The 56,158-nt window shown below is 67.8% G+C and carries 54 protein-coding genes (1 of these 54 cut by a window edge); 29 read left to right on the top strand and 25 right to left on the bottom strand.

Annotation, left to right across the window (positions count from 1 at the left end):
• Positions 1-257, top strand: partial view of an ATP-dependent protease subunit HslV gene (gene hslV, locus ACILR9_RS12590; protein ID WP_395710278.1) — the 3' portion only. The gene continues 307 nt to the left of window position 1, outside the view; the window shows 257 of its 564 coding nt (coding positions 308-564); its start codon lies beyond the left edge, outside the window; it ends in the stop codon at positions 255-257.
• A 7-nt stretch (positions 258-264) separates the two neighbouring features.
• Complete coding sequence (hslU, locus tag ACILR9_RS12585) at positions 265-1,575, top strand: ATP-dependent protease ATPase subunit HslU (protein WP_395710277.1); 1,311 nt, start codon at positions 265-267, stop codon at positions 1,573-1,575.
• A gap of 148 nt (positions 1,576-1,723) precedes the next feature.
• Here the strand turns inward: hslU and ACILR9_RS12580 are convergent, their stop codons facing one another.
• Genes ACILR9_RS12580 through ACILR9_RS12555 form a run of 6 tightly spaced genes read right to left on the bottom strand, consistent with a single transcriptional unit; the run spans position 1,724 to position 7,439 of the window.
• A complete protein-coding gene (locus ACILR9_RS12580; protein WP_395710276.1) occupies positions 1,724-1,954 on the bottom strand; it encodes a MoaD/ThiS family protein in 231 nt (76 codons plus the stop codon).
• Complete coding sequence (locus tag ACILR9_RS12575; RefSeq protein WP_395710275.1) at positions 1,954-4,230, bottom strand: xanthine dehydrogenase family protein molybdopterin-binding subunit; 2,277 nt, start codon at positions 4,228-4,230, stop codon at positions 1,954-1,956. The genes ACILR9_RS12580 and ACILR9_RS12575 overlap by 1 nt, the downstream gene beginning before the upstream one ends.
• Positions 4,227-4,712, bottom strand: coding sequence for a (2Fe-2S)-binding protein (locus ACILR9_RS12570; protein WP_395710274.1), 486 nt, complete (start codon positions 4,710-4,712; stop codon positions 4,227-4,229). The genes ACILR9_RS12575 and ACILR9_RS12570 overlap by 4 nt, the downstream gene beginning before the upstream one ends.
• Positions 4,709-5,578 (bottom strand): FAD binding domain-containing protein, encoded by an 870-nt coding sequence (locus tag ACILR9_RS12565; RefSeq protein WP_395710273.1) that lies wholly within the window; start codon positions 5,576-5,578, stop codon positions 4,709-4,711. Before ACILR9_RS12565 ends, ACILR9_RS12570 begins: the two co-directional genes overlap by 4 nt.
• A 9-nt stretch (positions 5,579-5,587) precedes the next feature.
• Positions 5,588-6,616 carry an LLM class flavin-dependent oxidoreductase gene (locus tag ACILR9_RS12560; RefSeq protein ID WP_395710272.1) on the bottom strand — a complete coding sequence of 343 codons (1,029 nt, stop codon included), beginning with the start codon at positions 6,614-6,616 and terminating at the stop codon, positions 5,588-5,590.
• Between the two features lie 22 nt (positions 6,617-6,638).
• A complete protein-coding gene (locus ACILR9_RS12555) occupies positions 6,639-7,439 on the bottom strand; it encodes an IclR family transcriptional regulator (RefSeq protein ID WP_395710271.1) in 801 nt (266 codons plus the stop codon).
• Positions 7,440-7,621: 182 nt separating this feature from the next.
• On the opposite strand from ACILR9_RS12555, the gene ACILR9_RS12550 reads away from it, so the two are divergent.
• The 8 genes from ACILR9_RS12550 (at position 7,622) to ACILR9_RS12515 (ending at position 15,142) form a co-directional block, all read left to right on the top strand.
• Positions 7,622-9,250 carry an ABC transporter substrate-binding protein gene (locus tag ACILR9_RS12550; RefSeq protein ID WP_395710270.1) on the top strand — a complete coding sequence of 543 codons (1,629 nt, stop codon included), beginning with the start codon at positions 7,622-7,624 and terminating at the stop codon, positions 9,248-9,250.
• Between the two features lie 378 nt (positions 9,251-9,628).
• Positions 9,629-10,645, top strand: a complete 1,017-nt coding sequence (locus ACILR9_RS12545) for an ABC transporter permease (protein ID WP_395710269.1) — start codon at positions 9,629-9,631, stop codon at positions 10,643-10,645.
• Positions 10,645-11,538, top strand: a complete 894-nt coding sequence (locus tag ACILR9_RS12540; RefSeq protein ID WP_395710268.1) for an ABC transporter permease — start codon at positions 10,645-10,647, stop codon at positions 11,536-11,538. Before ACILR9_RS12545 ends, ACILR9_RS12540 begins: the two co-directional genes overlap by 1 nt.
• On the top strand, positions 11,535-12,515 hold the full coding sequence (locus ACILR9_RS12535) for an ABC transporter ATP-binding protein (protein WP_395710267.1): 981 nt from the start codon (positions 11,535-11,537) through the stop codon (positions 12,513-12,515). The genes ACILR9_RS12540 and ACILR9_RS12535 overlap by 4 nt, the downstream gene beginning before the upstream one ends.
• Positions 12,493-13,476, top strand: coding sequence for an ABC transporter ATP-binding protein (locus ACILR9_RS12530; protein ID WP_395710266.1), 984 nt, complete (start codon positions 12,493-12,495; stop codon positions 13,474-13,476). The genes ACILR9_RS12535 and ACILR9_RS12530 overlap by 23 nt, the downstream gene beginning before the upstream one ends.
• 22 nt (positions 13,477-13,498) lie before the next feature.
• Positions 13,499-13,822 carry a hypothetical protein gene (locus ACILR9_RS12525; RefSeq protein WP_395710265.1) on the top strand — a complete coding sequence of 108 codons (324 nt, stop codon included), beginning with the start codon at positions 13,499-13,501 and terminating at the stop codon, positions 13,820-13,822.
• Positions 13,823-14,021: 199 nt separating this feature from the next.
• Positions 14,022-14,345, top strand: a complete 324-nt coding sequence (locus ACILR9_RS12520) for a hypothetical protein (RefSeq protein ID WP_395710264.1) — start codon at positions 14,022-14,024, stop codon at positions 14,343-14,345.
• A complete protein-coding gene (locus ACILR9_RS12515) occupies positions 14,342-15,142 on the top strand; it encodes an SDR family NAD(P)-dependent oxidoreductase (protein ID WP_395710263.1) in 801 nt (266 codons plus the stop codon). The genes ACILR9_RS12520 and ACILR9_RS12515 overlap by 4 nt, the downstream gene beginning before the upstream one ends.
• Before the next feature lie 34 nt (positions 15,143-15,176).
• Here ACILR9_RS12515 and ACILR9_RS12510 read toward each other — a convergent pair whose 3' ends face one another.
• From ACILR9_RS12510 to ACILR9_RS12495, 4 genes are all read right to left on the bottom strand, one after another.
• A complete protein-coding gene (locus ACILR9_RS12510; protein WP_395710262.1) occupies positions 15,177-15,512 on the bottom strand; it encodes a hypothetical protein in 336 nt (111 codons plus the stop codon).
• Positions 15,513-15,613: 101 nt separating this feature from the next.
• Entirely contained in the window at positions 15,614-16,042 is a 429-nt protein-coding gene (locus tag ACILR9_RS12505) for a DUF2569 family protein (protein WP_395710261.1), read from the bottom strand.
• Between the two features lie 49 nt (positions 16,043-16,091).
• Positions 16,092-16,235: a hypothetical protein gene (locus ACILR9_RS12500; protein WP_395710260.1), complete on the bottom strand. Its 144-nt coding sequence runs from the start codon at positions 16,233-16,235 to the stop codon at positions 16,092-16,094.
• Positions 16,232-17,482, bottom strand: a complete 1,251-nt coding sequence (locus ACILR9_RS12495; protein WP_395710259.1) for an MFS transporter — start codon at positions 17,480-17,482, stop codon at positions 16,232-16,234. Before ACILR9_RS12495 ends, ACILR9_RS12500 begins: the two co-directional genes overlap by 4 nt.
• A 71-nt stretch (positions 17,483-17,553) precedes the next feature.
• Between ACILR9_RS12495 and ACILR9_RS12490 the strand changes: the two genes are divergently transcribed.
• The 7 genes from ACILR9_RS12490 (at position 17,554) to ACILR9_RS12460 (ending at position 26,352) form a co-directional block, all read left to right on the top strand.
• Positions 17,554-19,125, top strand: a complete 1,572-nt coding sequence (locus tag ACILR9_RS12490; RefSeq protein ID WP_395710258.1) for an alpha/beta fold hydrolase — start codon at positions 17,554-17,556, stop codon at positions 19,123-19,125.
• A 161-nt stretch (positions 19,126-19,286) separates the two neighbouring features.
• Positions 19,287-21,293 (top strand): hydrogenase 4 subunit B, encoded by a 2,007-nt coding sequence (gene hyfB, locus ACILR9_RS12485; RefSeq protein WP_395710257.1) that lies wholly within the window; start codon positions 19,287-19,289, stop codon positions 21,291-21,293.
• Positions 21,290-22,258 carry a respiratory chain complex I subunit 1 family protein gene (locus ACILR9_RS12480; protein ID WP_395710256.1) on the top strand — a complete coding sequence of 323 codons (969 nt, stop codon included), beginning with the start codon at positions 21,290-21,292 and terminating at the stop codon, positions 22,256-22,258. Before hyfB ends, ACILR9_RS12480 begins: the two co-directional genes overlap by 4 nt.
• The gene (locus tag ACILR9_RS12475; RefSeq protein WP_395710255.1) at positions 22,255-22,914 is read left to right on the top strand and encodes a hydrogenase-4 component E; all 660 of its coding nucleotides are present in this window, start codon (positions 22,255-22,257) and stop codon (positions 22,912-22,914) included. The genes ACILR9_RS12480 and ACILR9_RS12475 overlap by 4 nt, the downstream gene beginning before the upstream one ends.
• Positions 22,911-24,347 (top strand): hydrogenase 4 subunit F, encoded by a 1,437-nt coding sequence (locus ACILR9_RS12470; protein WP_395710254.1) that lies wholly within the window; start codon positions 22,911-22,913, stop codon positions 24,345-24,347. The genes ACILR9_RS12475 and ACILR9_RS12470 overlap by 4 nt, the downstream gene beginning before the upstream one ends.
• Complete coding sequence (locus tag ACILR9_RS12465) at positions 24,344-25,840, top strand: NADH-quinone oxidoreductase subunit C (protein ID WP_395710253.1); 1,497 nt, start codon at positions 24,344-24,346, stop codon at positions 25,838-25,840. The genes ACILR9_RS12470 and ACILR9_RS12465 overlap by 4 nt, the downstream gene beginning before the upstream one ends.
• Positions 25,837-26,352: an NADH-quinone oxidoreductase subunit B family protein gene (locus ACILR9_RS12460; RefSeq protein ID WP_395710252.1), complete on the top strand. Its 516-nt coding sequence runs from the start codon at positions 25,837-25,839 to the stop codon at positions 26,350-26,352. The genes ACILR9_RS12465 and ACILR9_RS12460 overlap by 4 nt, the downstream gene beginning before the upstream one ends.
• Positions 26,353-26,399: 47 nt before the next feature.
• Here ACILR9_RS12460 and ACILR9_RS12455 read toward each other — a convergent pair whose 3' ends face one another.
• A complete protein-coding gene (locus ACILR9_RS12455; protein ID WP_395710251.1) occupies positions 26,400-27,248 on the bottom strand; it encodes a helix-turn-helix domain-containing protein in 849 nt (282 codons plus the stop codon).
• A 106-nt stretch (positions 27,249-27,354) separates the two neighbouring features.
• Between ACILR9_RS12455 and ACILR9_RS12450 the strand changes: the two genes are divergently transcribed.
• Positions 27,355-27,789, top strand: a complete 435-nt coding sequence (locus ACILR9_RS12450; protein ID WP_395710250.1) for a hypothetical protein — start codon at positions 27,355-27,357, stop codon at positions 27,787-27,789.
• A gap of 13 nt (positions 27,790-27,802) precedes the next feature.
• On the top strand, positions 27,803-28,198 hold the full coding sequence (locus ACILR9_RS12445; protein WP_395710249.1) for a PaaI family thioesterase: 396 nt from the start codon (positions 27,803-27,805) through the stop codon (positions 28,196-28,198).
• A gap of 227 nt (positions 28,199-28,425) precedes the next feature.
• Here ACILR9_RS12445 and gyrB read toward each other — a convergent pair whose 3' ends face one another.
• The 10 genes from gyrB to ACILR9_RS12395 form a co-directional block, all read right to left on the bottom strand.
• Positions 28,426-30,870 (bottom strand): DNA topoisomerase (ATP-hydrolyzing) subunit B, encoded by a 2,445-nt coding sequence (gene gyrB, locus ACILR9_RS12440; RefSeq protein WP_395710248.1) that lies wholly within the window; start codon positions 30,868-30,870, stop codon positions 28,426-28,428.
• A gap of 24 nt (positions 30,871-30,894) precedes the next feature.
• A complete protein-coding gene (gene recF, locus ACILR9_RS12435) occupies positions 30,895-32,121 on the bottom strand; it encodes a DNA replication/repair protein RecF (protein ID WP_395710247.1) in 1,227 nt (408 codons plus the stop codon).
• Positions 32,118-33,236 (bottom strand): DNA polymerase III subunit beta, encoded by a 1,119-nt coding sequence (dnaN, locus tag ACILR9_RS12430; RefSeq protein WP_395710246.1) that lies wholly within the window; start codon positions 33,234-33,236, stop codon positions 32,118-32,120. The genes recF and dnaN overlap by 4 nt, the downstream gene beginning before the upstream one ends.
• A gap of 335 nt (positions 33,237-33,571) precedes the next feature.
• On the bottom strand, positions 33,572-34,987 hold the full coding sequence (dnaA, locus tag ACILR9_RS12425; RefSeq protein ID WP_395710245.1) for a chromosomal replication initiator protein DnaA: 1,416 nt from the start codon (positions 34,985-34,987) through the stop codon (positions 33,572-33,574).
• A 77-nt stretch (positions 34,988-35,064) separates the two neighbouring features.
• A complete protein-coding gene (locus tag ACILR9_RS12420) occupies positions 35,065-35,529 on the bottom strand; it encodes a rhodanese-like domain-containing protein (protein WP_395710244.1) in 465 nt (154 codons plus the stop codon).
• A gap of 556 nt (positions 35,530-36,085) precedes the next feature.
• On the bottom strand, positions 36,086-36,349 hold the full coding sequence (gene rpsT, locus ACILR9_RS12415; RefSeq protein WP_395710243.1) for a 30S ribosomal protein S20: 264 nt from the start codon (positions 36,347-36,349) through the stop codon (positions 36,086-36,088).
• A 371-nt stretch (positions 36,350-36,720) separates the two neighbouring features.
• Positions 36,721-37,500: an enoyl-CoA hydratase gene (locus ACILR9_RS12410; RefSeq protein ID WP_395710242.1), complete on the bottom strand. Its 780-nt coding sequence runs from the start codon at positions 37,498-37,500 to the stop codon at positions 36,721-36,723.
• Between the two features lie 132 nt (positions 37,501-37,632).
• Complete coding sequence (gene mutM, locus ACILR9_RS12405; RefSeq protein WP_395710241.1) at positions 37,633-38,472, bottom strand: bifunctional DNA-formamidopyrimidine glycosylase/DNA-(apurinic or apyrimidinic site) lyase; 840 nt, start codon at positions 38,470-38,472, stop codon at positions 37,633-37,635.
• Positions 38,473-38,484: 12 nt separating this feature from the next.
• The gene (locus ACILR9_RS12400) at positions 38,485-39,153 is read right to left on the bottom strand and encodes a YggS family pyridoxal phosphate-dependent enzyme (protein WP_395710240.1); all 669 of its coding nucleotides are present in this window, start codon (positions 39,151-39,153) and stop codon (positions 38,485-38,487) included.
• A complete protein-coding gene (locus ACILR9_RS12395) occupies positions 39,150-40,502 on the bottom strand; it encodes a tetratricopeptide repeat protein (protein ID WP_395710239.1) in 1,353 nt (450 codons plus the stop codon). The genes ACILR9_RS12400 and ACILR9_RS12395 overlap by 4 nt, the downstream gene beginning before the upstream one ends.
• Before the next feature lie 47 nt (positions 40,503-40,549).
• Here ACILR9_RS12395 and ACILR9_RS12390 point away from each other — a divergent pair, with 47 nt between their 5' ends.
• Positions 40,550-41,161: a Smr/MutS family protein gene (locus ACILR9_RS12390; RefSeq protein WP_395710238.1), complete on the top strand. Its 612-nt coding sequence runs from the start codon at positions 40,550-40,552 to the stop codon at positions 41,159-41,161.
• On the opposite strand, the gene ada is transcribed toward ACILR9_RS12390, so the two are convergent.
• The gene (ada, locus tag ACILR9_RS12385) at positions 41,095-42,228 is read right to left on the bottom strand and encodes a bifunctional DNA-binding transcriptional regulator/O6-methylguanine-DNA methyltransferase Ada (RefSeq protein WP_395710237.1); all 1,134 of its coding nucleotides are present in this window, start codon (positions 42,226-42,228) and stop codon (positions 41,095-41,097) included. The genes ACILR9_RS12390 and ada overlap by 67 nt on opposite strands.
• A 167-nt stretch (positions 42,229-42,395) precedes the next feature.
• Complete coding sequence (locus ACILR9_RS12380; RefSeq protein WP_395710236.1) at positions 42,396-42,635, bottom strand: DUF1127 domain-containing protein; 240 nt, start codon at positions 42,633-42,635, stop codon at positions 42,396-42,398.
• A gap of 141 nt (positions 42,636-42,776) precedes the next feature.
• Between ACILR9_RS12380 and gcvA the strand changes: the two genes are divergently transcribed.
• Together gcvA and ACILR9_RS12370 are read left to right on the top strand one after the other, a co-directional pair.
• Positions 42,777-43,700, top strand: a complete 924-nt coding sequence (gcvA, locus tag ACILR9_RS12375; protein ID WP_395710235.1) for a transcriptional regulator GcvA — start codon at positions 42,777-42,779, stop codon at positions 43,698-43,700.
• Positions 43,701-44,140: 440 nt separating this feature from the next.
• Positions 44,141-44,599 (top strand): copper chaperone PCu(A)C, encoded by a 459-nt coding sequence (locus ACILR9_RS12370; RefSeq protein ID WP_395710234.1) that lies wholly within the window; start codon positions 44,141-44,143, stop codon positions 44,597-44,599.
• Here ACILR9_RS12370 and ACILR9_RS12365 read toward each other — a convergent pair.
• Complete coding sequence (locus ACILR9_RS12365; RefSeq protein WP_395710233.1) at positions 44,587-45,615, bottom strand: lysine-2,3-aminomutase-like protein; 1,029 nt, start codon at positions 45,613-45,615, stop codon at positions 44,587-44,589. The genes ACILR9_RS12370 and ACILR9_RS12365 overlap by 13 nt on opposite strands.
• A 92-nt stretch (positions 45,616-45,707) precedes the next feature.
• Here ACILR9_RS12365 and ACILR9_RS12360 point away from each other — a divergent pair, with 92 nt between their 5' ends.
• The 4 genes from ACILR9_RS12360 to ACILR9_RS12345 all read left to right on the top strand — a co-directional run bounded on the left by ACILR9_RS12360 (position 45,708) and on the right by ACILR9_RS12345 (position 50,042).
• Positions 45,708-46,607 (top strand): carbohydrate ABC transporter permease, encoded by a 900-nt coding sequence (locus ACILR9_RS12360; protein WP_395710232.1) that lies wholly within the window; start codon positions 45,708-45,710, stop codon positions 46,605-46,607.
• Positions 46,608-46,611: 4 nt separating this feature from the next.
• Positions 46,612-47,448: a carbohydrate ABC transporter permease gene (locus ACILR9_RS12355; RefSeq protein ID WP_395710231.1), complete on the top strand. Its 837-nt coding sequence runs from the start codon at positions 46,612-46,614 to the stop codon at positions 47,446-47,448.
• Between the two features lie 62 nt (positions 47,449-47,510).
• Positions 47,511-48,791: an extracellular solute-binding protein gene (locus ACILR9_RS12350; protein ID WP_395710230.1), complete on the top strand. Its 1,281-nt coding sequence runs from the start codon at positions 47,511-47,513 to the stop codon at positions 48,789-48,791.
• Between the two features lie 153 nt (positions 48,792-48,944).
• Entirely contained in the window at positions 48,945-50,042 is a 1,098-nt protein-coding gene (locus tag ACILR9_RS12345) for an ABC transporter ATP-binding protein (protein ID WP_395710229.1), read from the top strand.
• A 172-nt stretch (positions 50,043-50,214) separates the two neighbouring features.
• Here ACILR9_RS12345 and ACILR9_RS12340 read toward each other — a convergent pair whose 3' ends face one another.
• Positions 50,215-51,861 carry a flavin-containing monooxygenase gene (locus tag ACILR9_RS12340; protein ID WP_395710228.1) on the bottom strand — a complete coding sequence of 549 codons (1,647 nt, stop codon included), beginning with the start codon at positions 51,859-51,861 and terminating at the stop codon, positions 50,215-50,217.
• Positions 51,862-52,085: 224 nt separating this feature from the next.
• Between ACILR9_RS12340 and ACILR9_RS12335 the strand changes: the two genes are divergently transcribed.
• The 3 genes from ACILR9_RS12335 to ACILR9_RS12325 all read left to right on the top strand — a co-directional run.
• Complete coding sequence (locus tag ACILR9_RS12335; RefSeq protein WP_395710227.1) at positions 52,086-53,258, top strand: HlyD family secretion protein; 1,173 nt, start codon at positions 52,086-52,088, stop codon at positions 53,256-53,258.
• Positions 53,259-53,275: 17 nt separating this feature from the next.
• Positions 53,276-54,889 (top strand): DHA2 family efflux MFS transporter permease subunit, encoded by a 1,614-nt coding sequence (locus ACILR9_RS12330; RefSeq protein WP_395710226.1) that lies wholly within the window; start codon positions 53,276-53,278, stop codon positions 54,887-54,889.
• Positions 54,890-54,926: 37 nt separating this feature from the next.
• A partial coding sequence (locus ACILR9_RS12325; protein ID WP_395710225.1) for an acyl-CoA dehydrogenase family protein occupies positions 54,927-56,158 on the top strand: 1,232 nt, incomplete at its 3' end.

The raw sequence follows: 56,158 nt of genomic DNA, 5'->3' as shown, positions 1-56,158 counted from the left end.
ACCTGCGCAGGCTGGAGGCGATGATGGCGGTCGCCGACAAGGACGTGTCGCTGCTGCTCAGCGGCTCGGGCGACGTGCTCGAGCCGGAGGGCGGCGTCATCGCCATCGGCTCGGGCGGCAACTACGCACTGGCCGCGGCGCGCGCGCTGATCGACGTCGAGGGCCTCGATGCCGAGACGATCGCCCGCAAGGCGATGAACATCGCCGCCGACATCTGCGTCTACACCAACCACAACCTCGTCATCGAGAAGCTCTGAGAGCGCAATGAGCAACGACTTTTCCCCGCGCGAGATCGTCTCCGAGCTCGACAAGCACATCGTCGGCCAGCAGGACGCCAAGCGCGCCGTGGCGATCGCCCTGCGCAACCGCTGGCGGCGCCTGCAGCTGCCCGAGGCGCTGCGCGAAGAGGTGCTGCCCAAGAACATCCTGATGATCGGCCCGACCGGCTGCGGCAAGACCGAGATCGCCCGCCGCCTCGCGAAGCTCGCCAACGCGCCGTTCCTCAAGGTCGAGGCGACCAAGTTCACCGAGGTCGGCTATGTCGGCCGCGACGTCGAGCAGATCGCCCGCGACCTGATGGAGGCCGCGCTCGACATGTCGCGCGAACGGCTGCGCAAGGACGTCCGCGCCAAGGCCGAGCTCGCCGCCGAAGATCGCGTGATCGACGCGTTGTGCGGCGCCAACGCCAGCGAGGAGACGCGGCTGCGCTTCCGCCACAAGCTGCGGGCCGGCGAGCTCAACGAGCGCGAGATCGAGATCGAGGTCGCCGATGCCGGCGCGCCGCTGCAGTTCGAGGTGCCCGGGCAACCGGGCGCGTCGGTCGGCATGATCAATATCGGCGACATGCTGGGCAAGGCGTTCGGCGGTCGCACCAAGAAGAAGAAGATGACGGTGGCCGGATCGCACGCCACCCTGATGCGCGAGGAGAGCGACAAGCTGCTCGACCAGGAGAGGGTCGTGCGCGACGCCCGCGAGTCGGTCGAGCAGAACGGCATCGTGTTCATCGACGAGATCGACAAGATCACCGCGCGCAGCGAGTTCCGCGGCGGCGGCGACGTCAGCCGCGAGGGCGTGCAGCGCGACCTGCTGCCGCTGATCGAGGGCACGACGGTGAACACCAAGCACGGTCCGGTGAAGACCGACCACGTGCTGTTCATCTGTTCCGGCGCCTTCCACCTCGCCAAGCCGTCCGACATGCTGCCCGAGCTGCAGGGCCGCCTGCCGATCCGCGTCAGCCTGGCGTCGCTCAATCAGGAGGATTTCCGCCGCATCCTGACCGAGCCCGAGGCGAGCCTGGTCAAGCAGTACAAGGCGCTGCTGGCGACCGAGAAGGTCGATCTCGACTTCAAGCCCGACGCCATCGACGAGCTGGCGAAGCTGTCGGCCGACATCAACGAGACGGTCGAGAATATCGGCGCCCGGCGCCTGCACACGGTGATGGAGAAGCTCCTCGAGGAGATCAGCTTCACCGCCTCGGACAAGCCCGGCCAGAAGATCGAGATCGACGCCGCCTACGTCCGCGAGCGCGTCGGTGCGCTGGCGAAGAACGCCGATCTGAGCAAGTTCGTGCTGTAGCTCTCTTCTCCTCCCCAGCTTCGCTGGGGAGGTGTCGCGTCATACGCGACGGAGGGGTCATGAGTCATGGGAGAGGGTTGAGCCTGAGGCTCATGACCCCTCCGTCGCCGAAAACGGCGACACCTCCCCAACTGCGTTGGGGAGGAATTTAGCCCCCATGCAGATGGTCGAACAGAATCACCTGATCGCCGGGTGAGAGGGTCGTCGAGAACGACACGACCTGGCCGTTCACCGCCACCGCCCAAACGTCGTGCGCGAGGGCGAGCTGGGCCGTGAGGTCGTCGATGGTGGCACCGTCCGGGACCTCCACGGTGGCGGTGTCGACGCCGCCCGGCAGGAAGCGGCGCAGATTGCCCCAGGCCCGGACGGTGACTTCCATCATCCCGCCTCGTCGAGCCGGGCGAGCGCGATCTTCTCGGCGGTGATCGGCAGGGTCTGCACGCGCACGCCGGTGGCGACGGCGATGGCGTTGGCGATCGCCGCCGGCGGCTGGATGCAGGGCGGCTCGCCGACGCCCTTGGCGCCGTACGGTCCGTTGACGCTCGGGCTTTGCACCAGGATGGATTCGATGCGCGGCGCGTCCATCGCCGTCGGCATCTTGTAGTCGGTCAGGTTGGCGTTCAGCACGCGGCCGTCCCGGTAGACGATCTCCTCGCTCAGCGTCTGGCCGATGCCCTGGGTGACACCACCCTCGATCTGGCCCTCGATGTAGGTCGGGTTGATGGCGTAGCCGACGTCCTGCACCACGACGTAGCGGTTGATCGACACCTCGCCGGTGACGTCGTCGACAGAGAGATCGACGGCGTGGGCGTGGTAGCTCGGGCTGGTCCAGGCCGGCAGCGGATGGTTCTTCACGCGGCCCGGATCGAAGGTCGGCATCGGCTGGATCACCGTGCCGTGCGAGATCAGCCCGCCGCCCGAGCGCAGCGACGCCGCGGCGATGTCGGCCAGGGTCAGGCGCTTGTTGCCCAGCACCACCGCCTTGCCTTCGAGCCGCATGCCATCGACCGGCACCTGCCACTGCTGGGCGGCGATCTCGAAGACCTGACGCCGCAGATCGGCCGCGGCGACGCGACAGGCATTGCCGACCGAAAAGGCCGTGCGGCTGCCCTGGGCGCCGTAGTCGAACGGCGTCGACTCGGTGTCGACGTCGGCCACGCTCACGTCGGCGAGGTCGATGCCGAGCTCCTCAGCCAGCACCTGCGCGGCGCCGGTGAGGGCGCCCGTGCCGATCTCGACCGCGCCGCTTACCAGGGTCACGGTGCCTTCGGCATTGATCTTGACGTAGACGCCGGACGAGCCACCGGTTGTCATCCACCAGCTGCAGGCGATCCCCTTGCCGCGCCCGCTGCCAGGCTTTCGGTCCTTCCAGCCGATCGCCTCGGCGGCGCGCGTCAGGCACTCGGCGATGCTCACGCTCGCCAGCTTTTCGCCGGCGGGCCCGCTGTCGCCCTCGCAAAAGGCGTTGCTGAGCCGCATCTCGAGCGGATCGAGGCCGAGATCGTCGGCGATCATGTCGATCTGCGATTCGACGGCGAAGTTGGCCATCGGCCCGGCAGGCGCGCGGAACGAGCCGGTCGCACCCTTGTTGGTGTAGACGGCGATGCCTTCGAGTTGGAGGTTGGCGGTGCGGTAGGGGCCGTTCAGCACCTGCAGGGCGACAGCAGCCGTCGCCGGCCCGGAATTGGCGTAGGCGCCGCAATCGATGATCACCTGTCCCTTGCGTGCCAGCAGCGTGCCGTCGCGCGCGACGCCGGTCTTCAGGGTGACGATCGTCGGCTGGCGCGGATAGGCGTCCAGAAGCTCTTCCTCGCTGGTGGTCATGACCTTGACCGGCCGCCGCGACTTGCGCGCCAGCCAGGCGGCGAAGTGCTCGACGCCGACCCGCAGCTTGCCGCCGAAGCCGCCGCCGATGCCGGGCACGATCACGCGGACCTTGCCGGCCGGCAAGTCGAGCACCTCGGCCAGCATGTTCTTCATGTCGAAGGGCAGCTGGGTGTTGGTCCACACGATGACGTCGCCGTTGCCGTCCCAGCTCGCGACCGCGGCGCGCGGCTCGGTATAGCCGGGATGCACGAGCTGCGAGGTGAAGCGATGCTCGTAGACGCGATAGGACGCGGCGAAGCCCGCTTCGACATCGCCATGGCCGAGCGAGCAGCGGCCCGGCACGTTGCCGTCGCGCGCGAACACCGGCAGCGCCTGGTAGCTGTTCCACTGCGGATGGACGAGCGGCGCGGAGTCGGCCATCGCCGCCTCGGGGTCGAACACCGCCGGCAGCTCTTCGTACTCGACCTCGATCAGGCCGATCGCTTGTGTGGCGATCTCGAGCGTCGTCGCGGCAACGGCGGCGATCGCCTCGCCGACGAACCGCACCTCGCCGTCGGCCAGCATGGGGCGATCCTTGATCGCCGTGCCGAAGCGGATGATCGGCACGTCGCGTGCCGTCAGGATGGTGCGCACGCCGGGCAGGGCGAGTGCCTTGGCAACATCGAGCCGCACGACGCGGGCGCGCGCGACCGGGCTGCGCAGGATCCGGGCGAACAGCATGCCGGGAAGGACGAAGTCGGCGGCATAGACGTGCTTGCCGGTGACCTTGCCGACGCCGTCGAGGCGGCTCAGTCGCTTGCCGGCCACCCGATGGTCGTAGCCACTCATGGTGCCGACTCCAACCGGCGCGCCGCCAGGGCGACGGCGTCGACGATCTTCTGGTAACCGGTGCAACGACAGAGCGTTCCCGACAGCGCTTCGCGGATCTGCGCCTCGCTGGGCTGCCGGCCGCGACACTCGTCGAGGAACGACTTGGCCGTGAGGATCATCCCGGGGATGCAGTAGCCGCACTGCACGGCGCCGCATTCGATGAATGCCGTCTGCAGGGGATGCAGATGCTCCGGATCACCCAGGCCTTCGATGGTGGTGATGGCGCGGCCTCGACATTGCCGGGCGAGCAGGATGCACGAGTTGACCGCCTTGCCGTCGAGCAGCACGGTGCACACGCCGCACTCCGCTTCCAGGCAGTTCTCCTTGGTGCCGCCGAGCCCGAGCTCGCCGCGCAGCACCTGCAACAGCGTCCAATGCGGCTCGACCATCACCTGGTAGCTTTCGCCGTTGATCGTGAGCTCGAGGGGGCTGCGGGTCATGCGCCGGCTCCTTGCATCCGGTCTCGGCAGGCTGTCAGGGCGCGCTCGACCAGAGCCGCGACGAGCAGCGTGCGATAGCGGGCCGAGGCGCGCACGTCGCCGATCGGCACCGCGGCCTTCGCCGCCAGCCGGCCCGCTTCGACAAACGATGTCCCGTCATCCCCGCGTTCGGCGACCAGCGCCTCGGCTCCGACCGCGCGGAACGTGCGCGGCGCCGCTGCGCCCACGGCAATGCGGACCTTGCTGAAGCCGTTGTCCGGGCCGCGGACGAGATGGGCGGCAACGCAGACGACGGAAATCTCCATGGCCTTGCGGCGTCCGGCCTTGAGGAATGACGTGGCGCTCTGCGACGGCGGCCTTGCGAACCTGACCGCGGTCAGCACCTCGTCGATTTGCCGCTCGGTGCGGCCGCGGTCGAGCAGGAAGCGGTCGAGCGGCAGGCTGCGCGTCTGCGCCGGACCCTGCAGGTCGATCGTGGCATCGAGCGCGAGCAGGGCGGGCACGAGGTCCGCCGCGGGCGACGCATTGACGATGTTGCCGCCGACCGTCGCGACGTGGCGGATCTGACGGCCGCCCACGACGGCCGACGCCTCGGCGAGGGCCGTCAGCTGGTGCTGGAAGCCGGGGTGGAAGACGACGTCATTGTGGGTCGTCGTGGCGCCGATCGTGATCTCGTCCGCTGTCTCGCGGATGCCCTCGAGGCCGAGGCTGCCCAGGCTGATGACATGCTGCGGCGCCAGCCGCTTGCGGTTGATCTGGATGATCAGGTCGGTGCCGCCGGCAATGAAGCGAGCGTCCTCGCCGTAGCGATGGGCGAGCGCGATGGCGTTCGCCACGCTGTCGGGCTGGTGGAAGGCGAAGCCCATCGCAGGCTCTCAGGTCTGCTTCTTGACGCGCGGCCAGATGGACGCGCCGAATTGCACCAGGGTCTGCTCGGCCGAGCCGCCTTCGGGAGCGAACGGCATGATGGTGAAGGCATCGACGCCGGCCTTCTTGAGCTTGACCATGTGGTCGACGATCTCGTCCTCCGTGCCCGACAGGGTGAAGGCGTTGACGTGGCGGTCGGTGACCAGCGGCAGCAGCGGCGCATAGGGCGCGGCACCGGCGGCGTAGGCGACGTTGGCCAGCGGCGTGGTGGCCGCGGCCGGCAACGTGAGGCCGCATTTCTCGGCGGTCATGAACTTGAGCCGACCGGCCGCCAGCATGCGGGCGACGAAGGGACGGACGGCGTCGCGCGCCTTCTTGCCGTCGGCGGCGACGCAGGCATTGAGGCGGGCGACGACCTTGACCGCGGCGGGATCGCGGCCGCGCTTGCGGGCACCCTGGGCCAGCACCTCGCGGAACGCCGCAACTTCCTCGACCGAGCCGCAGCCTTCCATGATGGCGCCGTCGGCGATGCCGCCGGTCATGCGCTGACCGAGCGGACCGTTGCTCGCGACATAGACGGGAATGTCGGCACGCACGGGCTTGAAGCTCAGCTTGCCGTTGGCGAACGACACGACCTCGCCCTGATAGTCGACCGACTCGCCGCGCAGCAGCTTGCGCACCATCTCGATCATCTCGCGCATGGCGATGGCCGGCTTCTTGCGGACTACGCCGAGCTCGGCGAAGCCCGAGATGCCGGCGCCGACGCCCAGGACGGCGCGCTGGTTCGAGATCTCGTCCAGGGTGGCGATCGCCATCGCGGTCAGCGCCGGATGGCGGGCGAACGGGTCGGTGACGCAGGTGCCGAGCTTCACCCGCGTGGTGTGCTGCGCCAGCACCGCCAGGCAGGAATAGACCTCGCGGTAGAAGCGCTCGTCGGCGACCCACAGCGTATCGTAGCCGTTGGCCTCGGCCAGCTTGGCGCGGTCGATCATTTGCGCGATCGGGACGTTGCCCAGCATCAACAGGTCGAGCGACATCGTCGGCAATCTCCTCCCAGACTTACGCAGCCTCGACCCACGACGGGGCGGCGTAGCTCGCGAATCGCGGCACCATCCAATGGTCGTCGTCGAACTTCATCGCCAGCTCGCAGCCGGCGCGCATCAGCAGGGTGACGATGCGCGACTTCTCGTTGGCCGAGATCATGGCGGCCGAATAGGAGATGCAGATCGCGACCGTCTCGCCGTTCTCGCGGTCGTGCACCGAGATGGCGAGCGATTCGACTCCCGGGAGGCATTCGTCCGTTACCTGGGCCCAACCGCGTTCGCGCACGGTCGCCAGCGCGACCAGCAGGTCGGCAATCGTTTGCGGCGCATGCGGCGACGGCGGCTCGAGCGGCGCCTTGTGCAGGGCGCGCACGGCCTCGTCGTCCAGGCGCGCCAGCAGCGCGCGACCGCTCGCCGAGGCGAAGGCGGGCAGGCGGTCGCCCGGCGACGTCACGACGCGCAGGGCGCGCGTACCATGCCGCATCCTGAGCCCGAGGATCTCCGGTCCGTCCAGGATCGCGACATAACCAGTGTGGCCGGTCGTCTTGGCAAGCTGCGCCAGGGCCTCGTCGGCCATCACGCTAAGGGTCGAGTTGCTGCGATGGCGCCGCGAGGTCTCGAAGATCAGGTTGCCGACGCGGTAGCCGGCCTTGCCCTCGAGGCTGGTGAGCAGCCCTGCCTGGGCCATCGACTTCAACAGGCGCGACACCGAGCTCTTGGGCAGCTTCAGGAGCTGGGACGCTTCCGTCACCGACAGCACGCTTCGCTCCGCCGTAAACAACCGCAGCAGGCGGGAGACATTCTGGATCGTGCTCATGTCACCCGCCTCGTCCGTTCCAAAGATTCTTGTCGAACTCTCATTTTCGGGACGAATCTTAGAGCATTGAGAGACATAGGCAAGTAAACGGCGTGCCTCGTGTCAAAATTGGACCAGTCGTTGACAATAGTGGAACACGTGGGAAAATTGCTGTCTCGGGGGGCTTGGAGGAGGGACTAGGGATGGGTTCACGCACGGATCGGCGGACCTTCTTGAAGGCGTCGGCCGGCGCAGGCGCGCTGGCACTCGGGGGCATCGGAACTCGATCTGCATCGGCGCAGGCGCCGACGACGTTGACGGTGGCATGGGACACCGACATCGACAGCCTCGACCCGCATGTCTTCAAGTCGGTCGGCGGCTATGCCGTCCAATGCAACATCTACGACCCGATCCTGTCGTGGAAGGTGAAGCCGATCGACGGTATGCCGGGCGTGTCGCGGTCGTTCCCGGGTGATTTCGAGGGCAGCATCGCCGAATCGTGGGCGTTCGAGCGCGACGGCGCGTCGATCGCTCTCAAGCTGCGGCCCGGCATGAAGTTTCCCAGCGGCCGGCCCGTCACGGTCGAGACGGTCAAGTATTCGCTCGACCGCGCCCTGCAGTCGCCGGGCTACATGCGCTTCATCATGCCGCGCATGCTGCGCATCTCGAAGCCGGAAGACATCGTCGTGCGCGACGACAGCACGATCGTCATCAACATGGCGGGGCCGACGCCGCCGCAGATGCCGCTCAACCTGTTCTCGCTGATGACCATCACCGCGCTCGATCCCGAGCTGGTCAAGCCCAACGCGACGGCGGCCGATCCGTGGGCGGCCGAGTGGGCCAAGCGCAATGCGGCAGGCTCTGGACCTTTCGAGCTGGTCAAGAACACGCCCGGCGTCGAGGTGGTGCTGCAGGCGCGCAAGGATCATTGGCGCGGTGCGCCGGCCTTCCAGCAGGTCGTCTTCAAGTTCGTGCCCAACGAAGCCGATCGTGTGCTGTTGCTGAAGCGCAAGGCGGTCGATCTCGTGGTCGGCCGGCCAGGCCTGTCGCCGCGCAGCATCAAGACGTTCGAAGGCGACAAGAACTTCAAGATCGTGTCGATCCCCGACACGACCTGCCACTGGCTGGCGATGAACCAGACCAAGGCGCCGCTCGACAACGTCAAGGTCCGGCAGGCGATCAGCTATGCCATTCCGGTGGCCGCGATCGTGCCCAACGTGCTGCAGGGCTATGGCTCGGCCATGACCTCGCCGCTGCCGTCGCTGATGCCGGGCCACGATAATGCCCTGTCGCCCTACAAGTTCGATCTCGACAAGGCGCGGGCCCTGATGAAGGAGGCCGGCGTGACGCAGCCGGTCACGCTCGATCTCGCCGTGCGCATCGGCTGGCAGCCGCACGAGGAAGCCGCCGTGTGGATCCAGCGCGAGCTGGAGAAGGTCGGCTGCAAGATCAACATCACGCGCCAGACCGATGCCACCTTCCGCCAGCTCGCCTCCAAGGGCGACCTGCAGCTCTCGATCGAATCCTGGCAGTCGTGGGTCAACGATCCGTTCTTCCACCTGGTGCCGCTGTTCCACAGCACGTCGCGCGGCACCAACACGGCGTTCTACAAGAACCCGGCGCTCGACAAGATTCTCGACGAGAACTACCACGAGGCCAATGCCGACAAGCGGCTCGCGGCCGCCAAGGCGGCGCAGAAGATCGTCATCGACGACGCCGTGTGGGGCATGCTGTGGTACGACAACTGGACCCGCGTCATGCGCGCCGACCTGGTCGGCATCGAGAAGCGCTGGGACACGTTCGAGCGCTTCAATGCCATGAAGTTCGGCTGATTTCGTTTTTCCTCCCCGGCTCCGCCGGGGAGGTGTCGCCGTCATGCGGCGACGGAGGGGTCATGACTCATTGCCGGGAGCGCGCCACTCCGTGGCGCTCATCTCATTCTCCTCCCCAGCTTTGCTGGGGAGGTGTCCGCGTAATCGCGGACGGAGAGGTCAGAGGCCCCAGTCCCGCTGCTCATGACCCCTCCGTCTCAGATTACCGAGACACCTCCCCAGCTTCGCTAGGGAGGAGAATGAAGATGAGCGCCACGGGAGTGGCGCGCTCCCGGCAATGACCCCTCCGTCGCCGAGATCCTTCGCTTCGCTCAGGACAGGCGGCGACACCTCCCCGGCGGAGCCGGGGAGGAATCTGAAGTCGGTGCGGAGCCGCCGGTGACGTTTCTCGGCTACTTCCTGCGCCGCCTGGCTCTCGTCATTCCGACGCTGCTGGGTGTCACGATCATCACCTTCACGCTCACCTATCTGCTTCCCGGCAATCCGGCCGTGGTCAAGGCGGGGCCGCTGGTGCCGCCCGAGGTCGTCGCCGAGCTCGAGAAGGCAATGGGGCTCGATCAGCCGGCTTGGGTTCAATACTGGCGCTACATGAGCGGCTTGCTGAGCGGCGATCTCGGCACCAGCGCATCGACGGGCCGTCCCGTCCTGGAAGATTTCACGCAACGCCTGCCGGCGACGCTGGAGCTCACCCTGGCGAGCCTGCTGATCGCGCTGGCGATCGGCATTCCGCTCGGCGTTCAGTCCGCCGTCCATCGCGACACGGCGATCGACCATATCGGTCGCATCGTCGGCGTCGCCGGCGTCGCCATGCCGACCTTCTGGACCGGCCTGCTGGCGATCTACGTCTTCTTCTATCTGTGGGGGGTGGCGCCGCCGCCGCTCGGTAGGCTGGGGGCCGGAATCGAGCCGCCGCAGGCCATCACCGGCCTCTATGTCGTCGACAGTCTGCTGACGGGTAACTGGACGGCGCTGGCATCCGCGCTGCACCAGCTCATGCTGCCTGCCGTCATCCTGGGCCTCAGCGTGATGGCGCCGATCGCCCGCATGGTGCGCTCGACCATGCTGGAGATCCTCGAATCGGATTACATCAAGGCGGCCTGGGCGGCCGGCATCCCGCGACGCCGCGTGATCTATGGCGATGCGCTGGGCAATGCCCTGATCCCAGTCGTGACCATCCTCGGCCTGGTGTTCGGCTTCCTGATGGCCGGCAACGCGGTGGTCGAGAGCGTGTTCGCCTGGCCGGGTATCGGCAACTACGCCATCACCTCGCTGATGACCAAGGATTCCGGTCCGATCCAGTCCTTCGTGCTGTTCGTTGCCCTGCTGTACGTGATCGTCAATTTCGTGATCGACATCGTGTACGGCGTGATCGACCCGCGCATCCGGCTCGAGTGATGGCCGACGCCGTCCGCTCTCCTGCACCGTGCCCGAACGCCACGGCGGCCGCGCTGCGGCTGGTCTGGCGGAGGATCAAGCGCAACTGGCTCTCCGCCATCGCGCTCGCCATCATCGTCGCCATGATCCTCGCCGCCCTCTTTGCCCCGTGGATCGCGCCTTATGACGCCGACGAGACCGATCCGGCGGCTGCCCTGCAATCGCTATCGCTGCATCATCTGCTGGGCACCGACATCTACGGCCGGGACTTGCTGTCGCGCATCATCTTCGCCGCGCGCGTCGATCTCGCCGTGTCGTTCGGGGCAACCGCGCTGGCGCTCGCCATCGGCTCGACCATCGGCGCGCTCTCGGGCCTGTACCGCGGCTGGGTCGACCTGATCATCATGCGCTGCGTCGATTCGGTGATGGCCTTCCCGGCCTTCATCCTGGCCATGGCGATCACCGCGGCGCTCGGCAACAGCGTCGGCAACGTGCTGGTCGCCATCGCGATCACCCAGATTCCCACCTACCTGCGGCTGGTGCGCGGCGAGATCCTGCGCATCCGTGAGATGGAGTATGCCGACGCCGCCCGGGTCGTCGGCAATCCGCCGTGGCGCATCGTGTTCATCCATCTGCTGCCCAACTGCCTGCCGCCGATCATCGTGCAGGCGACGCTCGCCATGGGCTATGCGCTGCTCACCATGGCGGCGCTGTCGTTCATCGGCCTCGGCATCCGGCCGCCGCAGAGCGAATGGGGCTCGATGACCGCCGAAGGCGCGCAGTACATCGTCACCGGCGAATGGTGGCTGTTCCTGTTCCCGGGGCTCGCCATCGTGATCATGGTGCTGGCCTTCAACCTGGTCGGCGATGCGCTGCGCGACTTTCTCGACCCGCGCATGCGGGGCGTGCGGTGAACGCCGTCGTCGCGGTCGAGGACCTGGCCGTGCACTTCGCCACCGACCATGGCGAGGTCGAGGCGGTCGACGGCGCCACCTTCGAGGTGCGGGCCGGCGAGATCCTGGGCCTGGTCGGCGAATCGGGCTCGGGCAAGTCGGTCACCGCGACGGCGATCCTGCAGCTCATCCGCAAGCCAGGCCGGCGCGTGCGCGGCCGCGTCGTCTTCGAGGGCCGCGATCTGTGCGGCCTCGGCGAACCCGAGCTGGGCCATATCCGCGGCGCCCAGATCGCCATGGTCGCCCAGACGCCGCGCACCTCGCTCAATCCCTTGCTCACGGTCGGCGAGCAGGTCGCCCGGCTGTTCGCTCTGCACGCCGGCCTGTCGAAGGCCGAGAGCCGCAAGCGCGCCCTCGACATGCTGCGCCTGGTCGGAATCCCGGAGCCGGAACGCCGGGCGCGGCAGTACGCCCATCAGTTCTCGGGCGGGATGTGCCAGCGCGTGATGATCGCCATGGCGCTCGCGACCTCGCCGCGCCTGCTCATCGCCGACGAGCCGACCACCGGTCTCGACGTCTCGACCGCGGCGCGCATCCTCGATCTCCTGCGCGATCTTGGCGCCCGCACCGGCGCCTCAATCCTGTTGATCACCCACGATCTCGGCGTGGTCGCCGAGACCTGCCGCCGCGTCGCCGTCATGCATGCCGGGCAGGTCGTCGAGGTGGCGCCGGTCCGTTCGCTGTTCGCGCGGCCGTCGCACCCCTACACCCGCGCCCTGGTCGCTTCGATCCCGCGCATCGACCGGGTGGTTCGCATGGAGCCTGTCCCCGGCGCGGTGCCGTCGCTGCTCAACGCGCCGCCGGGCTGCCGCTATGCCGGCCGCTGCCGGTGGGTCGAGGCGCGCTGCCGGGAGACCAAGCCGGACATGAAGGAGATCGCCGTCGATCATTTCGTCGCCTGCTATGCCGTCGAGGATGGCCGTGCCGACGCTCTGTGAGGTCGAGGACCTCAACGTCCACTTCCCGCTGCGCGGGTTCAGCGCCTGGCTGCGCTCGCTCCAGGACGGCAAGCCACCGATCGTGCGCGCCGTCGATGGTGTTTCCTTCGCGGTCGAGGAGGGCACAACGCTCGGCCTGGTGGGCGAATCGGGCTGCGGCAAGTCGACCGTGGCGCGCTGTCTGGTGCGCCTCAACCGGCCGACGGCGGGACGGATTCGCTTCGCCGGCACCGAGATCACCAACCTCGACGACAGCGCCTTCGAGAAGATGCGGCCGCATCTGCAGATGGTGTTCCAGGACCCGACAGCCTCGCTCAACCCACGGCTCAGCGTGCGGCGCACGGTCGAGGAGCCGTTGAGGCTGCATACCGAGCTCGCTGCCGCCGAGCGGCGCCGGCGAACCGAAGCCGTGCTCGAGGAAGTGGGTCTTGGCGCCGATCTCGCCGACCGCTATCCGCACGAGCTGTCGGGCGGCCAGCGCCAGCGCGTCAACATCGCGCGCTCCCTGGTGACCGGGCCGCGCCTGGTGGTGCTCGACGAGCCGACCTCGGCGCTCGACGTATCGCTGCGCGCCCGGGTGATCCTGCTGCTCGAGGAGCTGCGCCAGCGCCATGGGCTCTCCTATCTCTTCATCTCGCACGATCTGGCGACGGTGCGTTACCTCGCGACCCGCGTGGCGGTGATGTATCTCGGGGTCATCGTCGAGGAGGCGGACGCCGCCGAGCTGTTCGCCCATCCCGCCCATCCCTATGCACGCGCGCTGCTGGCGGCGGTGCCGATCCCCGATCCAGACGCGCGGCGCGATCCGTTCACGCTATCGGGCGAGATCCCGAGCCCGATCGACATTCCGTCCGGTTGCCGCCTGCGCAGCCGCTGTCCGCTCGCCCGTCCAGTCTGCGCCGAGCCGGTGCCGGTGCGCGAAGTGGCGCCCGGGCATCGCGTCGCCTGCCATCTCGTCTGACCGTCGATCCAGGAGGAAACCCATGACCGTGGTTCGTTATGTGCTCGTCGCCCTGAAGCCCGGCGTGCCGATCGACGAGTTCGAGCGTTTCGAGCGCGAGGTCGACTACGTCAAGGCGGCGCAGAATCCCTCGATCGTGAGCTACCGCACGCATCGCATCACGGGCATGGACATGGGCATCGAGGGCGGCCCGTGGGACTTCATGGAGCGGATCGAGGTCACCAGCCGCGCCGACTATGAGAAGCAGGCGGCGACCGGCAGCAAGGAATTCCTCGACTTGCTCTACACCAAGTATCTCGACCGCTCGAGGACGGTGGCGCTGTGGTCGGATCTGATCGAGCCGTGATTTCTTCTCATTTTTCCTCCCCACGCTTTGCGTGGGGAGGTGTCCGCGTCTTCGCGGACGGAGGGGTCATGAGCGTCAGTGGTGGTGCTCATGACCCCTCCGTCGCCGTAAGACGGCGACACCTCCCCAGCGAAGCTGGGGAGGAGGGATGAGATCGGATCGGCGTGCTCGCAGCGATGCGTTTCAGGGGAGAAATGACATGGCAATCGTGAGATATGTGCTCGCCGCGCTGAAGCCCGGCGTCAGCCGCGAGGATTACGAGCGCTACGAGCGCGAGGTCGACTACGTGGTGGCCGGCAAGCTGAAGTCGATCATCAGCTACCGCACCCATCGCCTGACCGAGGTCGTCGGGCAATTCGGCGGCGGGCCGTGGGACTATCTCGAGCGCATCGAGATCACCGACCGCGCCGCCTACGAAGCCGAGATCGCCACGCTGGGCAAGGACCTGATCTCGGAGCTTTACGACAAGTACCTCGATCGATCGAAGACCAAGTCGGTGTGGACGGTCCTGGTTGATCCATGACCGAGCCAGACAAGACCGACCTCGTCGCGACCTTTGCCGGCAAGGTCGTGCTGGTGACCGGCTCCTCGTCCGGCGCGGGCGTCAGCATCGCGTGCGAGTTTGCCCGCCATGGCGCCCGCGTGGCCGTCCATTGCCGCTCGAGCATCGAAGCGGCCGTGGCCGTCGTCGGCCGCATCAGTGCCGCAGGAGGCGTGGCCCGCGCGTTCAATGCGGATCTCGCCCAAAGCTCGGCGCCCGATGCGCTGGTGTCCGCGGTGGAGAGCCGCCTTGGGCCGGTCTCGATCCTGGTCAACAACGCCGGACCGTTCGCCGACGCGCCCTATCGCACGCTGGCGCCGTCCACCTGGGACCAGATCATGGCGGTCAATCTGAAGGCGCCTTATCTGCTGGCGCAGCGGGTCGTGCCGGGCATGGAGAAGCTGGGCTGGGGCCGCATCGTGAATGTTGGTGCAACGTCGGGATTCGTGCGGACGCACTCAGTGTACGGATTGGCGAAGGCGGCGCTGCTCCATCTGACCCAGAGTCTCGCGCTCGAGCTGGCGCCGACCATCACCGTCAATGCCGTTGTGCCGAGCCAGATCGCCAGCGCGCGCACCGACGCGATGCCGGTCTACAAGAACGCGGCGATCGCCGGCACGCCGCTCGGTCGCCTGGTGACCGAGGACGAGATCGCGCGCATGGTCGTGCTCGCCTGCTCGCCGGCCTTCGATTTCGTGACGGGGCAGACGATCGTCATGGATGGCGGCCGCACGCTGCCGCGCTTTCCGCGCATCGGCCTGACCGACGGCGAGGCGTGAAACGCCTCGCCGTCGCCGCGATCGGTGCCGGAGCCTACTGCTCCTTGATGTTGCCGGTGGCGTCCAGCAACACGGCGACTTCCTGATTGTTCTTCACGGCTTTGGCCGACCAGTTGCCGGCGGCGTCGCGCGACAGGCTCTTCACGCCTGTGTAGCCCTTGGCCTCGATGGCGGCCTTGGCCGAGCTGGCGGTCGTCGGTGCCGCCTTGGTGGTGCCCGGCGTGGTCATGCCCGGCGAGGTGCCCGTTCCGCCGGGCATCGTGCGCGTGTCAGGGGCCGTGGGGATGGTCGGGGTCGTTGGTGTCGTCTGGGCGTACGCCACGCCTGCGGCGGCAATCAGGGCGAGGGTAGCCAGGGTCGTGCGGAGCATGGTCGTCCTCCTTCCTTGGTTGTCGGACGGGAAATGAACGCCGCATCCGCGCATTGCGTGACAGGCCTGCCGCGGAATCTTGCTGCGACCTCGTGTCCGAATCAGGTCACGAAGGTATTGCGAACGCGCACCGACTGCAGCGTGTAGGCGCTCCACACGATCGCCGCCGTCACGTGGCCGACCATCTCGCCCGACTCGAACCAGATCGAGCGTGTCGGTCCGATCAGGAAACGCGTCACGGCGAAATCGACGAGGTGCAATAGGGCGATCGTCCACAATTGCATACGCAGCATGAACGGAAACGCCTGGCGCCGGCGAAACAGCAGGAGCGTCGTGTAGAGGAGCAGGGTCACCGTCACGAGATTGGCCATCAGCTCGTAGCCGATGACGATCGGGCTAAGGACAAAGAGACGCTCGGCAGCGGGGAGCAACCGGGCGAGCGCCACGGCGTGAAACAACAGGCCCCCGACCTGCAGGACGGCGAGCAGGAGCAGCCAGCCGGCAATCCCCGTCAGTTCCCGCTGCGCCATTGACCTCTGCCTCCGCGACTGCAACGCGACGCCGAGGCATCATAGCGGACTACAAACAGTACGCAGCGACCAGATCGACAAGGTAGGCCGGACCGTTCAGGCCCCACATCAGGAACGACACGGCGATCACCGCCAACAGCAGGCAGGCGCTGCCCCACGCCAGCAGGGAGCGCCAGCTGCCCGCCGCGGTCATGCCGGCTGCGCCACAAGCGCCGCCGGCCGCGACAGGCGCTGCTCGACGATCGGCCAGTGCATCAGGGCGGCAACGAGTCCGAGCGCGATCGAGATCCACCACATCGTGTCGTAGTTGCCCTGCAGGTCGAACAGCCGTCCGCCGCCCCAGCCGCCGAAGAAGCTGCCGACCTGATGGCCGAAGAACACGATGCCGTTCAGCATGGTGAGATGCACTGGCCCGAAAATGTAGCCGACCAGCGCTGTGGTCAGCGGCACGGTGCCGAGCCACAGGAAGCCCAGCGCAGCGGCGAAGGCCAGCACCGACGCCGCCGACAGCGGCATCAGGATGAAGGCGAGGAACACCGCCGAGCGCAGCAGATAAAGCAGGGTCAGCAGGTTCTTGCGCTTATGACGGGCACCCAGCGAGCTCCAGATCACCGCCCCGGCAATGTTGAAAAGGCCGACCATGCCGATCGCCCAGCCACCCAGCTCGGACGGCGAGAGGCTTATGCCGAACAGCGAGAGGCCGACGCCCTTGTCGGAGATATAGGCCGGAAGATGTCCGCCCACGAAGGCGACGTGGAAGCCGCAGACGAAATAGCCCGTCACCAGCAGCAGGTAGCTGCGCTGGGCAAAGGCCTCGCTCAGGGCTTCGCCGGCAGTCTGGTTGCCGCCGGAGGCCTTGCGCGCCGCCGCGATCTGGCTCTTGTCGTTGAGCCCGAAGGCCAGCAGGATCATCAATACGGAAAGGATGGTCAGCGCCCACATGGTCGGGCGCCAATCGCCGAAATAGTTCTGCAGCACGGCGGCCAGCGGCACGATGAAGAACTGGCCGAACGAGCCGCCGGCCGAGCACAGTCCGACGGCGAGGGCCTGCTTCTCGGGCGGCGCCACCCTGAGAATGACCCCCAGCACCGGCCCGAAGGTGGCCGCCGATAACCCCACACCGACCAGGATGTTGCCCAGCAGAAGCATGAACTCGTCGTGCATGGTCGCCGTCACGATCATGCCCAGGACATAGAACACGCCGCCGCCTGCAATGGTCACGGCCGATCCGAAGCGGTCGCACAGACGCCCGGAGAACGGGGCGATGACGCCCATCAACAGCATGGACAGGGCCGTGCCGAGCGAGAACAGCTCGCGGCCGACATGCAGCTCGGCCGAGACCGGCTTGAGGAAAATCCCGAAGCTTTGACGAACGCCGAGACCGATGGTGAGGACGAGAAAACCGCACCACACGGCGGTCCAGTAAGAACGGGAATTCATGGCCGGGAACTTGTGGCGGCGCGAAGGCCATGACAAGACATTCTGCCTCGGCCTTTCCATAGAATTACTTCATGCCGCCACAAGCTCCGATGTGGCACAACATGTCCATGATGGGACCGTGGTTGCGCAGGGCATCCTGGGGAGGTCTGGCGATCGTCGTGCTGACGCTTGCCGGCACGGCCCTCGCCGCGCCCCGGCTCGAACGCGAGCGCTGCGTCTTCAAGCCGCCGCGCGGCGATCGGGTCGAATGCTTCGTGCTGATCGTGCCCGAGAATCGCGATCAGCCGGAGGGGCGCGAGGTTCGCCTCAAGGTCGCCGTCCTGAAGGCCAAGCGCACGGCCAGCGCCGAGCCGATGCTCTACCTGTCGGGCGGTCCCGGAGATGCGCCCCTGGTCGCCTCGTCGCCGGGTGCCGACGCCCTGTCCGAAGGCGACTGGTGGAACGAAACCGCCGCCATCCGCCGCCGGCGGGACGTCGTCATCGTGAGCCAGCGCGGCGCCGGCGGTTCGACGCCCAACCTCGACTGCTTCGACCCGCGCACTTCCGGGCCGGCCAAGATCCGGCGCCGCGAGGTGACCGAGCAGCAGGAACGCGACATCCTGGTGCGCTGCCGCAGCGGCCTCGACCGCAAGAAGATCGACTTGGCGATGTATTCGACCCCGGCGCTGGCCGACGACGTGGCCGACCTGGCCAACGCGATGTCGCTCGCGAAGATCAACATCTACGGCGTCTCCTACGGCACGCGCTGGGCGCTCGAGGTGATGCGCCGCCATCCCGACCTGGTACGGGCCGCCGTCCTGGATGGCGTCTATCCGCCGCAGGTCAACGGCGAGCAGAACGAGGCCGAGGTGGTTCGCCGCGCCTTCGAGCAGCTCTATGCCGACTGCACCGCCGACTCGCTGTGCCGCGAGCGCCATCCGGGCCTGCGCCAGACCGTCGAGGGTGCCATCCTGAGCGCCGACCAGAAGCCGGTCGAGATCGCCCTTCAGCTCGACGACGGGCCGCAGGCCGTGCGGCTCGACAGCGCCAAGTTCCTGATGGTGTTGCTGCACATGATGCGCGAGAGCGAGGCGGCGCTGATCCCCGAGACGGTGGTCGGGGCGATGCATGGCGATACGCGGCTCTTGAAGCTGTTCGCCGAGGATCTGGAGAACAGCGACGGCGGGTTGCTCGAGCAGAATGCGCAACAGTTCGACGGGCTCTACAACAGCATCGAATGCCGTGAAACCTGGGGCGCGGTCGATCGCGCCGCGCGCCGCCGCGCGATCGAGGCGAGCGGCGTCTATGGTCTCAGCGCCCGCGCCAGCAAGTCGCCGGCCTTCTGCCCGATCTGGCGCGTTGCGCCGGCGCCGGCCGCGGAACGCCTGCCGGTGAAGTCGGGCGTCCCGACGCTGCTGCTGAGCGGCACTTACGATTGGTTGACGCCGCCGGCGTGGGGCCGCGAGGCAGCGCGCCACCTCTCGTCGTCGCGCCATGTCGTGTTCCGTGCCCTGGGGCACGGCGTCGCCGTGCAGGATCCCTGCGCCGGCCGCTTGCGCGACGCCTTCATCGAGGATCCCGATCCCAAGCGGGCGCTGGTATGTCGTCCCGACACGCCGCTCAATTTCACCGCCGCCTACGAGCGCGCGCGCAACCTGCCATGATCGGAGTTCTTCGCCGGGATCCTCATCCTGATTTGACGCCTATGCCCGCGGTTCGGAAGACGATCCTGCTTCCGTAAGAGGATGGTCCCTTGCTACACTGGAGGCAATTAAACACAAAGAACTAGTAATTTATTGATCACTGTAGGAAGGCCGGATCAGCGGTGCTGGACCTGTATGCGTCGGGGGCTGCGTTAGGGATATTGGTCGGCGTCGCCTTGCTCGCAGCCGCGATGCGCGGGTCGGTCCTGGCGTTTGTCTATCCGGCTAGCGCGGCGGCGGCAGCGGTTCTGGGGATTGTCGACCTGCATGTCCTGCTGGGCGGCGGCGTGGCCACAGCGCACCTGCCGATCGGCCTGCCGACGATCGGTCTGCATGTGCGGCTCGACGCGCTGTCGGCCTTCTTCGGCCTCGTCATCAATGGCGGCGTGCTGGCAGCCAGCCTCTATGGCATGGGCCTCGATCGGGTGAAGGAGATCACGCCGCGTGTAGAACCGCTGTTCGCGTTGTTCGTCGCGGCGATGAACCTCGTGCTGCTGGCCGACGACGCCTACGCCTTCCTGTTCTCCTGGGAGCTGATGTCGCTCGCCTCGTGGGCGCTGGTGATCGCGCGCCACACCGATCCCGAGTGCCGGCGGGCGGCCCACCTCTATCTCGTCATGGCGGCGGTCGGCACGGTGGCGCTCCTGTTCGCCTTCGGCGGCCTCGCCGGGCAGGCCGGCGGCTACGCCTTCTCGACCATGCGCAGCCAGGCGCCGCAGCCGCTCGTCGCGGCCCTGATCCTGCTGGCGGCGCTGGTCGGCTGCGGCTCCAAGGGCGGCCTCATCCCGTTGCACGCCTGGCTGCCGCTCGCCCATCCGGCGGCGCCAAGCCACGTCTCGGCCCTGATGAGCGGCGTCATGACCAAGGTGGCGATCTATTGCTTCGTGCGCATCGCCTTCGATCTCCTGGGACATCCCGCCTGGTGGTGGGCGCTGCCGCCGATCGTGCTCGGCGCCGTCACGGCGGTGCTCGGCCTGCTCTATGCCGTGCTGGAGGGCGACCTCAAGCGCGTCCTCGCGTACTCGACCATCGAGAATGTCGGCGTGATCTTCGTGGCGCTGGGCTTGGCGCTGGCGTTCCGCGCCAACAGCCACGATGGCGCGGCGGCCGTGGCGATGGCGGCCGCGCTGCTCCATTGCCTGAACCATTCGTGGTTCAAGTCGCTGCTATTCCTCGGCGCCGGCGTCATCCTGCATGCCACCGGGCGGCGCGATCTCGACGGCCTGGGCGGCTTGATCCATCGCATGCCGCGCACCGCCGCCTTCTTCCTGGTCGGTGCCCTGGCCATCGCGGCGCTGCCGCCGCTCAACGGCTTCGTCTCGGAATGGCTGCTCTTCCAGGCCGTCATGGCGGCGCCCGAGCTGCCGCAGGCCGCGCTGCATTTCGCTTCACCCGCGATCGGCGCCATGCTGGCGCTGGCGGCCGCCCTCGCTGCGGCCTGCTTCGTGCGGGTCTACGGCACCGCCTTTCTCGGCCGGCCGCGCAGCGCCGAGGCGGCGGCCGCGCACGACGCGCCGCGCGTGCAGCAGATCGCCCTGGGTGGGCTCGCCGCGCTGTGCGTCCTGGGCGGCCTGCTCGGCAGCGTGCTGGCCTGGGCGCTGGCGCCGGTCCTGGTCCAGCTGGTCGGCAGTGCCCTGCCGGGAGACGGTAGCGGCCCGACGCCGCTCTCGCTCGTCGCCTTCGATCCCGAGCGCAGCATCTACGATGCGCCGGTGATTGCGCTGTTCGTCGTCATCGCCTCGCTGGCGACCATGGCCGTGGTCCACCGCCTGTCGGCCCGCCGCACACGCCGTGGCCCGGCCTGGGATTGCGGCTTCCCCGATCCGTCGCCGCTCACTCAATACACCGCCTCGAGCTTCGCCCAGCCGCTGCGACGCGTGTACGGCACGACGACCTTCGCCGCCCGGGAAGCGGTCGACATGCCGCCGCCCGGCGATAGCCGCCCGGCACGGCTCACGGTGGTGTCCGTCGATTACACCTGGGAGGCGTTCTACGCCATGCCCGGCCGGCTGCTGCTGCGCCTTTCCGAGCGCCTGAATGCGCTGCAGTTCCTCACCATCCGCCGCTATCTCGCGCTGATGTTTGCCGCCCTCGTCATCCTGCTGTCGATCGCGGCGGTGACATCATGATCGGCGATCTCCTCCTGCGGGTCCTGGCGCAGGGCACACAGATGACAATGGTGCTCCTGATCGCGCCCCTCGCCGTCGGCGTCGTTCGCATCGTCAAGGCGCGGTTGATGCGCCGGCAGGGCCCGCCGCTGATGCAGGCCTATCGCGACCTCGCCAAGCTCCTGCGCAAGGAATCGGTGATCGCGCAAAGCGCCTCGTGGCTGTTCCGCAGCGCGCCCTATCTGATCTTCGCGCTGACCTGGGTGGCCGCGGCGCTGGTGCCGAGCTTCGCCTCCGGCTTGATGTTCAACTGGGCGGCCGACGTGGTGGCGCTGGTTGCCTTGCTGGGCGCCGCCCGCGCCCTGCTGGCGCTGGCCGGCATGGATGTCGGCACGAGCTTCGGCGGCATCGGCTCGTCGCGCGAGATGATGATCGCCACGCTCGCCGAGCCGGCGATGATGCTGATCGTGCTGACCCTCGCCATCGCTGCCGGCACGACCCGCTTGGCCGGCGTGGCCGACTTCTTCATCGCCGAGCCGTGGGCGGTGCGGGTGTCGCTCGCCCTGTCGCTGATCGCCCTGATCATCGTGGCGCTGGCCGAGAACGCCCGCATCCCGGTCGATAACCCGGCGACCCATCTCGAGCTCACCATGGTCCACGAGGCCATGGTGCTGGAATATTCCGGGCGGCATCTCGCCCTGATCGAGGCGTCGAGTCATCTCAAGCTGGTGCTCTATCTGTCGCTGCTGGTTTGCCTGTTCGCGCCCTTTGGCATGGCGCCGGCGACGGCCGGCGTGACGGGCTGGCTGGTGGGCCTCGTCCTGTGGGTTGCCAAGCTCCTGGCGGGTGCCGCGCTGCTCGGCGTGTGGGAGGTCAGCATCGCCAAGATGCGCGTCTTCCGGCTGCCCGAGTTCGTCGGCGTCGCCTTCGTGTTCGGCTTTCTCGCCATCCTGCTCGCGTTCCTGTCGCGCGGGGCGGTCGCATGAGGGGCGCCTACGACATCTCCCATCTGCTGGCCGGCGCCATGCTGGTGACGAGCTTCGCCCTCCTCTACCAGCAGCGCATTGCCGCGGTGCTCAATGCCTTTGCGCTGCAGTCGATCACCCTGGCGCTGGCCGTCGCCTGGACGGCGTGGTCGGACAATCGCCCCGACCTGTTCATCACCGCGCTGATTGCCCTCGGCCTCAAGGGCATCGTCATTCCCGTGGCGCTGCGGCGCATGGTCGAGCGGCTCGGCATCCATCGCGAGGTCGAGAAGGTGGTCGGCGTGGGCCTTGCCCTGCTGGTCGGCCTGGCGCTCACCGGCCTCGCCCAGGCGCTGGTCGCCAAGGTGGCGACCGGCACCGCAAGCCACGCCCGCGAGGAGCTGGCGCTGGCGCTCGCCATCGTCCTGCTGGGCTTCCTGATGATGATCGTCCGGCGCAACGCCGTGACCCAGGTCGTGGGCTTCATGTCGATGGAGAACGGGCTGATCCTGGCGGCGACCGGCGCGCGCGGCATGCCGTTGGTGGTCGAGGTCAGCGTGGCCTTCTCGGTGCTGATCGCGCTGTTCGTGTTCGCGGTCTTCGTGTTCCGCATCCGCGAGCGCTTCGACACGGTCGACATCGAGGCGCTCGATCGCATGCGTGGCGACCGCCGATGATCCAGCCCCATGAACTCGTCGTGGTGCTGCCCTTCGCGGCGGCGCTGCTGCTGGTGGCGCTGCCGTCGTACCGGGTCGGCGCCGTCGTGAACGTGATCGCCTCGGCGCTGACGCTGGCCGCTGGCGGCTGGCTGGTGACGTCCGACCGCTTCGCCGGCGACTACGCGATCGTCGACGAGTTCAACATCGTCTTCGTGGTCATCAACACCCTGGTCGGCTTCACCACCGCCCTGTTCAGCGCCGCCTATATCGGCCACGAGATCGAGTCGGGCCGCCTGTCGCCGGCGTTCGTGCGCTTCTATCACGCGATGTTCCAGGCGATGATGGGCTCGATGAACCTGGCGCTGGTTGCCAACAACATCGGCGTGATGTGGGTGGGGCTGGAGCTCGCCACGCTGATCACCGTGGTGATGGTCGGGCTCTACCGCACGCCGCAGGCGATCGAGGCGGCGTGGAAGTACTTCATCCTGGCGAGCGTCGGCATCTCGCTGGCGTTCTTCGGCACCATCCTGATCTATCTCGCCGGCCAGCCTGAACTGGGCGAAGGCGTGCCGGCGATGACCTGGAGCCTGCTGCACGGCGCCGCCAACCGCCTCGACCCGGCGATCCTCGACCTCGCTTTCATCTTCCTGCTGGTCGGCTACGGCACCAAGGTCGGCCTGGCGCCCCTGCACGCTTGGCTGCCCGACGCCCATGCGGAGGGTCCGACGCCGATCTCGGCAGTGCTGTCGGGCCTGTTGCTGAACGTCGCGCTCTACGCGCTGCTGCGTTTCAAGATGCTGGTGGCGGCTCACCCTGAAGCGCTCAACCCGGGTCAGGTCATGGTCGTGATGGGGCTCGTGTCGCTGATCTTCGCCGCGTTGATGCTGTATCAGCGGCGCGACATCAAGCGCCTCTTCGCCTACTCGTCGATCGAGCACATGGGCTTGATGGTGTTCGCCTTCGGCTTGGGCGGGCCGCTCGCCAATTTTGCCGGGCTGCTGCACATGGCGATGCACAGCCTGACCAAATCCGGCATCTTCTTCGCGGTCGGTCACATTGCCCAGGCCAAGGGTACCCAGCGGCTGGCCGATATAACCGGCCTCAGCGTCACCCATCCGCGCCTCGCCGTCCTGTTCGCGCTCGCCGTGCTGGCGATCTGCGGCCTGCCGCCGTTCGGCGTGTTCATGAGCGAGTTCCTGATCCTGACGACGACCTTCGCCCGCGATCCCTGGCTTGCCCTGCTGCCCGCCTTCGGCCTGCTGGTTGGCTTCGGCGCGCTGCTGCTGCGTCTACAGGGCACGATCTTCGGCGAGCCGGCCGGCCCGGCCCACCGGGTCGACGGGTCATTCCTGCCGGTGATCCTGCATCTTGCGCTGGTGCTCGCCGCCGGCATCTTCCTGCCGCCCCTGCTGGTCGCCTGGTTCCAGCGCGCCGCGGAGCTGCTGGGATGAGCGGCGTTCCTGAGGCAGGGGGGCTCGCCTTGCGCGATCTCGTCACCGGCCGCGCGGTCGGCGCCGACGGCTACTTCCGTTTCCCGGTCGATGCCGAGACCTGGTCGAGATTGTGCGATGGCTGTGCCGGCGGCCTTCAGGATCTCCAGGCGCTGTGGGCCGATGGCGGGACAATGTACCTGGCGCTCGGCGATACCGGGCAGACGCTGCGCGCGATCGTCTCGCTGGCGACCGATTCAGGGCGTTATCCCTCGGTCGCCAGCCGCCATCGCCCGGCGCTGCGGCTCGAACGGGCGATGCACGACCTCTACGGCGTCGAGCCGGTCGGCCTGCCCGATCCGCGGCCGTGGCTCGATCACGGTCGCTGGCCCGGACGCCAGCACGATGAGCCTTACGCGTTCCTGGCCGTGGAGGGCGAGGGCGTGCACCAGATCCCGGTCGGTCCGGTCCATGCCGGCATCATCGAGCCCGGCCACTTCCGCTTCACCGCCAACGGCGAGACCGTGGTCCGTCTCGAGCAGAGGCTGGGCTACGTGCACAAGGGGGTCGAGGCCCTGATGACCGGCGCCGCGATCGAGGCGGGCGCGCGCCTTGCCGGGCGCATCTCGGGCGACAGCACGGTGGCCTATGCCTGGGCCTTCGCGCGCGCGGTCGAGGCGGCGCTCGGCTGGACGCCGCCGGTCCGCGCCGTCCTGCTGCGCGCCGTCATGGCGGAGCTCGAGCGCCTGTCCCATCATGTCAGCGACGTCGGGGCAATCTGCAACGATGCCAGCGTCGTCGCCATCCATGCCGTCTGCGCGCTGCAGCGCGAGGATGTCCTCGCCGTGGCCGGCGCCTGCTTCGGCCACCGCCTGATGATGGATTGCATCGTGCCGGGTGGCGTGAGGACCGACCTGTCGCCCGATGGGATCGGCCGGATCCGCGGCCTGCTCAGCCGCCTGGAGGCGACGCGCAACGACGTGCTGCGGGTCTACGAGTCGATGCCATCGCTGCAGGATCGTACGGTCAGCACCGGCATCGTGTCGCCGGCGCTGGTCCGCCAATACGCCGCCGGCGGCTTCGTCGGCCGCGCCGCGGGACGGGCCTTCGACGCGCGCAAGAGCTTCGCCTACGCGCCTTACGACCAGGTCGACTTCGCCCTCATGGTGCGCAGCGGCGGCGACGTCGACGCCCGCCTGCTCGTGCGCCTCGACGAGATCGGCGAGAGCCTGGCGATTCTGGCGCAGTTGCTCGGCAGGCTGGCCCCCGGCGCGATCACGGGCGATCGGCCGGCCATGACATCGGGCGAAGGGGCAGCGCTGATCGAGGCCTTTCGCGGCGACGTCTTCGTCGATGTGCGCTTGGTGGACGGGCGGCTGGCCCATGTTCATGCGCGCGACGCCAGCTGGTTCCAGTGGCCGCTGCTCGAGGCGGCGATCGAAGGCAACATCGTTGCCGACTTCCCGCTGTGCAACAAGTCGTTCAACTGCTCCTACTCGGGGCACGACCTGTGAGAACGTTCCTGTTCGACGCCCTGACCAAGGGCAAGGCCACCATTCCTTCGCCCGGGCCCGACGCCGCGGCGCTCGCCGAGGCAGCGCGCGCGCTCGGCGAGCGCGGCCGCCAGCGTCTCGGTCGTTCCCTCGCCATCCGCGAGATCGACGCCGGCTCGTGCAATGGCTGCGAGCTCGAGATCCACGCGGTGAACAATCCGGTCTACGACGCCGAGCGCTTCGGCCTGAAGTTCGTCGCCTCGCCGCGCCACGCCGACGTGCTGCTGGTCACCGGCCCTGTCACCTGGAACATGCGCGAGGCGCTGCTGCGCACCTGGCACGCCACGCCCGAGCCCAAATGGGTCGTGGCGCTGGGCGACTGCGCCGTCAATTGCGGCGTCTTCGCCGGCTCGCCGGCCGTCGTCGGCCCGCTCGCCGACATCCTGCCGGTCGACCTGCACGTGCCCGGCTGTCCGCCGCCGCCGCTGGCGATCGTCAAGGCGTTGCTGGCCCTGATGGAGGTGCAGGCGTGAATTTGCCCTTCCTCCCCAGCGGAGCTGGGGAGGAGGATGATGGATCGTCAGCTCTTCGCCGCGAGGCTCTTGAACAGGGCGTCGCTGCGGTCGTCGGAGGGGAAGAAGCACTCGATGCGGACTTCCTGCAGGGTGATGTCCTGCGGCGTCCCCAGGGTGACGATGGTGCTGAAGACCGACAGCGCCTTGCCGCCGACCACGTAGTCGACCGTGAGCACCGGCGGCGGCCGTTCCTCGAAGCGCAGCCGGCGGAACGAGGCCGGCACGTCGGGGAACGCCATGATCTCCTCGATGAAGGAGAGCGCCTTGGGCTCGCCGCCGTCGGCCAGGATCTCGGCGTAGGTGGTCGACACCAAGTAGCGCGCGACCTCCTCCCAGTTGGCGACCTTGTGGCGCAGCGCCTTGGGGTCGAGCAGCCAGCGCAGGAGGTTCGGGCTCTTGCCCGGCGGCGGGGCAGGCGGCAGCCCCTCGAACAGGAAGACCGTCAAGGCCTGCGCCGCCTCGTTCGCCTGCAGCAGGTTCCAGAGGCGGTCGATGACGACGGCCGGATAGGGTTCGTGCTTCTGCAGCATGCGCTCGATCGCCTGGCGCACCGGGGCGAGCGCGGGCGCGCCGAAGCCGCTTTCGCGATAGACCGGCGCGAAGCCGGCCGCCAGCAGCATGGTGTTGCGCTGGCGCAGCGGCACGTCGAGCGCGGTGGTGAGCTGGACCACCATCTCGCGACTGGGCTTGGCGCGGCCGGATTCCAGGAAGCTCACGTGACGTTGCGACACGCCCGACTGCAGGGCGAGGGCCAGCTGGCTGGCGCCGCGGCGGCGGCGCCAGGCGCGCAGCATCGGCCCGAACGTATCGGGCGGGGCGGGGGCGACCGGGGTCGCCGGGGAAGGCTGCATCATGCCGCGGACCGTAGCACCGGTCTGACGGTCCGCCGATTACCTCCCCCGTAATTGCTGCAGCGGAGGGCCGATGCGACTTGTGGCGCGTCCAACCAAGGAGGACGTCATGAGTGCATCATCCGCCAGTCTGCAGCCATCGGATAAGCTGCTGCGGCGCACCCTGTGGGGCAACGCCGTCTTCTCCATCGCTTCGGGCGCCATCCTGGCGATCTTTGCCGGGCCGTTCGCCGGCGCCGCCGCGCATGCCTCGGTGACGCTGCTGGGCCTCGATTTCGTCATCGTGCTGGAGCTGCTGGGCGTGGGCGTGATCGGCTTCGGTGCGCTGTGTGCCTGGGTGGCGTCGCGGCCCGCCCTGCCGCAGGGCTGGGCGCGCGTGATCTTCGCCGCCGACATCGCCTGGGTCGCCGGCAGCGCGCTGGTGCTGCTCGTGCCGTCGTGGACGACGGCCGGCATCGCCGGCATCGTCGTGGTCGCCCTGATCGTGGCCGACCTCGCCATCCTGGAGTATCTCGGCCTGCGCCGCCTCGGCGCCGCCAATTGAGAGGACAGCAATCATGGACAAGCTTCAGCTCCTGAACGATCACCAATTGCCCTTCGCCAAGGTTCTGGGGCTGAAGTTCGTCGCCGCGAGCGAAACCGGCGTGAAGGCCGAGATGGTCGTCCGGCCAGAGCTGTGCACGCGGCCCGACATCCTGCATGGCGGCGCGGTCATGGCCTTCGCCGACACGCTGGGCGCCGCCGCCACCGTGCTCAACCTGCCCGAGGGCAAGGGCACGACGACGATCGAGAGCAAGACCAACTTCGTCGGTCCCGCCCCGGTCGGCGCCACGGTGATCGGCGAGACGACGCCGATCCACCGCGGCCGGCGGACGATGGTATGGCAGACCCGGGTGACGACGGCCGAAGGCAAGCTGGTGGCGGTGGTCACGCAGACGCAGATGGTGCTGTAGTTCATCCGCCTCCTATGAAAATCGGGGCGGGCACCGCCCCGATTTTCTCAGCATCGTGGTGCGCGCCGGCGTGCTGGGGGTCTCCCCAGCGAAGCTGGGGAGGTGTCCGCGTAATCGCGGACGGAGGGGCCATGAGCCTCAATGGGGCTTTCGACCCCTCCGTCGCCGAAGACGGCGACACCTCCCCAGCGAAGACGCTGGGGAGGGGGATGATCAGACGCGGATGATCACACGTCCAGGTTCGCGACCTTGAGCGCGTTGTCCTGGATGAAGTCGCGGCGCGGTTCGACGACGTCGCCCATCAGGGTCGAGAAGATCTCGTCGGCCTCGTCGGCGTGGTTGATGCGGACCTGCAGCAGGGTGCGCGCCTCGGGGTCGAGCGTGGTCTCCCAGAGCTGGTCGGGGTTCATCTCGCCGAGACCCTTGTAGCGCTGGATGGTGACGCCCTTGCGGCCGGCCTCGATCACGGCGGCGAACAGCTCGGTCGGCGCCGAGATCGGTGTTTCCTTGTCCTTGGCGATCAGAGTGCCGGGCCTTTGGTAGATGGCCTGCAGCTCGTCGGCGAGCGCGTCGAGCTTGCGGGCCTCGGCGCTCTTCATCAGCGGACCGTCGATCACGTGGCGCTCCTGCACGCCGCGCAGGCGACGCGTGAAGGCGAGGCCCCCATCGGGCGTCGGCTCGCCGCTCCAGCCACGTTCCAGCGGCGTGCTGACGACGTCGAGACGGCGCACGATGTACTCGGCGGCCTGCTTGGCGAGCTCGGGGTCGGCCAGCACGTCCGGTTTGAGTGCGCCGGCGATCGCCGCCTGCTCGATCACCGCCCGGCTGGTGACGCGGCGCGATGCCGACAGCGGCTTCACCAGATTGCTGACCGAGCGCGCGATGTCGACGGTGCGGCGCAGATCCTCCTGGGCCAGCACCTCGCCGCTACCCAGGCGAAAGGTCGCGCCGGAAAGGCCGCTGTCGAGCAGATGGTCGTCGAGCGCCCGTTCGTCCTTGAGATAGATCGCCGACTTGCCTTTGGCCGCCTTGAACAGCGGCGGTTGGGCGATGTAGAGGTGGCCGCGGTCGATCAGGTCGCGCATCTGGCGATAGAAGGACGTCATCAGGAGCGTGCGGATGTGCGAGCCGTCGACATCGGCGTCGGTCATGATGATGACCTTGTGGTAGCGCAGCTTGTCGAGGGTGAAATCGTCGTGCCCGATTCCGGTGCCCAGCGCCGTGATCAAGGTGCCGATCTCGGCCGACGACAGCATCTTGTCGAAGCGTGCGCGCTCGACGTTCAGGATCTTGCCGCGCAGCGGCAGGATCGCCTGGTTGGCGCGGTTGCGGCCCTGCTTGGCCGAGCCGCCGGCCGAATCGCCCTCGACGATGAACAGCTCGCTGAGCGCGGGATCGCGTTCCTGGCAGTCGGCCAGCTTGCCGGGCAGCGAGCTGACGTCGAGCGCGCCCTTGCGGCGGGTCAGCTCGCGCGCCTTGCGGGCGGCCTCGCGCGCCGCCGCCGCCTCGACCACCTTGGTCAGGATCTTGCGTGCTTCGCCGGGATGCTCCTCGAACCACTGGCCGAGCCTGTCGCTGACCACCGATTCGACGACCGGGCGGACCTCGGACGAGACCAGCTTGTCCTTGGTCTGGGACGAGAATTTGGGGTCGGGCACCTTGACCGACAGCACGCAGGTCAGGCCTTCGCGCATATCCTCGCCGGAGAGGCTCACCTTCTCCTTCTTGGAGATGCCGCCCTCATCGGCGTACTTGTTGAGGGTACGCGTCAGCGCGCCGCGGAAGCCCGCGAGATGGGTGCCGCCGTCGCGCTGCGGGATGTTGTTGGTGAAGCACAGCATCGTCTCGTGATAGCTGTCGTTCCACTGCATCGCGACCTCGACCGCGATGCCGTCCTTCTCGCCGCGGATCGACACCGGCGGGCTGTGCAGCACCTGCTTGTTGCGGTCGAGGTACTTGGCGAAGGCCTCGACGCCGCCCTCGTAGAACAGGTCGGAGATCTTGGGCTCGGCGCCGCGCTCGTCGGTCAGCACGATGCGCGCGCCCGAGTTCAGGAAGGCGAGCTCGCGCAGCCGATGCTCGAGAGTCGCGAAATCGAACTCGGTCCTGGTGAAGATCTTGGTCGACGGCAGGAAGCTCACCTCGGTGCCGTGCTTGCCGGCCGGCGCGTCGCCCACGGCCTGCAGGTCGCCCTCGGGCTCGCCGCCGCGGAAGCGCAGGAAGTATTCCTTGCCGTTTCGCCAGATGTGCAGGTCGAGATGGTCGGACAGGGCGTTGACCACGGCAGCACCGACGCCGTGCAGGCCGCCCGACACCTTGTAGGAATTCTGGTTGAACTTCCCGCCGGCATGGAGCTGGGTGAAGATCACGTTGGCCGCCGAGATACCTTCCTCGCGATGGATGTCGACCGGCACGCCGCGGCCGTTGTCGCGCACCGTCACCGAGCCGTCGCCCTGCAGGATCACGTCGACCCGGTCGCAGTAGCCGGCCAGCGCCTCGTCGATGGCATTGTCGACGATCTCGTAGACCATGTGGTGCAGGCCGGTGCCGTCGTCGGTGTCGCCGATATACATGCCGGGACGCTTGCGGACGGCCTCGAGGCCGCGCAGCACCTGGATCGAATCGGCGTCATAGGCTTCGGCGCCGGGGGTCACATCGTCGTTGTCGCTCATGATATCGGGCTTCCAGAAGGGGGTTCAGACCGCCGCGATCGAGCCGTCGGTCACGCGCAGAATCTGTGCGCGCCCGCGGAGCGGCGCGAAGAGCTCGGCGTCGGTGCCGGTCATCCAGCTCTGCACGCCCAGCGCCACGACCTCGTCGAACAGCGCCGCCCGGCGCTCGGCGTCGAGATGGGCGGCAATCTCGTCGAGCAGCAGGAGCGGCGGCCGGCTGCGCGACAGCGCCATCAGCCGGGCATGGGCGAGCGCGATCGATACCAGGATGGCCTTCTGCTGACCGGTCGAGCCCTCGGCTGCCGGCAGGTCGAGGTCGAGATGACGTACCGCAAGGTCGCTGCGATGCGGCCCGGTAGATGTGGTGCCTGACTCGCCGTCGCGCAAGCGGCCGGCGGCCAGCTGATCGCGCAGCCGATCCTCGACATCGAGCGCCGGCATGGTTTCCAGCCAGCCATCGACGTCGCCGGTCATGGCGAGCCCGGCGCGCGGGAACGGGCCGATGCCCAGTCGCGCCGCCGCATCGAGGCGATGCACCGTGTCGGCGCGCGCTGCCGCCAGTGCCACGCCGTGGCGCGCCATGGTGTCCTCGAGCGCCGTGTACCAGTGGGCGTCGCGGCCGCCATCAGCCAGCAGGCGGGCGCGCTGGCGCAGCGCATTGTCGTAGGCGGCGACGTCGCCGACGTGCTCGGGATGAAGCGCCGCCACCATACGGTCGAGGAAGCGCCGTCGCTCGCCCGGCCCATCGAGGAACAGGCGATCGTGCTGCGGCGTCAGCCACACCGCCGCGACATGCCGGCCGAGCGCCGTCTGGCTCGTCGCTGGCCGGCCGTCGATTCGCACGACCCGTCGCGGCAGGGCGCCGTCGCTGCGTCCGGCGTCCAGCCCCGTGCCGATCGCCAGCTGCCCCTCCGGGGTATCGAGGGTGGCGGCAACCGCCCACGCCGCGGCAGCGGCAACCGTCGACGCTGCGGCGTCGCCCTCGCCGCGCGAGCGCCGGCAGACCTCGTCGAGCCGCGCGCGCCGCAGCCCCCGTCCGGGCGCCAGGAAGGACAGCGCCTCCAGGAGGTTGGTCTTGCCGGCGCCGTTGGCGCCCACCAGCACCACGGGATCGCAGCCGCACTCGAGGCGGAGCTGGCGATAGTTGCGGAAATCGGTGAGCCGCAGCTGGCGCACGGCCAGAACGGCCGGCGCAGCGCCGGTTGCGGCGTCGGGGGCGTAGGCGAGTGCGCTGATCGGCGGCGCCGTCATACCCGCATCGGCATGAGCACGTAGAGCGCGCTCTCGTCGGCGCCGTCACGCACCACGGTGGGCGAGCCGGAGTCGGCCATGATCAGCCGCGCCTCGCTGCCGGCGATCTGCTCGGTGATGTCGAGCAGGTAGCGCGAGTTGAAGCCGATCTCGAGCGCGCTGTTCTGGTACTCGACCTCGATCTCCTCGGTGGCGCTGCCGGCGTCGGGGCTGGTCGCCGAGAGGGTGACCATTCCGTTGGCGACCGCGAGCTTGATCGCCCGCGACTTCTCCGTCGAGATGGTCGAGACGCGATCGACCGCGTGGGCGAATTCCTTGCACGGCACGTTCAGGATCTTGTCGTTGGCGGTCGGGATGACGCGCTCGTAGTCGGGGAAGGTGCCGTCGATCAGCTTGCTCACCAGGGTGACGTTACCGCTGGCGAAGCGGATGCGGGTATCGGACAGCTCGACATCGACCGATCCGTCGCTCTCGTCGAGCAGCTTGCGGACCTCGCCGACCGTCTTGCGCGGCACGATCACGCCCGGGATCTCGGAGGCGCCCTTGGGCAGCGGCACCTCGACCCGGGCCAGCCGATGGCCGTCGGTGGCGACGCCGCGCAGCACCTGGGTGCCGCCCGACGCGGCGGCATGGAAGTAGATGCCGTTCAGGTAGTAGCGGGTCTCCTCGTTGGAGATCGCGAACCGCGTGCGGTCGATGATGCCCTTGAGATCGGTTGCCGGGATCTGGAAGCGGTGCGCGAGATCGCCTTCGGAGATCGTCGGGAAATCGGCCGGCGGCAGGCACTGCAGGGTGAAGCGCGAACGGCCGGCCCGGATCACCAGGGTGCTGTCGTCCGACGAGGTCTCGAGCTCGACCTGGGCGCCGTCGGGCAGCTTGCGGACGATCTCGTACAGGGTGTGCGCCGGCGCCGTGGTCGAGCCGTTCTTGGAGGCGCTTGCCTCGACCGATTCGGTGATCGACAGGTCCATGTCGGTGGCGGCCAGGCTGAGGCGGCCCTTCTGGGCGGTCACCAGGACGTTGGCCAGGATCGGGATCGTGTTGCGCCGCTCGACCACACTCTGCACATGAGCCAGCGCCTTGAGGAGGGCTGCCCGTTCGATCGTCAATTTCATGGCTGGGTCGCTGTAACGAGGGCCGAAAAAGCGGTTTATCACTGGCCGTCTCGCTGGCCTGAAGCGACCATTGCGGAACGGTCGGGAACTATAGCATGCCGAGCCCGCGCGAAAAGCGATTTCGCCCGCGATTTGAGGGCCTTAGGCCGCATCTTGCCGGCTACTCTGTGGCGCTCGTGCGCTTCTCCTCCCCAGCTTCGCTGGGGAGCTGTCTCGGTAATCCGAGACGGAGGGGTCAGGAGCCTCAGTGGGGCTTTCGACCCCTCCGTCGCCGTATGACGGCGACCCCTCCCCACGCAGGGCGTGGGGAGGAGAGTATAAGGACTTTGAGGCGCTCAGCCCTGCAACTGGCGCTTGAGGAGCTCGACATCCTCGGCAATCGACATGTCGGTGCCCTTCAGCTCCTCGATTTTGCGCACCGCGTGCATTACGGTGGTGTGGTCGCGATTGCCGAACCGCTTGCCGATCTGCGGCAGGCTGAGCGTCGTCAGCTGCTTGGCGAGATACATCGCCACCTGGCGCGGCCGGGCGACCGAGCGGGCGCGGCGCGGCGAGCTCATCTCGGCGAGCTTGATGTTGTAGTGCTGCGCCACGCGCTGCTGGATCTCGTCGACCGTGACCTTGCGGTCGGCCTGGCGCAGCAGGTCGTGCAGGACGTCCTGCGCCATCTCGACGGTGATCTCGCGCCCGATCAGCTGGCCGTGGGCGACCACGCGATGCAGCGCGCCCTCGAGCTCGCGGATGTTGGTGCTGATCTTGTGGGCAAGGAACTCGAGCACCGCCATCGGCATGGGCACGCGCGCCGTCTCCGCCTTGGTCTGCAGGATGCTGAGCCGCAGCTCGTAGGTCGACGAATGGATGTCGGCAACCAGCCCGCTGCCCAGCCGCGAGCGCATGCGCTCCTCGATATCCTGGAGCTCGCTGGGCGGCTTCTCGGACGACAGCACGATCTGCTTGCCCTGCTCGACCAGAGAGTTGAAGGTGAAGAAGAACTCTTCCTGGCTGGCATCCTTGCCGCAGATGAACTGCACGTCGTCGACCATCAGGACGTCGACGTTGCGGAACATCTCCTTGAACGCGCCGGTGTTCTTGTTGCGCAGCGCCTGGATGAAGCGGTTCACGAAGTGCTCGGCCGTGAGGTAGAGCACGCGCGTCTTGGGGTCGCGCTCGCGGATCGAGTGCCAGATGGCGTGCATCAGATGCGTCTTGCCGAGCCCGACGCCGCCGAAAATGTAGAGCGGGTTGCGCTCCGGCAGCGGGCGATCCTGCTCGGCGATGTTGCGCGCCGCGGCGTAGGCGAACTCGTTGGGCTTGCCGACGACGAAATTGGCGAAGGTGTAGCGCGCCTCGGGGCCCTGGAAGCTCTCCTCGGCGCCACGTCCGATGGCCGGACCGAACCGCGGCATCTGCGCCTGATGATTCGACTGCGAGGACGGAACCGGTGGGATGGCGATGATGTCGCTGGCGCGGCGCGGCGCCAGCGGCGGCACGAGATTGACCTCGACGCTGGCCACCTCGCCGTTGACCGCCTGCCAGTAGGCGAGCACGCGGTCGCCATAGTGCCGGGCAACCCAGTCGCGGACGAAGCGCGTGGGCGCGTAGAGACGCAGCTTGCCGGCCTTCAGCTCGCCCGGTTCGACCTCGCCGAACCACGTCTTGAAGGCCTTGTCGCCGATCTCCTTGCGCAAGCGATCACAGACGCGGCTCCATTGTGCCCCGAGATCATTGCCGCCTCCGTCGCCCGCTTCCATGCTTGTCCCCGCAACGGCTTGTTGTTGTTCGTACGCTGGATTCTTGTTGTCGATTGTCACCGGTGATTGAATTCGATTCACGTCTGTCTCCACGGAAGTCCCGCTGCCTTCCATCCCCCTGCCCCGCCGCGCCTTGCTTTCGCGTCGAGAGGCCCTTCGAAGCCGTCCGCCACATTGATGCATGTACTGTAGCCGGCTGCGGTCATGGCTTTCGCCGCCGCAGCCGAACGGGCTCCACTTCGACAGAGGAACAGCAGCGGGACTCCCTTGTCGGGCAACGCGCTCGAAAGCGTGGCCACGAAGTTGGAGTTGAGCTGCATGGTGGGAAAGGTCTGCCACTCGATCAACGTCGGCTTCTTCGCCAGCGTTTCGAGATCTGGCAGCCCGACATAGTTCCATTCGGCGCGCGTGCGCACGTCGATCAGAGCCGCATCGGAGCGCTCGCTGAGAATCTTCCAGGCTGTCGCCGGGGTCACATCGCCAGCGTAGCCGCTGGCAGGGGACGTCGCATAGGTGCCGGCGATCGTGCTATCGTTCGACATTGGTCCCCACTTCATTGTTCGCGGAAGGACCCCGATCGACGGACCAAACGCTGCAAGATGGAGGCACAGATCGAAACGCAGGCGATGGAACTCTTCAATGCGTGCCGTCGAATCGGCACTGCCGTTCCATCATCGCTGTCAGTCGATTGCTGCGGCCCTCTCCCTCGCTCATCACGTCGGCGAAGTGGAAGCCCCCTCCCTTCGCCTTGGCCCGCGTCTCGGCGCCCCACGCTTCGTCGCGATGGCTCGACTCTTAGACAGGATCATTGGCCTTCGCAAACGCTAGTAGCGCGCACAATTACCGCAAATCTTTTATCTGTCGTGCGCGAGTCGATTGACAACTTCGGAGATTGGATTCTGTGTCGCGAGCGCCGCGCGATCTCGCTCAACATCTAGCGCTCGTTCGCGAACGCGCTTCGATAAACAGGATTCGTATGTCGGTCGGCGATTAAGCATCCAAACGAACTTGAGCGATCCTGAAAAATAAATTTTGCCGCCACGCCAAAAAAAACGCCGCTCGAAGAGCGGCGCGCATTCGTCGTTCGCGTCGGACCTCTCAGCTCATTGCCTTGACGCGCGCGGCGAGTCGCGACACGCGACGCGAGGCGGCGTTGGCGGTGACGACTCCCTTGGTCGCGCCGCGCTGGATCTCGGGCTGCGCTGCGCGCAACGCGGCGGCAGCGGCGGTCTTGTCGCCCGACTTGATCGCTTCCTCGACCTTCTTGATCGAACCGCGCACGCGGCTGCGGCGCGCGCTGTTCACGGCAGTCCGGCGCTCGGTCTGGCGGGCGCGCTTCTCGGCCGACTTGTGGCTAGCCATGCAATCCTCGTTCCTCGAAAGGGCGCGCTTATACGGGCCGGTCGCCGGCCGGTCAACCCCGGCAAAACCCCCGTATCCAGAGCACAATTCGGGCCGGGCGGCCCGAGCGGCTTGTGCCCGACGCAACAACCATACCTATTTGGTCGACGGCACCAATGATGACCTCACCCTGAGGAGCGGCCGTCGGCCGCGTTCTTGTCGTCCTGAGCACAGCGAAGGACCTCATCGCCACCGGTCAAAGGTGTGCTCTGGAACTTCTGGCGATGAGATCCTTCGCTACGCTCAGGATGACAAGGAAGGAGCGCCGCCCCTTGAAACATCGCAATCTCTGAGGAGCGGCCTGCGGTTGCTCCTCGTCCACCAATTCCGTCTTAACGATGCTTCCAGGCTGCCTTGCGCTTGTCGGCGAAGGCGGCCATGCCTTCGGCCCGGTCGTCGAAGGCGAACGTGGCATGGAAGGTGCGGCGTTCGAAGCGGATGCCCTCGCCAAGCGTGGTCTCGAAAGCGCGGTTGACCGCTTCCTTGGCCACCATGGTCGCCGGCAGCGACATGCCGGCGATCTTCTCGGCCGTCGCGATGGCGTCATCCATGAGCTGGGCGAGCGGCACCACCCGGCTCGCCAATCCGCAGCGTTCGGCTTCGGCGGCGTCCATCATGCGGCCGGTGAGAACGAGGTCCATGGCCTTCGACTTGCCGATGAAGCGCGGCAGCCGCTGCGTCCCGCCGGCGCCCGGTATCGTACCGAGCATGATTTCGGGTTGACCGAACCTGGCATTGTCGGCCGCGATGATGAAGTCGCACATCATCGCCATCTCGCAGCCGCCGCCCAGGGCGAAGCCTGCCACGGCGGCGATGATGGGCTTGCGGACGCGGCTCACCTTCTCCCAGCCCACGGTGATGAAGTCCTGGAGGAAGACATCCTGGTATGTCTTGTCCTTCATCTCCTTGATGTCGGCGCCGGCGGCAAAGGCCCGTTCGCTTCCGGTCAGGATCATGCAGCCGATTCCGGGATCGTCCTCGAAGGCGTCGAGTGCCTGTCCGAGCTCGCGCACCAGGTCGGCGCACAGGGCGTTCAGGGCCTTGGGTCGGTCGAGGCGGATGATCCCCACCCGGCCGCGGACTTCGGTACGGATGTTCTCGTAGTCGGCCATGTGATCCTTCCTGGCTTGCGCGCTCATGAAGTGGACGCCACTCGAGTCTCCTCCCGGTAATCGGGGGAGGAATAGAAGGTATGCTCACCCCGAAGCGAGCGTGAAGAGGAGTGTGACACGAAGCGTGCTTAGCTAGCGCTGGCAGTGGCTGCAATAGAAGGTCGAGCGGCCCGATTGGACGAGCCGGCGAACCGTCCTGCCGCAGTCGCGGGTCGGACAGAGGGCGCCGACGCGGTCGTAGACATTGAAGCGGGTCTGAAAATAGCCGAGCTCGCCGCCCGGCTGGACATGATCGCGCAGGGTCGACCCGCCGTCGTCGATCGAGCGCAGCAGCACCTTCTTGATGGCCGCGACCAGGCGTTCGGCGCGCTCGCCCTGGACGGTGTGCGCCGAGCGGCGTGGCGAGATGCCGGCCAGGAACAGGGCCTCGCACGCATAGATATTGCCCACGCCGACCAGTGTCTTCTGGTCGAGCAGGGCGGCCTTGATGGGGGTGCGCCGTCCGGCCAGCCGTTCCGCCAGCGCCGCCCCGTCGAACGACTCGTCGAGCGGCTCGGGGCCCAGATCCCTGAACAGCTTGTGGCCGGGGACCGCGGCGTCGCGCTCCAGCAGCATCAGCCCGAAGCGCCGCGCATCGTTGAAGCGGACCTGCCAGCCCTGATCGGTCTCGAACACCACGTGATCGTGCCGGTCGAACGGATGATCGGCGGCGCTCGCGGCATCATGCAGCGTCATGCGGCCCGACATGCCGAGATGGGCGATCAGGGTTTCGCCGTCATCGAGGCGGATCAGCAGGTACTTGGCCCGGCGGTCGATGCCGAGCACCTGACGACCCTCGACCCGCTGGGCAAAGCGATGCGGCAGCGGGACCCTGAGGTCACGGCGGCGCTGCACGACGCGCACCAGCCGACGGCCAACCAGCTTGGGCAGCAGACCGCGGCGCACGGTCTCGACTTCGGGCAGCTCCGGCACAGGCCGCCGCCCTCAGCTGCCCCGCTCGCCGAACAGGGCAGTGCCCACGCGCACATGGGTGGCGCCCAGCTTGACGGCCGTCTCGTAGTCGGCACTCATGCCCATGCTGACGCAGGCGAGACCATTGCGCGCCGCCATCTTGGCGAGCAGGGCGAAATGCAGGGCCGGCTCCTCGTCGACCGGCGGGATGCACATCAGACCGACGACCGGCAGCTTGTGGGTGTCGCGGCAGACGGCGACGAAGGTGTCGACCTCGGCCGGCACCACGCCGGCCTTCTGCTCTTCCTCGCCGGTGTTGACCTGGATGTAGCAGCGCGGCCGCCGGCCGGCGCGGTCCATTTCCTTGGCGAGGGTCGCCGCCAGCCGCTCGCGGTCGACCGACTGGATCACGTCGAACAGCGCCACGGCCTCACGCGCCTTGTTGGTCTGCAGCGGCCCGATCAGGTGCAGCTCGAGATCGGGATACTCTGCCTTGAGCGCCGGGAATTTGCCCTCGGCTTCCTGGACGCGGTTCTCGCCGAAGGTCCGTTGACCGGCCTGCAGGAGCTCGCGCACGCGCTCCGCGCCATGGGTCTTGGATACCGCGACGAGGGTGACGGAGGCCGGGTCGCGTCCGGCCTCTTGCGCCGCCGCGGCGATGCGTTGGCGCACCGCGGTCAGGCGGTCGGTGGTTGTGGTCATGTCTCCAGGTGGGCCCGGGCGATGAGCGCCTCTTCGTTGTTGGGGTCGCTGGCGAGGGAGGCGTCGAGCACGTCACGGGCCCGGTCGCGTTCCCCAAGGGCGGCGAGGCAGATGCCATAGTTCGCCAGAAGCCGCGGGTCGCCTGGCAGGCCTTGCAGCGCCTGCTCGTGCATCGGCCGCGCCTCGGCGGCGCGATCGAGATCGACCAGGACGCTGGCCAGGTTGGTCAGGACAAAGGGATCGTCACTTGCCGCGCGCTGGGCGCGCTTGAGCGTGCGGCGTGCCTCCTCGAAGCGCTTGAGCCCGCGCAAAGCGAGGCCCTGGTTGTTGAGCGCCCGCACATCATCAGGCGCCTCCTTTAGATGGGGTTCGAGGACTGCCAGCGCCTCGTCGTAGGCGTGCCGGCGGATTTTCAGCAGCGACAGCGTCAGGACGGCGTCGCGATCCAGCGGATTTTGCTGCAGATGCTCGCTCAGCAGCCCGGCAGCTTCGTCGGTGTGCCCGAGCGCTGCATGGGCGAGCGCCAGGGTATTCCGGCCGCCCCTGAAGTTGGGATCGAGCTCCAGCGCGCGCTGAAGCGGCACGAGCGCCTCTTCCGGCCGCCCCGCATTATAAAGAATGAACCCCAGCGCGTGGTGCAGGGCGGCAGCCTCGGGGGCCAGGTCGGCAGCCTGGCTGGCTTCGGAAAGCGCTTCGTCGTGATGGCCCAGGGAGGCCAGGGCCAGCGCCCGATCGCCCATGATCTGGCTGCGCCGGGCGACGTCTTCCCCTGCGTCGGCGAGGGCCTGTTCGAGAATCTCGAGGGCAGCTGCAGGTTGACCGCAGCGATAGAGGGCGTACCCCAGCATGTTGCGAAGGCGGGCGAGCAGGGGCTGCGGGGCCGGCTTCCCCTCGTGCTCGGCCCGTTCCATCTCGTTCAGCAGCTGGCCGAGCTCGCGCTCGGCGGCAACGTGGCGGCCCTGATCCATGTGGAGGGAGGCCAGCGCCAGCTTGGCGTCGACATGGTTGGGCGCCCGCCGGATGGTCTCGCGGAACCGGCGTGCCGCCTCGTCGAGGCGGCCTTGCCGGCGCGCCACCAGGCCGAGATTGTAGGACAGCATCGGCTCCTTGGGGTCCTTGGCGATGGCCTTGCGCCACAGCTGCTCGGCGTCGTCGAGCGCGCCGCGCTGCGACAGGCACACGGCGAGGAAATGCAGGATGTCCGGCCGCTCGCCGTAGCGCGCCAGGGCGCTGCGGAAGAGGGGCTCGGCCCGATCGAACCAGCCGGCGCGCACGTACTGCAGCCCGGTTTGCAGGTCAGGGTCGGGAGATGGCGGAATCGGGGAAGGGGGATGGGGCGCGGCGGCCATACCGGGCTGTGTAGACCCGCGTCACGGCCAAGGCTACACGAAATGCCGTGGCCAAGGATCTCGATCTGTTCGCCGCGGCGATGGTCGGCGTGAAGCCGCTCGCCAGCCGCAAGCGGCGTGCGCGGTCGACCGTCAAGGCGATCCCGCGGCCGAAAAGGGAGACTCCTGTCCAGCGCCCGGACAAACCCGCCGCGCCCGCGGCCGCGCGCAAGCCGCCGGCCGTCCTGGCGCGCCTCTCGGCCGAGACCCGGCCGCTTGCCGCCGAGCTGTCGCCTGACGATCGGGTGTTCGATCGCGAGCTGTCGCGTCAGCTCGCGCGCGGCAAGCTGGTGCCGCAAGCGTCGCTCGACCTGCACCACATGACGCTGGCCGCGGCCGAGCGCGCCGTCCGCCGGTTTCTCGTCGAGGCCTCTGCGCAGAACCTGCGGATCGTGCTGATCGTGACGGGCAAGGGCGTCCGCCTCGAGGGCGGACGCGTGCTGGGTGGACGCATTCGCGCCGAGTTCATCGGCTGGCTGAACCGGGCCGACAATCGCGACCTCTTACGCGGCGTTCGCCCGGCTCACGCACGGCATGGCGGCAGTGGCGCGTTCTACGTGCTGCTACGCCGCCGTTCGTCGGCCAGCAGCCGCTCCTTGCGTGCCACGCCCCAGCGATAGCCGGTGAGGCTGCCGCGCGCGCCGACGGCGCGGTGGCAGGGGATGACCACGGCGGCCTGGTTGGAGGCGCAGGCCCGACCGACGGCGCGTGCCGCCGTGGGCTCGCCGATGCTGCGGGCGATCTCGCCGTAGCTTCGGGTCTCCCCGGACGGGATTTCGGTCAACGCTTTCCAAACCTTCCATTGGAAGGCCGTGCCGACGATGTCGAGCGGGGCATCCGGGGCGTCGAGGGCCGACGGCTTGCGGCCATAGAGCCGGGCGAGGACCGCCGCTACGCGCGGCTTCAGCATGCTGTCGTCGCGTGTGAGGTCGGCCGCCGGGAAATCGCGCTTGAGGTCCGATTCGAGGCTGCGGTCACTGTCGCCCAGGAAGACCGCGGCGATGCCCTTCCGGGTCGTCGCCACCAGGACGCGGCCGTAGTCGGACTCGACGGTGGTGTAGTCGATATGCGCCCCCGCGCCGCCTTTGGCATAGGTCGCGGGCGTCATGCCCAGCGCCTTGTCGCTGGTCTCGTAGACGCGGCTCGGCGAGCCGTAGCCTGCGCCATAGAGCGCATCGGCCACGGTTTCGCCGTCGCGCAGCGCCTTGCGGAAGCGCTCGCGCTTGCGCGCGACCAGCCAGTCGCGCGGGTTGACCCCGAGCTCGGCGATGAAGCGCTTGCTCAGTGCGCCGCTGCTGAGCCCGACGCGCCGCGCCACCTCGCCGAGCGAGGGCGGCGTATCGATGTCGGGTGAATCGAACAGGGCGCAGGCGCGCGCGACCGGTTTGCTGAGGCCACCTTCCACGGCGGCGCCAGCCAGCCAGTCTCGCGGCTTGCAGCGCTTGCAGGGGCGGAAGCCCGCCGCCTCGGCGGCATCGGGCGTGGGATGGAACGCCACGTTGTGCCGCAGCGGCCGGCGCGCTGCACAGGACGGCCGGCAATAGACCCCGGTCGTCTTGACCGAGAACCAGAACCGGCCGTTGTGGGTCCGGTCGCGTCCCAGGACAGCCTGCCAGCACTCCTCGGGGCTGGGCATGGCGGTCGTGGCGAGCGCCGGGGTGTCGAGGGCGAGAGAATGTTGGGTCATGGCGCTATATGAGCCCTTTGACCCAACCTGCTCTATCCGGCTGCCGACGGCAATTCGTGATCTTGATGATGATTGCTGGAAGCGCGCCGCAGGGCGGCGCCTGCACTTGGGGGAGGCTTAGGGCGCCACCTCACGGGGTGGGGGTGGCGGCGCGCTCCCAGCAAACCTCAGGACCAGTAGTTCTTGTTGGCCTCGAACCGGGCGGTCGCCCGATCGAGCCCGATGTCGCGCAGCAGGCGATCGTCGAGCTCGGCCAGTTGACGTCGCGATTTGGCAAGCTCGGCGCGGGTCATGATGCTGTCGAACCCGACCACGACCACCCCGGCCAGCAGCGCCACGGCGCGGCCGAACGTGAAGGAAGAGGCTTCCGCGCGGGCGAAATCCCGCGCGCTGGACAGGGTCGACATGACTTAGCTCCGTTTGAAACGGACTGGAACCGGATGGCGCCATACGTCTCGTTTCCGCGCTTTATTTGCTGTACAGTTCTTAATTGTTCAAAGGATCAAACCTCGGGAGAGGCTTAGAATTTATATGGTCGAGTTTGTCCCATGAGCCGCTCTCAGCTGCCGCTCAACGCCCTGCGGGCTTTCGAGGCGGCAGCGCGCCACGCAAGCTTCACCCATGCCGCCGAGGAGCTGCATGTCACGCAGGCCGCCGTCAGCCACCAGGTCAAGGCGCTCGAGGAACGGCTCGGCGTCGCGCTGTTCGTGCGCCGGCCGCGCGGCCTCGAGATCACCGGCGAGGGCGCGGCGTTGCTGCCCGATCTGCGCGATGCCTTCGATCGCATGACCAACGCGCTGGAGCGGGTCGGCCGCAAGGCCAACTCGGGCACGCTGAATGTCAGCCTGGTCACCACCTTCGCGCTCGGCTGGCTGGCGCCGCGCCTGCATCGCTTCCAGGCCAAGCATCCGGAGATCGAGGTGCGCATGACGACGACGCAGCGGCGCGTCGATTTCGCGCGAGAGGACTTCGACTGCGCCATCCGGTTCACCGTGCAGCCCGAGCCGGATGTGCATGCAACGCGGCTGTTTTCCGATGTTTTGACGCCGCTCTGCGGCCGCCGCTATCGCGACAAGCTGAAGACGCTCGAGGATCTGAAGCGCGTGCCGTTCATCGACATGACGTATGATCCGGAATGGGCGATCTGGCTGCGCGCAGTCGGTATGGGCGACTTCAAGCCCAAGCGCGTGCTGAGCTTCGATTCGACGATGATCGCGGTCGAGGCGGCGATGGAAGGCGCCGGCGTCGCCGTCGGACCGCCGCAGCTGTTCCGCGAGGAGCTTGCTTCTGGAAGATTGTTCCAGCCCTTTCCGCAGATCGTCGACAGCGGCAAGGCTTGGTGGTTCGTCTGTCCGCCGGCGTCGGCCAGCCGGCCCAAAACCAAGGCATTCGAGGAATGGCTGATCGAGGAGCTGAGCGCCCCGCAGGCGCGCGTGTCGCGCCCGGCGCTCGCTGCCGCCAGTCGACGCTGATCTGCGGCTGATCGCGCGCCGGCCGCCGGCGTGCTTGTGCCGGCCCGTGCGGGCACCTAGAAAAAATCAGTCGGGCATCATTCCAGCCCTGAAGAATTCTAATGTACCCCAGCACCCTCGGCGCCCACCACGGAGCTTGTGAAAAAGGCGGCATTGGGTGAAAGAAGCTGATTGGCGGGAGCGCGCCACTTCAGGCGGAGTAACCTCCGCCGACGTGGCGCTCATAGTCTCCTCCCCAAGCTTCGCGTGGGGAGGTGTCCGCGTAATCGCGGACGGAGGGGTCATGAGCATCGCGGCTGGGGCTCATGACCCCTCCGTCGCCGTAAGACGGCGACACCTCCCCAACATAGTTGGGGAGGAGACTATAAGCGTCACGTCGGCGGAGGTTACTCCGCCTGAAGTGGCGCGCTCCCGGCGCATTCTCACAGGAGGAGCGGCCTTTGCCGAAGTGGCTCGCCGGTGCCCGAAAGTCGACCACCTATACGGTGGGAAAGCTCGTGATCAGCGACCCCTGGGCGCGCGGCGAGTCGGAGGCCGCGCCGCAATGCGGCGGCTTCTTCGTCGTCGCGAACAAGGGCGAGATGGCGGATCGCCTCGTCTCGGCCAGCAGCAAGGTGGCCGAGCGGGTCGAAATCCATGCCGTCAAGGTGGTCGGCGCCGACATCAAGATGCGGCGGCTCGAGGACGGGCTGCGTATCCCGGCCGATACCGCCCTGACCCTGAAGCCGCGCGGCTATCATCTGCTGATGCTCGGCTTGACGGTGCCGCTGGCCAAAGGAGCGGCACTGCCGGTCACACTGGTCTTCGACAAGGCCGGCAGCGTCGACGTCGCGCTTGTCATCCGGGCCAACGGGCTGGTCGGCAACGAGATCCTGGTCGAGGAGGCTCAGCGCGGATAGCGGTGACGGTTGCCGAAGGCGTCCTCGACGAGCAATCCCTGCGGATCATCGTCCAGGTAGCCGGGGCCGACCGGTACCTTGCCGTGGCCGCCGGGCACGTCCAGCACGTAGGTCGGCTGCGCCAGCCCGGACAGGCGGCCGCGCAACGCCTTCATCAGCGCCTGGCCGCGCTCGATCGAGACCCGGAAATGACCGGTGCCGCGCACCAGGTCGGGATGATGCAGGTAGTAGGGCTTTACGCGGGCCGTCACGAGGGCGCGCATCAGCTGGTCGAGGGTCTCGACGTCGTCGTTGATGCCGGCCAGCAGCACGGTCTGGCCCAGCAAGGGAATGCCTGCATCGGCGAGGCGGGCCAGCGCGGCCCGCGTTGGCGGCGCCAGCTCGCGCGGATGATTGCAGTGAACGCCGAGCCAGGGCGTCGCGCGGCGCCCGCGCAGCGCAGCCACCAGCTCGTCGGTTACCCGGCCGGGATCGACGATCGGCACGCGGCTGTGGATGCGCAGCACGGCGACATGGGGCAGGGCGTCGAGCCGCCCCAGCAGCTCGGCGAGGCGGCGCGGCGCCAGCATCAGCGGGTCGCCGCCGGTCAGGATCACCTCCCAGATCTCGCGATGGTCGCGGATGTAGGCGAGGGCGGCATCGAGCTCGGCGGCCGACAGGGCCTCGCCGCCGGGCCCGACCTTCTCGCGGCGGAAGCAGAAGCGGCAATAGACCGGGCAGACATGCAGCGGCTTCAGCAGCACGCGGTCGGGATAGCGATGCACGATGCCCTTGACCGGGGAGCGCGCCTCGTCGCCGATCGGGTCGGCGAGCTCGTCGGGCGAGATCTCGGTCTCGGCGACGTCGGGCACGAACTGCCGGGCGATCGGATCGTGCGCCGCATCGTGTCGGTCGATCAGGGCCAGCATGTCGGGCGTGAGCGCGATCGCCATCGACTGCGCCGCCGCGGCAAGCCGCGGGCCGGCCGTCAGCAGGCGCTCGCGTTCGAGCGCGTCCAGGCTGCGCAATGTCTCCATGGCGCCGTGCCATAGCGCGAAACGTTGCTTCCAACCAGTTCGGAAAACCTCCATCATCCGCGCGAAAAGCGGTTTGGGGGCGAGCGCAGACAATGAGGGCGAGGGGCGGCGGGCGTCCGATGTTCGGCGAGCAGCAGCGCTTCATGCTGTTCCTGGTGGCGCCGGCTGCGCTGCTCCTGCTGCTGTTCCAGGTCGTGCCCATCGCCATCGGCGCCAACGCGAGCTTCCGCGACTGGGCGCTCTACAACCCCAAGAAGGCCTGGGTCGGTCTCGATCATTACCGCGCCGTGCTGAGCGATCCGGCCTTTCTCGAGGTCGTGCTGCCCAACACCTTCCTGTTCATGCTGGTGAGCGTCACCGGGGCACTGCTCCTGGGCCTTGCCATGGCCTTGCTGCTGAACCGGCCGTTTCCCGGCCAGAAGGTGGTGCAGACGGTGTTGCTGGTGCCGTTGATGGTGGCGCCGGTGATCGCCGCCATCATGCTGCGCTGGATGTTCAACGACCAGTTCGGCATCGTGAACGCCGTGCTCGAAGGCCTCGGCCTGGAGGGCCAGCCCTGGCTGGTCGAGCGCTGGAGCGCGTTCGGCGTCATCCTTCTCACCGACATCTGGCTATGGACGCCGTGGTACACGCTGCTGCTGCTGGCCGGCCTGCAGAGCCTGCCGCGCGAGCCGTTCGAGGCGGCGGAGATCGACGGCACCTCGACGTGGCGGGTGCTCACCCATCTCACCGTGCCGATGCTGCGGCCGGTCATCGTGGTCTGCGTCGTGATCCGCGCCATCGACGCCTTCCGTACCTTCGACATCGTGTGGACCCTGACCGGCGGCGGCCCGGGCCGCTCGACCGAGCTGTTCAGCCTCTATGCCTACGTGTTGGCCTTCCTGAGCCTCGATTTCGGCCGCGGCTCGGCGGCGGCGATCATCGGCGGCATCATCATCCTGGTCGTCGGCGCGGTGCTCTACCGCCTGGTCGACCGGCTGGCGCGGGCCTGACGCCATGGCGATGGTCCGTCGTCCGCTGATGTTCGCCGGCCTGCCGCTCGGAGTGCGCCGGCTGCTGTTCGGCCTGACCCTGTTCGGCGTGTGCTTCCTGTTCGCCTTCCCGGTGCTGTGGCTGATCCTGACCTCGCTGCGCCCCGAGTCGGGCGTCTATTACGTGCATCGCGGCACCGAGTTCACCCTGGGCAACTTCGCCGAGGTGCTGACCGACGACCGCATCGTCGAGGCGTTCGCCAATTCGGCCCTGATCTCGACGCTGGCCACGTTCTTCTCGCTGCTGGTCACGGTATCGAGCGGCTACATGCTGTCGCGCTTCCAGGGACCGGCGGCGCGCACCTGGTTCGGCACCATCTACGTGTTCCGCTGCGTGCCCTACATCTCGTGGGTGCTGCCGCTCTACTTCGTGGCCCAGAGCTGGGGCATCTACGACACCTATGTCGGCCTGCTGCTGCCGCACATTGCCGTGCACATCTGCTTTTTCTCCTGGCTGATGAAGGGCTTCTTCGACGGCATCGACCCATCGATGGAATACGCCGCGCTGATCGACGGCTGCACCCGCTGGGGGGCCTTCATCCGCGTCGCCCTGCCGTCGGCCGTCCCGGCGATCTCCGCTCTCGGCGTGCTGTGCTGGCTGTTCACCTGGAACGAGTTCCTGTTCGCCCTGATCCTGACCGGCAACAAGGTCCCGGTGATCACCGTGGTGATGGCGCAGTTCGTCACCGAGATGGGGCTGCGGTGGAACCTGATGGCCGCCACGGCGGTGATGGCCCTGGTGCCGGCCTTCCTGCTGGCGCTGTTCGGGCAGAAATACGTGATCCGCGGCCTGCGCCTGTGACAATGAAACGGAAACCAGACGACGGAGGAGGGAACATCATGCATCGACTTGCTGGAAGATCGTTGGCCAGAAGATCGTTGGCCGTGCTGGCCACGGCCGGCCTGTTCGCCGCGGGCAGCGCCCAAGCTCAGGTCAAGGAGCTCCGGATCGGCTATCAGCCGAGTCCCATCCAGGATGCCTCGATCGCCATGTTCGAGACCTGGGGCGCCAAGAAGGGCATCAAGATCGTCAAGGTGCCGAATTCCTACGGCGTCTACGTCGAGAAGATGACGGCGTCGCTCACGTCGAACTCCGACCAGTACGATGTGATCTGGCACAACGACGATTGGGGCCAGCTGTGGGCCCACCTGCTCGAGCCGACCGACGGCATTCCCGGCCTCGAGTTCGCCGAGAAGTGGGGCATGGACAAGATCGTGTTCGGCAACGCGCAGGGCCAGAACACCGTCGTGCCGATGGGTCAGACCTTCAGCGTGTTCTTCTACAGAAGCGACCTCGTGAAACCCGAGGAGGTGCCGAGGACGCTGGCCGAGGTGATAGCCAAGAGCAAGGAGCTGCAGGCCGCCAACAAGGTGAAGTTCGGCTATGTCGGCGGCATGTCGATGAACAACAGCTGGTTCAGCTGGTTCTGGTCGATGTGGGGCAACAATTGCGACGTGCTGATGCCCTATTACGAGCGCGACAATGCCAAGCTCAAGGCTGCCGGCTGGAAGTCGAGCCTCGACCAGCCGTGCATGAAGGAGACTGTCGAGTATTGGTGGGACGCCATCAACACCCACAAGATCTCGCCGCGCGGCATGCCGGCCTACGACCGCAACGAGGCCAACGCCGTGTTCATGGCCGGCGACGCCGCCTTCACCGTGGCCGACACGCTGTGGTGGGGCACCTTCAACGACACCGCCAAATCCAAGGTGGCGGGCAAGGTCGCGGCCGCGCGCTTCCCGCTCGGGCCCAACCGGCAGAAGAGCTTCGCCTGGGACGACATCTGGGGCTGGGCGATCCCGAAGTCGATCTCGGCCGAGCGCAAGGCGCTCGCCAAGGAGATGCTGGCGGCCATGATGGCCGACGAGGAAGGCCAGCTGAAGATGTTCAAGGCGACCGGTGCGCCGCCGCCCAACACCGCGTTCTGGCCCAAGATCGCCGCCCAGGATCCGTTCATGAAGCTCCTGAAGGAAGCGGTGCTCGACTCGCCCGACAAGGTACGCGGCGCCTACTACTTCCCGCAGTGGCCGGCGGTCCACAAGGCGTTCAACGACGCCGTGACCAAGGCGGTCACCGGCAAGCGCGAGGACATCGGCAAGGTGCTCGCCGAGAACGCACCGCTGGTCTCCAAGGCGGCGCAGTAATCTGAAACTTCCTCCCCAACGAAGTTGGGGAGGTGTCGCCGTCTTGCGGCGACGGAGGGGTCATGGGCATCAGTACTGACGCCTATGACCCCTCCGTCCGCGATTACGCGGACACCTCCCCAGCTTCGCTGGGGAGGAGAATTGAGTAGGTTCATGGCAGGCATCGTTCTCGACAAGGTCAACAAGCATTACGGGTCGCTGCATCACGCGGTGAAGGACGTCGATCTCGAGATCGCCGACAAGGAGTTCGTCGCCCTGGTCGGGCCGTCGGGCTGCGGCAAGTCGACGACCTTGCGGATGATCGCGGGGCTGGAGGACATCTCGAGCGGCGATATCCGCATCGGCGGACGCGTGGTCAACAACCTGGCCCCGCGCGACCGCGACATCGCCATGGTGTTCCAGAACTACGCGCTCTATCAGCATATGAGCGTGTACGACAATCTGGCCTTCGGCCTGCGCAACAAGCGTATGCCGGAGGCCGAGATCAAGGCGGCGATCGACCGTGCCGCCGAGATCCTGGGGCTGCACGAGCTGCTCAAGCGCAAGCCGCGCCAGCTTTCGGGTGGCCAGCAGCAGCGCGTCGCGCTGGGCCGCTGCATCGTGCGCAACCCGCTGGTCTTCCTGTTCGACGAGCCGCTCAGCAACCTCGACGCCAAGCTGCGCGCCCAGATGCGCATCGAGATCAAGCGCCTGCACAGCCAGATGCCGACCACATCGGTGTTCGTCACCCACGACCAGGTCGAGGCGATGACCCTGGGCGACCGCGTCGTGGTGATGCGCGACGGCCGCGTCCAGCAGGTCGGCTCGCCGCTCGCCGTTTACGCCCGGCCGGTCAACCGCTTCGTCGCCGGCTTCATCGGCGCCCCGGCCATGAATTTCCTCGATGTCACCGTGCGCGCCGGGCAGGGCGGCCTCACTGTCGAGGCGGCCAATCTGACGCTCGCGGTGCAGGAGGCGTCGGCCCAGGCGCTGGCGGCCTGGTCGGGGCGCGGCGTAACCCTGGGCGTGCGGCCCGAGCATCTCGTGCTGGGCGACGGCGTGCCGGGCCGCTCCTTCGAAGCCGAGGTCGAGGTCGTCGAGCAGCTCGGGTCGGAGATCCTGCTCGAGACCCGGACCGCTGCCGGCCGCATCACTGCCGCGCGGGTGCCGGCCGAGACAGAGATCGCGCCTGGCGACCGCGTGCGGCTGTCGGTGCAGCCCGGCCGCCTGCATTTCTTCGACCCGCAAAGCGAGGCGGTGATCGCGGTGTGAGGCTCATTTTGAAGTCTGCGCCGACCAGTACCACCTCATCCTGAGGAGCCGCGCACAGCGCGGCGTCTCGAAGGATGGGGATCAGACGAGGTGTATGGTGCCCACCCTTCGAGACACTCGCTGCGCTCGCTCCTCAGGGTGAGGCCGTTCCTGGGCCGCTCGAATCGTTCCCCTAGACCGCCGCCCTGGCGTGTGCGCTCAGTGCAAAGCCTTCGTAGCCCTTGGCGGCGATGGCGTCGCAGTGGCGCTTGTAGCGGTCGAAGCCGCCGACATAGGGCATGAACACCCGGGGCTTGCCGGGAATGTTGGCGCCCATGTACCAGGAGTTGGCGAGCGGGTAGAGCGTGCTGTCGGCGACGGCGTTGACGTGCGTCACCCATTCGGATTCAGCCTGCGCCGACGCCTCGATGCGGTCGAGGCCGCCGGCGTGCATATGCGCGAGGCAGTCGGCGATCCAGTCGACGTGCTGCTCTATCGAGGCGATCATCTGGGTCTTCACGCCGGGGCTGCCCGGACCGGTGACGACGAACATGTTGGGGAAGCCCGACACCATCAGCCCGAGATAGGTGAGCGGGCCGCCTTCCCAGTGGTCGCGCAGCACCGCGCCGGTGCTGGTGCGCACGTCGATCTCGCGCAGCGCGCCGGTCATGGCATCGAAGCCTGTCGCGAACACGATGGCGTCGAGCTGGAACGTCTGCCCGCCCGTCGTCCGCAGGCCGGTCTCGGTGATGCGGTCGATCGGATCGCTGCGCACGTCGACCAGGGTGACGTTGTCGCGATTGTAGGTCTCGTAATAGCTGGTATCGAGGCAGAGCCGCTTGGTGCCGATCGGATGATCCTTGGGCGTCAGCAGCTCGGCGGTGCGCGGGTCCTTCACCGTGCAGCGGATCTTGTTGCGCACGAACTCCGACGCCGTGTCGTTGGCCTCCTTGCTGACCAGCAGATCGGTGTAGGCATAGAGGAAGCTGATGCTGCCGCCCTCCTGCCACTTCGACTCGTAGGCGGCGTTGCGCGCGTCGTCGGGAACGGCGAGCGCCGGATGGGTCGGCTTGGCGTGGCCGGCGATGGCGAACGGCGTGTCGGCCGCCGCCCGGCGGCGCGCCGGATACTCGGCCTTGTGGTTGCGCTCGCGCGTCGCGTCCATCGGCGCATTGCGCGCCGGCAGGCTGAAATTGGCGGTACGCTGGAAGACGTGCAGGTGCTTTGCCTGGCTGGCGATGATCGGGATCATTTGCACGCCCGACGAGCCTGTGCCGATGACGCCGACCCTGAGGCCGGTGAAGTCGACGCCCTCATGCGGCCACAGGCCCGAATGGTACCACTTGCCGCGGAAGCTCCCGAGGCCGGGAAAGTCGGGAACGCGCGGCGTCGACAGGTTGCCGGCCGCCATCACGCAGTAGCGCGCCTCGATCGTCTCGCCGTCGGCGGTCCGCAGCACCCAGTGATTGGCGGCGTCATCGAACAGCGCCTCGGCAATGCGGGTGTCGAGCTGCACGTCGCGTCGCAGATCGAAGCGATCGGCGACGTGGTTTATGTAGCGCAGGATCTCGGGCTGGGTGCCGTAGCGCTCCGGCCATTTCCACTCCTGCTGCAGCTCGTCGGAAAAGCTGTAGGAGTATTCCAGGCTTTCGACGTCGCAGCGCGCCCCGGGATAGCGGTTCCAGAACCAGGTGCCGCCGATGCCTGAGCCGGCTTCGTAGGCGCGGACCGTCAGGCCCTGCCTGCGCAGGCGATGGATGGCATAGAGGCCGGCCAGGCCGCCGCCCACGATAGCGACATCGAGTTGACGGGGAATCGGACCGTGCGAGGCGTCAGGCATGGGTTTATCCGGTGATCTTTTGCTGTGCGATCTGGGTTCGTGAGGTGTCCCCTGCACGCTCTCGCGGCCAGGGCGGTTTGGCAAGATGCGACCTGCCCGGCGCGAATGGAGCCGGCATGCGCGTAGAGCGGTCCAGCAAGACGGTTGTTACGGGTGTCCGGCGATGGCCGCACGAATGTTTCAGGCCTATGATTGGATAATGACAAGGCGGCTCCGCTAGCTCCGTGGACCAGTCGATCCCTTCGGCGGCCGGGCGGATTGCCGCCTCCGAACCGACGGTCGGCGTGCTGCCGAAGCGGCAGAAGGAGCGCCGTCGCATCCGCTTGGCGCTGCCGCCGAAGTTCTTGGCCGCCATCGTCGTCGTGCTGTTGGCGCTCGCCTATGGCGGCTACGAGCTCTACCTGCGCTGGACGCACATCTACGAATACGATGCGCGGGTCAGCGCCGATATCGTGACCGTCTCCAGCCGGGCCGACGGCTGGGTGATGGAGATGCCGGCACCGGAAGGCACGCGAGTTGCCTCGGGGCAGATGGTGGCGCGGATCGACGATCGCACGGTGAAGCTGCGCGCCGATTCCATCCGTGCCCAGATCGAGGGCGTGCGCGCCGAGCGCACCAAGTTGCGGGCCGAGCGTCGCCTCAGCCTCAACCAGGTTGACGCGCTCACCAAGACCCGGGTGGCCGCCGTCGAGGCACGCGCCAAGGCGCTGTCGGCAGCGAGGTCCGATCTCGACCTCGCCAAGCTCGATTTCGAGCGCAACAAGGTGCTGTTCGAGCGCAAGGTCGTCGGCGAGCGGCAGTTGCAGGTGGTCCAGGCAGCGGTCGAGAAGCTGGAAGCGCAGGTCCTGCAATGCAAGGCCGAGCATCAGCAGGCGCTGGGCGCCCTCGAAGAGGCCAAGGCCGAGACCGACAAGCTCGGCGTCATCGACGCCCAGATCGCGGCGCTCGATCACCAGGTGGCCAATCTGGCGGCGCAACTTCGCCAGCAGGTGGTCGATGCCGAGGATCGCACCATCCGCAGCCCGATCCCGGCCGTGATCGACCGCACCTTCGTGTTGCCGGGCGAGTACGTGGCGTCAGGCCAACGAATCCTGCTGCTGCACAATCCCGACGAGGTGTGGGTCGAGGCCAACATCAAGGAGACCCAGGTCGGCCGCCTCAAGATCGGCCAGAAAGTGATCGTTTCCGTCGACGCCTATCCCAACGACAAGTTCGTCGGCCGCGTGGCGCGCATCGGCAGCGCCACCACGGCCCGCTTCGCCCTGCTGCCGACGCCCAATCCGTCCGGCAATTTCACCAAGATCACCCAGCGTGTGCCGGTCAAGATCGACATGGTCGAGATGCCCAAGCCGCTGACGCCGGGGATGATGGTCGAAGTCGAAATTGACGTCCGCTAGCAGCGCCGGCCCTTTCCGTGTCGATTGAGGCCGCCCCGATCCAGCCCGCTCCCGTTCAGACGGCGCAGGTCCTGAGTGAGCGCTTCGGGCCCACCTATCGCTGGCTGGTCACCGTCACCGGCATGGTCGGCGTGGTCTCGATGGTGCTGGCGATGACCACGGTCAACGTGGCGGTGCCCGACGTGATGGGTGCCTTCGGCATCGGCCAGGACAAGGCGCAGTGGATGTCGTCGGCCTACATGGCGACCATGACCGCCGGCATGCTGATCAACGCCTGGGTGGTGGGGGTGCTGGGCGAACGCCGCACCTTCGTCGGCTCGCTGATGTCGTTCTCGATCGGGGCTCTGCTGGGCGGCTCGGCGCCGAACGAGGATATCCTGATCTTCTCCCGCATCCTGCAGGGTTTCAGCGCCGGCATCGCCCAGCCGCTGGTGATGGCCACGATCTTCACGGTCTTTCCGGCCGAGCGCCGCGGCATGGCGATGGGAGTGTTCGGCCTCGGTGTCGTGTTCGCCCCGGCGATCGGCCCGACTCTCGGCGGGTTGATGATCGAGTACTTCTCCTGGCGCTACGTCTTCTACATCTCCTTGCCGTTCTGCGTCGCCGCCGCGGCCATGGGCATGGTGTTCATGCCGACCCGGCGCATCCCCAAGACCATCCCGGCATTCGACTGGCTGGGCTTCGGCCTGCTCTGCCTCGCCCTGGCCGGCCTGATGACCGGCATTGCCGACGGCCAGCGCGAGGGTTGGGAGTCCGATACGATCGTGCTGCGGCTGGCCGTCGGCGCCGTCGCCACCGTGGCCTTCATCGCCTGGGAGCTCTTCACACCGCGCGCGCTGCTCGACATGCGCATCTTCGCCAACATCGAGTTCTCCGCCGCCGCCCTGATCGCCTTCATTTTCGGCGCCGGCATGATGGGCTCGACCTACGTCATCCCGGTGTTCGTGCAGACCATCATCGGCTTCACGCCGCTGCTCGCCGGCCTGATGATGATGCCGGCCGGCATCATGCTGGCCTTCATCTTTCCCATGGCCGGCCGCCTGGCCGACGCTTTTCCGGCCTCGACCATGATCATCTTCGGGCTGGTGCTGTTCGCGGTCGGCTTCGCCTTCATGACGGCAGCGGACGTCGATTCGACGTTCTGGACGCTGGTCGCCATGGTGATGGTGTCGCGGCTTGGCCTCGGCTTCATCAATCCCAGCCTCAACGCCGCCTCCCTCAAGGCCCTGCCGGCCGACAAGGTGCGCCAGGGTGCCGGCGTCGCCAATTTCATGCGCCAGCTCGGCGGCGCCTTCGGCATCAACCTCATGGTGGCATTCTTCGAGGTGCGCACGCGCTTCCATGCCGACGCGCTCACCGCGACGCAGGACTGGGGCAACCGAACCACCGAGCGCCTGATCACCCTGATCGAGCAGCTCATGCAGAAAAGCGGCCTGCCGTTCCAGCAGCAGAAGGCGGGCGCGCTCGAGTATCTTTCGGCCATGCTGCAGGCCAAGGCGCAGATGATGGCTTTCTCCGACACGTTCATCGTCGTTGGCTTGGTCGCCCTGGCGGCGCTGATTCCTGCCGCCATTCTGTCGCGCTCGGAACGGCGCGCGCGCCGGCTGGCGTGGAGCCTGGGCGGACGCTAGCTTCGTTCCAACCGAGACACTGGGAAGGAAGCTGCGCATGGCCGTGCATCCGGCAATCACCCCGAAGCATTGGACGCCGTCGGCGACGCTGCCCAAGGATCGCGTATCGTTCGCCGGAGTCACCGCCGCCGAGATGCTCGAGCGGGCACGCAGCCTGGTGCCGCTGTTCGCCGAACGGGCAGCCGACTGCGAGCGCCAGCGCCGCCTGCCCGACGACAACGAGCGCGACCTGCACCGCACCGGCCTGTTCCGCATCATGCAGCCGGCGCGGGTTGGCGGGCCCGAGCTCGATCTTCGCATCATGGTCGATGTCTGCACCGAGATCGCCAAGGTCTGCCCCTCGACCTCGTGGAACCTCGGCAACTTGTCCAGTCACCACTGGCTGCTCGGCTACTTTGAGCCGGAGATGCAGGAGGAGATCTGGAACGCCTCGCCCGACACGCTGATCGCCACCTCGCTCGCCTTTGCCGCCGGACGCGGCCGCAAGGTCGAGGGCGGCTACGAGGTCAGCGGCCGCTGGCCGCTGTCGTCGGGTGTCGACAATTCGGACTGGAACATGCTGGGCTTCATGGTGCGCGAGCGCGACGACGGCCCGCCGGTCGACCAGCGCTTCGCCCTGGTCCATCGCTCGCAGTACGAGATCATCGACAACTGGCATGCGGTCGGGCTGGCCGGCACCGGCTCCAAGGACGTCGCCACCAGCAAGCTGTTCGTGCCCGACATCCAGACCATCACGGCGTGGGCGCTGAACGGCCAGCCGCATCCGGGCTCGAAGGTGAATCCCGGGCCGATCTTCCGGCTGCCGTTGCTGGCGCTCGGGCCCTATGTGCTGTCGGGCGTCCTGCTGGGCTGCGCCAAGGGCGCCTACGATTCGACGGTCGGCGCGGCGCGCCGGCGCCTGACGACCAACACCGGCATTCCGGTCAATGCCAGCCAGGCGACCCAGATCAAGGTCGCCGAGGCGAGCGCGCGCATCGACACCGCGGAGATGCTGATGCAGCAGGCTTGCGATCACGCCATGGCGGTGGCGCGCTCGGGCGCCGAGTTCACCCACGACATCAAGGTGCGCTACCGGCGCGACGCCTTCTTCTCCGCCCGCATGTGCGTCGAGGCGGTCGACATCCTGATGGGCATCGCCGGCTCGGGCGGCCTCTACCTCACCAGCACCATGCAGCGCCTGTTCCGCGACGCCCATGCCGCCAACGCCCATGTCATGTTCTCGACCGACCTGCAGGGCTCGCTGTTCGGCCAGCACGCGCTCGGCGTTCA

This window comes from Reyranella sp. (assembly GCF_044224635.1).
Taxonomy (GTDB): Bacteria; Pseudomonadota; Alphaproteobacteria; order Reyranellales; family Reyranellaceae; genus Reyranella.
This window is presented reverse-complemented; position numbering and strand designations above follow the sequence as displayed.

Coding starts and splice junctions, on each gene's coding strand:
- hslU (WP_395710277.1), top strand. CDS start 265: ATGAGCAACGACTTTTCCCCGCGCGAGATCGTCTCCGAGCTCGACAAG.
- ACILR9_RS12580 (WP_395710276.1), bottom strand. CDS start 1,954: ATGGAAGTCACCGTCCGGGCCTGGGGCAATCTGCGCCGCTTCCTGCCG.
- ACILR9_RS12575 (WP_395710275.1), bottom strand. CDS start 4,230: ATGAGTGGCTACGACCATCGGGTGGCCGGCAAGCGACTGAGCCGCCTC.
- ACILR9_RS12570 (WP_395710274.1), bottom strand. CDS start 4,712: ATGACCCGCAGCCCCCTCGAGCTCACGATCAACGGCGAAAGCTACCAG.
- ACILR9_RS12565 (WP_395710273.1), bottom strand. CDS start 5,578: ATGGGCTTCGCCTTCCACCAGCCCGACAGCGTGGCGAACGCCATCGCG.
- ACILR9_RS12560 (WP_395710272.1), bottom strand. CDS start 6,616: ATGTCGCTCGACCTGTTGATGCTGGGCAACGTCCCGATCGCGCAAATG.
- ACILR9_RS12555 (WP_395710271.1), bottom strand. CDS start 7,439: ATGAGCACGATCCAGAATGTCTCCCGCCTGCTGCGGTTGTTTACGGCG.
- ACILR9_RS12550 (WP_395710270.1), top strand. CDS start 7,622: ATGGGTTCACGCACGGATCGGCGGACCTTCTTGAAGGCGTCGGCCGGC.
- ACILR9_RS12540 (WP_395710268.1), top strand. CDS start 10,645: ATGGCCGACGCCGTCCGCTCTCCTGCACCGTGCCCGAACGCCACGGCG.
- ACILR9_RS12530 (WP_395710266.1), top strand. CDS start 12,493: ATGGCCGTGCCGACGCTCTGTGAGGTCGAGGACCTCAACGTCCACTTC.
- ACILR9_RS12525 (WP_395710265.1), top strand. CDS start 13,499: ATGACCGTGGTTCGTTATGTGCTCGTCGCCCTGAAGCCCGGCGTGCCG.
- ACILR9_RS12520 (WP_395710264.1), top strand. CDS start 14,022: ATGGCAATCGTGAGATATGTGCTCGCCGCGCTGAAGCCCGGCGTCAGC.
- ACILR9_RS12515 (WP_395710263.1), top strand. CDS start 14,342: ATGACCGAGCCAGACAAGACCGACCTCGTCGCGACCTTTGCCGGCAAG.
- ACILR9_RS12510 (WP_395710262.1), bottom strand. CDS start 15,512: ATGCTCCGCACGACCCTGGCTACCCTCGCCCTGATTGCCGCCGCAGGC.
- ACILR9_RS12505 (WP_395710261.1), bottom strand. CDS start 16,042: ATGGCGCAGCGGGAACTGACGGGGATTGCCGGCTGGCTGCTCCTGCTC.
- ACILR9_RS12500 (WP_395710260.1), bottom strand. CDS start 16,235: ATGACCGCGGCGGGCAGCTGGCGCTCCCTGCTGGCGTGGGGCAGCGCC.
- ACILR9_RS12495 (WP_395710259.1), bottom strand. CDS start 17,482: ATGAATTCCCGTTCTTACTGGACCGCCGTGTGGTGCGGTTTTCTCGTC.
- ACILR9_RS12490 (WP_395710258.1), top strand. CDS start 17,554: ATGCCGCCACAAGCTCCGATGTGGCACAACATGTCCATGATGGGACCG.
- ACILR9_RS12480 (WP_395710256.1), top strand. CDS start 21,290: ATGATCGGCGATCTCCTCCTGCGGGTCCTGGCGCAGGGCACACAGATG.
- ACILR9_RS12475 (WP_395710255.1), top strand. CDS start 22,255: ATGAGGGGCGCCTACGACATCTCCCATCTGCTGGCCGGCGCCATGCTG.
- ACILR9_RS12470 (WP_395710254.1), top strand. CDS start 22,911: ATGATCCAGCCCCATGAACTCGTCGTGGTGCTGCCCTTCGCGGCGGCG.
- ACILR9_RS12465 (WP_395710253.1), top strand. CDS start 24,344: ATGAGCGGCGTTCCTGAGGCAGGGGGGCTCGCCTTGCGCGATCTCGTC.
- ACILR9_RS12455 (WP_395710251.1), bottom strand. CDS start 27,248: ATGATGCAGCCTTCCCCGGCGACCCCGGTCGCCCCCGCCCCGCCCGAT.
- ACILR9_RS12450 (WP_395710250.1), top strand. CDS start 27,355: ATGAGTGCATCATCCGCCAGTCTGCAGCCATCGGATAAGCTGCTGCGG.
- ACILR9_RS12445 (WP_395710249.1), top strand. CDS start 27,803: ATGGACAAGCTTCAGCTCCTGAACGATCACCAATTGCCCTTCGCCAAG.
- gyrB (WP_395710248.1), bottom strand. CDS start 30,870: ATGAGCGACAACGACGATGTGACCCCCGGCGCCGAAGCCTATGACGCC.
- recF (WP_395710247.1), bottom strand. CDS start 32,121: ATGACGGCGCCGCCGATCAGCGCACTCGCCTACGCCCCCGACGCCGCA.
- dnaN (WP_395710246.1), bottom strand. CDS start 33,236: ATGAAATTGACGATCGAACGGGCAGCCCTCCTCAAGGCGCTGGCTCAT.
- dnaA (WP_395710245.1), bottom strand. CDS start 34,987: ATGGAAGCGGGCGACGGAGGCGGCAATGATCTCGGGGCACAATGGAGC.
- ACILR9_RS12420 (WP_395710244.1), bottom strand. CDS start 35,529: ATGTCGAACGATAGCACGATCGCCGGCACCTATGCGACGTCCCCTGCC.
- rpsT (WP_395710243.1), bottom strand. CDS start 36,349: ATGGCTAGCCACAAGTCGGCCGAGAAGCGCGCCCGCCAGACCGAGCGC.
- ACILR9_RS12410 (WP_395710242.1), bottom strand. CDS start 37,500: ATGGCCGACTACGAGAACATCCGTACCGAAGTCCGCGGCCGGGTGGGG.
- ACILR9_RS12400 (WP_395710240.1), bottom strand. CDS start 39,153: ATGACCACAACCACCGACCGCCTGACCGCGGTGCGCCAACGCATCGCC.
- ACILR9_RS12395 (WP_395710239.1), bottom strand. CDS start 40,502: ATGGCCGCCGCGCCCCATCCCCCTTCCCCGATTCCGCCATCTCCCGAC.
- ada (WP_395710237.1), bottom strand. CDS start 42,228: ATGACCCAACATTCTCTCGCCCTCGACACCCCGGCGCTCGCCACGACC.
- ACILR9_RS12380 (WP_395710236.1), bottom strand. CDS start 42,635: ATGTCGACCCTGTCCAGCGCGCGGGATTTCGCCCGCGCGGAAGCCTCT.
- gcvA (WP_395710235.1), top strand. CDS start 42,777: ATGAGCCGCTCTCAGCTGCCGCTCAACGCCCTGCGGGCTTTCGAGGCG.
- ACILR9_RS12365 (WP_395710233.1), bottom strand. CDS start 45,615: ATGGAGACATTGCGCAGCCTGGACGCGCTCGAACGCGAGCGCCTGCTG.
- ACILR9_RS12360 (WP_395710232.1), top strand. CDS start 45,708: ATGAGGGCGAGGGGCGGCGGGCGTCCGATGTTCGGCGAGCAGCAGCGC.
- ACILR9_RS12355 (WP_395710231.1), top strand. CDS start 46,612: ATGGCGATGGTCCGTCGTCCGCTGATGTTCGCCGGCCTGCCGCTCGGA.
- ACILR9_RS12345 (WP_395710229.1), top strand. CDS start 48,945: ATGGCAGGCATCGTTCTCGACAAGGTCAACAAGCATTACGGGTCGCTG.
- ACILR9_RS12340 (WP_395710228.1), bottom strand. CDS start 51,861: ATGCCTGACGCCTCGCACGGTCCGATTCCCCGTCAACTCGATGTCGCT.